Source organism: Pseudomonas huaxiensis (assembly GCF_003231275.1).
In the GTDB taxonomy this organism is placed as follows: Bacteria; Pseudomonadota; Gammaproteobacteria; order Pseudomonadales; family Pseudomonadaceae; genus Aquipseudomonas; species Aquipseudomonas huaxiensis.
Map to the genome: position 1 here is coordinate 1 of NZ_QKVL01000006.1, position 55,522 is coordinate 55,522.

Genomic DNA, 55,522 nt, shown 5'->3' on the forward strand with positions numbered 1-55,522 from the left:
CTTTTCCGGCTTTAATCTCGGCTTAGGCAGCGTTGTTTTGGCGGCTTGAACGCTTCAGCAGAATGCTGAGACTGCCTGCCCTTGCTCCCACAAATGGGAGTAAGAGCACTAGAATAGAGCCCGACATCTTATTCAGAAGCTATTTATGTCCGATCCCGCCGACGTTCGGCCGCTCGAGAATCTGCCTCTTGATCAATTGGTGGCCTGCCACGAGTGCGACCTGCTGATGCGCAAGCCGCTGCTCAAGCGAGACGAAAAGGCTCACTGCCCGCGCTGCGGATACGAACTCTATGCCCACCGCCATAATGTGGTTGAGCGAAGCCTGGCATTGGTCCTGGCTGCTTTACTGCTCTATGTGCCTGCGAACTTCTTGCCGATCATGCAACTCCATCTGTTGGGGCAAAGCGCCGACGATACGGTATGGAGTGGTGTGATCGGGTTGTACAACACGGGCATGCGGGGCATCGCTGTTGTGGTGTTCCTGTGCAGCATGGCGATTCCGCTACTTAAACTGCTGTGTCAGCTCGCTGTACTGCTGAGTATTCGCTGGAATGTTGGGAGGAATTACGGATTGCTCCTCTATCGCATTTATCACCATCTGCGCGATTGGGGCATGCTCGAGGTTTATTTCATGGGTGTGCTGGTCGCTATCGTCAAGCTGGTGGACCTTGCCGAGCTAAGCCTTGGGTTGGGTCTCTTGTGTTTCATCAGTCTGTTGCTGGTCCAGGTCTGGCTCGAGGTGGTGATGTCGCCACATCAGATTTGGGTGGCGTTATCTGGAGAAGACCTGCATGCGGGCGATTGATGCTGGAATCCTGATTTGTTGTGAGTGTCATGAACTCAACCGTCAGGAGCCCGATACAAGCGTCCAGACGTGCACGCGCTGTGGTGCGATCGTGCATGCGCGCCGGCCCAATAGCCTGGCCAGGACCTGGGCCTTGCTGATTACTGCAGGCATTCTTTATATCCCGGCGAACCTGCTACCGATCATGACGGTCAGTACGCTGGGCCAGGGTAGTCCGGACACAATCATGTCCGGCGTCATTACCTTGATGAAACACGGTATGTTGCCAATTGCTGCCGTGGTGTTCATCGCCAGTATTCTGGTGCCGACCTTCAAGCTGGTGGGTATCGCCTTGTTGCTGTATTCAGTGCAGCGTCATCAGCCGTTGTCCGCTCGCCAGCGAATCCTCATGTACCGTTTCATCGAGTTCATCGGGCGCTGGTCGATGCTGGATATCTTCGTCATCGCCATCCTTGTGGCGGTGGTCAACTTTGGTCGCATCGCCAGTGTCGAGGCCAACCTGGGCGCGATTGCCTTTGCCAGTGTGGTGATATTGACGATGTTTGCAGCAGTAACTTTCGATCCCCGACTTATCTGGGATAACACGGAGTCGGACGACGACCATGAGTGATTTGCCTACGGCTAGAACCCGCCCCGCTTCGAATTGGTCGGCTATCTGGATTTTGCCTTTGATCGCGTTGGTCATCGGTGGCTGGCTGGGCTGGCAGGCCTACCGGCAGTCAGGCGTAGATATCGAGGTCCGCTTCGAGAGTGGCGAGGGTATCGTCGCGAACAAGACTGAAGTGGTCTACAAAGGTATGCCGGTAGGTAAGGTAAAGAGCCTGGTTCTGGACGCCAAAGGCAGTAATACCGGCGTGATTGCCACCATCGAGATGAGCTCGGCTGCCGAGCCTCATTTGCTGGCCAATACGCGCTTCTGGCTGGTCAAGCCCAGCGTAACGCTCGCGGGCATTACAGGGTTGGAAACGCTGGTTTCCGGTAATTACATCGCAGTCAGCCCAGGGGATGGAGAGCCAACCAAGCGATTCGTCGCGCTGCCGGAGGCTCCTCCGTTATCCGATAGTGAGCCGGGACTGCATCTGACGCTCAAGGCCGACCGGCTGGGTTCGCTCAATCGTGACAGTCCGGTGTTCTACAAGCAGATTCAGGTCGGTCGGGTGAAGAGTTACCGGCTGGCGGAAGACCAGGGCACGGTAGAAATCAAGGTTTTCATTGAGCCGGCTTATGCTCCATTGGTGCGTAAACACACGCGTTTCTGGAATGCCAGCGGCGTCAGCGTCGATGCCAACCTGTCCGGGGTCAAGATCCGCAGTGAATCATTGGCCAGTATTGTGGCGGGCGGCATTGCCTTTGCCACGCCAGAGCACCGCAAGGACAGCCCGCCTACAGACCCGAGCCTGCCGTTCCGGCTGTATGAGGACTTCGATGCTGCCCAGGCCGGCATTCGTGTAAAGGTGAAGCTGAATGACTTCGAGGGGCTTCAGGCCGGCCGTACTCCGGTCATGTACAAGGGCATCCAGGTTGGCTCGTTGAAGGCTCTCAAGGTCGAGAGCGACCTGAACAGTGCGATGGCCGAACTCACCCTGGACCCGCTGGCGGAAGACTATCTGGTAGAGGGCACTCAATTCTGGGTGGTCAAACCGTCGATTTCCCTGGCGGGTATCACGGGTCTAGAGGCCTTGGTCAAGGGTAACTACATAGCGATTCGCCCAGGCGACAAAGGGGCATCACCGCAGCGTGAGTTCGAAGCCCGCGCCAAGGCCCCTCCGCTCGACTTGAAGGCTCCGGGTCTGCACCTGGTGCTGTTCAGCGACAACCTCGGCTCGCTGGAGGTGGGAAGTCCCGTCCTCTACCGGCAAGTGAAGGTGGGTACGGTGCAGAGCTACCAGTTCTCCCGCAAGCAGCAAAAGCGCCTGCTGATTGGCGTGCACATCGAGCCGGAGTATGCGGGCCTGGTCAATGGCTCGACGCGGTTCTGGAACGCCAGTGGCATTACCCTTACAGGCGGCCTGTCGGGCATACAGATCAAGAGTGAGTCGCTGCAGAGTTTGATGGCAGGAGGGATATCCTTCGATACACCGGTACCGAACGTTGCTCTCAAGCGCCGTATTCCCACATTCCGTCTGCACGAGAATCAGGAGGCAGCGAACCTTTCGGGTACCGCGATCACGATCAAGGTGGCCGATGCCGATGGTCTGAAAGTCGGTACGCCTATTCGCTTCAAGGGGCTCGATGTTGGCAAGGTGGAAGGGGTCGACCTGAGTGCAGACCTGCAATCCGTTTTGCTCAAGGCGCGTATAACCGAAGTGCCGGAGCGAATCGCCAGGGTTGGTACCCAGTTCTGGGTGGTCAAGCCAGCGCTCGGCATCGTCAAGACTGAGAATCTGGGCACTCTGGTTACGGGTCAGTATCTGGAAGTGCAGCCTGCCGCCAAGAGCCCGGGGCCGCAGCGTGACTTCGTGGCCTTGCCCGAGAAGCCAGAAGTCCTTGGGCCTCAGGAGGGCCTGGCGCTTGTGCTGAGTGCGGCGCGACGCGGGTCTATCAAGCCTGGTGTGCCTGTGACTTATCGGGAGATACCGGTCGGCAAGGTGACTGGGTTCGAATTGGGGCAGACGGCGGATCGAGTGCTGATCCACATCTTGATCGAACCGCGCTACGCGGCGTTGGTTCGGGGCGGCAGTCGCTTCTGGAACAGCAGTGGCTTCGGCTTTGAGCTGGGCCTCTTCAAGGGCGCAACGGTGCGGACCGAATCCTTGGAAACCCTGATCCAGGGGGGTATCGCCTTTGCGACGCCGGATGGCGAACAAATCGGCAAGCCGGCGTTACCGCAGCAGACCTTCGCACTGTTCGACAAGGCAGAGGACGAGTGGCTGCAATGGGCGCCGAAGATCCCGCTCGGTAAGTGATCCGCGGCCGGGCTCGGGTGAGAGTTATCCCCGGGCCTGGATGTGAATAACGCCGCTCTTGTAAGGTTTTCACCAGATTACAGGCAATAAAAAACCGACCCTGAGGTCGGTTTTTTAACAAGCTTGTCGCTTAGGCAGCAGCTTTCAGCGCCTTGATGTGGCCATTCAGACGGCCTTTATGGCGGGCAGCTTTGTTCTTGTGGATGATACCTTTGTCGGCCATACGGTCGATTACAGGTACAGCCAGGGTGTAAGCAGCTTGCGCTTTTTCGGCGTCTTTTGCGTCAATGGCTTTCACTACGTTTTTGATGTAGGTACGAACCATGGAACGCAGGCTGGCGTTGTGGCTGCGACGCTTCTCAGCCTGTTTTGCACGTTTTTTGGCGGAAGGTGAGTTGGCCACCGTCGAGCTCCTCGAAAGACTTGGTAAATAGCAAACAAAATAGGCCGCGAATCATGCCGATGAGTTGACCGGTTGTCAAGGCCGAGGACGGGGTTCCGCCCAATGGCCAATCTCTCCATCGGGATGATTCCCTTCTGGTGCATGACCTGTAAACTCGGGAGCTTTTGCGCTGCCTGTTTTGCGCGGCGCGCAGTATCGCATATCCGGATGGCTTTCGGCCTGCCCTTCATCTCTCAGCATGAAAAACTTTCGATGAATCTGCTCAAATCCCTGGCTGCGGTCAGCTCCATCACCATGGTGTCGCGTGTGCTGGGTTTTGTACGGGACACCATTCTTGCACGTATTTTCGGTGCTGGAGTCGCAACCGACGCCTTCTTCATTGCCTTCAAGCTGCCCAATCTGTTGCGGCGGATCTTCGCAGAGGGCGCATTCTCCCAGGCATTCGTGCCCATCCTGGCCGAATACAAGACCCAGCATGGTGAAGAAGCGACCCGTACGTTTGTCGCTTATGTCGCCGGGTTGCTGACCCTGGTGCTGGCACTGGTCACGGTGGCCGGTGTGCTGGCCGCCCCTTGGGTGGTCTGGGCTACGGCACCTGGTTTTGTCGACAGCGAGGAGAAATTTCAGCTCACCACTGACCTGTTGCGTGTGACGTTTCCTTATATATTGCTGATCTCGCTGTCGTCCCTGGCCGGCGCAATCCTCAATACCTGGAACCGTTTCTCGGTGCCGGCGTTTGTGCCGACCCTGCTCAACGTCGCGATGATTTTCTTCGCCTTGTTCCTCACGCCCTATTTCGATCCACCCGTCATGGCGCTCGGCTGGGCGGTGCTGGTGGGCGGTCTGTTGCAACTGCTTTATCAACTGCCTCATCTGAAAAAGATCGGCATGCTGGTGCTACCTCGCCTCAATCTCCGTGATTCCGGTGTCTGGCGCGTGCTTAAACAAATGCTGCCCGCGATCCTTGGCGTCTCGGTCAGTCAAATCTCGCTGATCATCAACACCATTTTTGCGTCGTTCCTGGTGGCGGGCTCGGTGTCGTGGATGTACTACGCCGACCGCCTCATGGAATTGCCTTCCGGCGTCCTGGGCGTGGCGCTGGGCACCATCCTCCTGCCGACCCTGGCCAAGACCTATGCCAACAGGGACCGCCAGCAGTATTCGCAAATCCTCGATTGGGGGCTGCGCCTGTGTTTCCTGCTGGTGCTGCCCTGTGCTCTGGCCCTGGCTGTCTTGTCGGAGCCTTTGACCGTGGCCTTGTTCCAGTACGGCAAGTTCAGCGCGTTCGATGCGCAGATGACCCAGCGTGCGCTGATTGCCTACTCGGTGGGGCTGCTCGGCATCATCCTGATCAAGGTGCTGGCTCCTGGTTTCTATGCGCAGCAGAACATCCGTACTCCGGTGAAGATCGCGATTTTCACCCTGATCTCGACGCAACTGCTCAACCTGGTATTTGTCGGGCCACTGCAGCACGCCGGTCTGGCCTTGGCCATCAGTGTCGGCGCGTGCCTCAATGCCGGTCTGTTGTACTGGAAGTTGCGTCAACAGCAGCTGTTCGAACCGCAGCCGGGCTGGGGGCGTTTTCTGCTCAAGCTGGTCATTGCGGTGATCCTGATGTCGGCCGTGTTGATCGTAGGCCTGGTATTCATGCCGCCTTGGGCGCAGGGCGACATGCTGATGCGGTTCTTGCGGCTGGGCGCGTTGATCGCGGCTGGCATCCTGACCTATTTCGGCAGCCTGTTCCTGTTCGGCTTCCGTCCCCGAGACTTCGCCCGCAAGGCGCTGCACTGATGGACGGCGCGGGTCAGGCGTCGGTTTTGTACGATCGACGTCCTGGCTTCGCGCTGTTGCCTGTCGTCGGCGCCCGGGTGTGGTTATAATCGACCACTTTATGAGCAAGAAGCGCGTTATGCAGCTGGTTCGAGGCCTCCACAACCTTCGCCCCCGGCACCGGGGCTGCGTTGCAACTATCGGCAATTTCGACGGTGTTCACCGCGGCCACCAGGCCATCCTGGCGCGTCTGCGTGAGCGCGCGGTAGAGCTGGGCGTGCCCAGTTGCGTGGTCATTTTCGAGCCACAGCCGCGTGAGTATTTCGCTCCGGAAACCGCTCCGGCCCGTCTGGCTCGCCTGCGCGACAAGGTGGCCCTGCTGGCCGCCGAAGGTGTCGACCGGGTGTTGTGCCTGGCGTTCAACCAGCGCCTGAGCAGGCTCAGCGCCAGCGAGTTCGTCGAAACTATTTTGGTCGACGGCCTGGGCGTGAAGCATCTTGAAGTCGGCGACGACTTCCGCTTCGGTTGCGACCGTCTCGGCGACTTCGCCTTCCTGCAGGATGCGGGTAGCCGCCACGGCTTCTCCGTCGAGGCGGCGCAGACCGTCGAACTCGACGGGCTGCGAGTCAGCAGCACGCAGGTTCGCGATGCGCTGGCCGCTGCGGACTTCGCGCTGGCCGAGCGTCTGCTGGGGCGGCCGTTCCGTATCCGTGGTCGAGTGCTGCACGGACAGAAGCTGGCTCGGCAGTTGGGTACGCCCACCGCCAACGTACAACTCAAGCGCCGTCGTGTGCCGCTGAGCGGGGTCTACCTGGTCAGTGTGCCGATCGATGGCAAGGCTTGGCCCGGTGTCGCCAATATTGGCGTGCGGCCAACCGTTTCCGGGGATGGCAGCGCCCACCTGGAAGTGCATCTGCTGGATTTTGCCGGTGATCTGTATGGCCGGCGCCTTACGGTGGAATTCCACCACAAGCTGCGTGAAGAGCAGCGCTTCGCCTCCCTGGAGGCGCTCAAGTCGGCGATCGATGCGGATATCGCCGCCGCACGTGCCCATTGGCACGCTCAACCGCTAACGAAGAGCCTGAAATGACCGACTATAAAGCCACGCTTAACCTTCCGGACACCGCCTTCCCTATGAAGGCCGGCCTGCCACAGCGCGAACCGCAGATCCTGCAGCGCTGGGACAGTATTGGCCTGTACCGGAAGCTGCGCGAAATTGGCAAGGATCGTCCGAAGTTCGTCCTGCACGACGGCCCGCCCTACGCCAACGGCAAGATCCACATCGGTCATGCGCTCAACAAGATTCTCAAGGACATGATTGTCCGCTCCAAGACCCTGTCCGGCTTCGACGCGCCTTATGTTCCGGGCTGGGACTGCCACGGCCTGCCGATCGAGCACAAGGTCGAAGTCACCCATGGCAAGCACCTGACCGCGGACAAGACCCGCGAGCTGTGCCGTGCCTACGCCGCCGAGCAGATCGAAGGCCAGAAGGCCGAGTTCATCCGTCTGGGCGTGCTGGGTGACTGGGACAACCCGTACAAGACCATGGACTTCGCCAACGAGGCCGGCGAAATCCGTGCCCTGGCTGAAATCGTCAAGCACGGTTTCGTGTTCAAGGGGTTGAAACCGGTCAACTGGTGCTTCGATTGCGGTTCGGCCCTGGCTGAAGCCGAAGTCGAGTACGCCGACAAGAAATCCCAGACCATCGACGTCGCCTTCAAGGCCGCCGATGAAGACAAGCTGGCCGCCGCATTTGGCCTGGCCTCTCTGTCCAAGCCGGCTTCCATCGTGATCTGGACCACCACCCCGTGGACCATCCCGGCCAACCAGGCGCTGAACATCCATCCGGAATTCACCTACGCCCTGGTCGACGTCGGCGACAAGCTGCTGGTGCTGGCCGAGGAACTGGTCGAGTCCTGCCTCAAGCGCTACTCGCTGGAAGGTTCGGTCATCGCCACCGCGCCGGGTTCGGCGCTGGAACTGATCAACTTCCGCCATCCGTTCTACGACCGCCTGTCGCCTGTATACCTGGCCGAGTATGTCGAGCTGGGCGCCGGTACCGGCGTGGTGCACTCCGCGCCGGCCTACGGTGAGGACGACTTCGTCACCTGCAAGCGCTACGGCATGGTCAACGACGACATCCTGACCCCGGTGCAGAGCAACGGTGTGTACGTCGACTCGCTGGAGTTCTTCGGCGGCCAGTTCATCTGGAAAGCCAACCCGCACATCGTTGACAAGCTGGCCGAAGTCGGTTCGCTGCTGTTCACCGAAACCATCAGCCACAGCTACATGCACTGCTGGCGCCACAAGTCCGCGCTGATCTACCGCGCCACCGCGCAGTGGTTCGTGGGCATGGACAAGCAGCCGGACATCGGCGACACCCTGCGTGAGCGTGCACTCAAGGCTATCGAAGACACCAAGTTCGTCCCGGCCTGGGGCCAGGCGCGCCTGCACTCGATGATCGCCAACCGTCCTGACTGGTGCATCTCGCGTCAGCGTAACTGGGGTGTTCCGATCCCGTTCTTCCTGAACAAGCAGACCGGCGAGCTGCACCCGCGCACCGTCGAACTGATGGAAGAAGTGGCCAAGCGCGTCGAGCAAGAAGGCATCGAGGCCTGGTTCAAGCTGGACGCCGCCGAATTGCTGGGTGAAGAGGCTGCCCAGTACGACAAGATCGCCGACACCCTCGACGTCTGGTTCGACTCCGGCACCACGCACTGGCACGTACTGCGCGGTTCGCACAACATCGGTCACGAAGCCGGTCCGCGCGCCGACCTGTACCTGGAAGGTTCCGACCAGCACCGCGGCTGGTTCCACTCCTCGCTGCTGACCGGTTGCGCGATCGACAACCATGCGCCGTACCGCGAGCTGCTGACCCACGGTTTCACCGTCGACGAAAACGGTCGCAAGATGTCCAAGTCGCTGGGTAACACCATCGAGCCGCAGAAGGTCAACGACACCCTGGGCGCCGACATCATGCGTCTGTGGGTTTCGGCCACCGACTACTCCGGCGAGATGGCAGTTTCCGACCAGATTCTGCAGCGCAGCGCCGATGCCTATCGCCGTATCCGCAACACCGCGCGCTTCCTGCTGTCCAACCTGTCCGGCTTCGACCCGGCCCGCGACTTGCTGCCGGCCGAAGACATGCTGGCGCTGGATCGCTGGGCTGTTGATCGCACCCTGCTGCTGCAACGCGAGCTGGAAGAGCACTACAGCGAATACCGCTTCTGGAACGTCTACTCGAAGATCCACAACTTCTGCGTGCAGGAGCTGGGTGGTTTCTACCTGGACATCATCAAGGACCGTCAGTACACCACTGGCACCAACAGCGTTGCCCGTCGCTCCTGTCAGACCGCGCTGTATCACATCTCCGAAGCGCTGGTGCGTTGGATCGCACCGATCCTGGCGTTCACCGCCGACGAGCTGTGGCAGTACCTGCCAGGCGAGCGTAACGAGTCGGTCATGCTCAACACCTGGTACCAGGGACTGAGCGAACTGCCGGAAGGCATCGAGCTGGATCGCGCCTACTGGGATCGCGTGATGGCGGTGAAGGCGGCAGTCAACAAGGAACTGGAGAACCAACGTTCGGCCAAGGCCATCGGTGGCAACCTGCAGGCCGAAGTGACCCTGTTCGCCGACGAGTCCCTGGGTAACGACCTGGTCAAGCTGGGCAACGAACTGCGCTTCGTACTGATCACGTCCGCTGCCAGCGTCGCGCCGTTCGTCGAAGCGCCGGCCGATGCCGTGGTTACCGATGTCGCCGGTCTGAAGCTGAAGGTGGTCAAGTCCGGTCACGCCAAGTGCGGCCGTTGCTGGCACTTCCGCGCTGACGTCGGAATCAACCCTGCGCATCCGGAAATCTGTGGTCGTTGCGTCGACAACATCAGCGGCAGCGGTGAGGTGCGTCACTATGCCTAATGTGGCTGCGGGGCGTTTCGGACGCCTTGCCTGGCTCTGGCTGAGCGTGCTGGTCCTGGCCCTTGACCAGGCCAGCAAGTTTTACTTCGAAGGTGCGTTGAGTCTGTACCAGCAGATCGTGGTCATTCCGGACTACTTCAGCTGGACCCTGGCCTACAACACCGGTGCTGCCTTCAGCTTCCTGGCTGACAGCTCCGGCTGGCAGCGCTGGCTGTTCGCCCTGATCGCGGTAGTGGTCAGTGCGGTGCTGGTGGTCTGGCTCAAGCGCCTTGGGCGCAACGAGACCTGGCTGGCGGTCGCACTGGCGCTGGTGCTCGGTGGTGCCCTGGGCAACCTGTACGACCGTATCGTGCTGGGCCACGTGGTCGACTTCATTCTGGTGCACTGGCAGAACCGCTGGTACTTCCCGGCCTTCAATCTGGCCGACAGCGCCATTACCGCAGGTGCGGTGATGCTGGCGCTGGATATGTTCAAGAGCAAAAAGTCCGGAGAACCTGTCCATGACTGAAACCCGTATCGGCCAGAACACCGAAGTCACCCTGCACTTCGCACTGCATCTGGAAAACGGCGATACCGTCGACAGCACGTTCGACAAGGCGCCGGCGGTATTCAAAGTCGGCGACGGCAACCTGTTGCCCGGCTTCGAGGCAGCCATCTTTGGCTTCAAGGCGGGCGACAAGCGCAGCGTAGCCGTTGCCCCCGAGAATGCCTTCGGCCAGCCCAACCCGCAGAACGTACAGATCATGCCGCGCTCGCAGTTCCAGGACATGGAGCTGTCCGAGGGCCTGCTGGTCATCTTCAACGACGCGGCCAACGCGGAACTGCCTGGCGTGGTGAAGGCGTTCGACGACGCTCAAGTGACCGTCGACTTCAACCATCCTCTGGCTGGCAAGACCCTGAACTTCGAGGTGGAAATCCTCGAGGTGAAGGCCCTCTGAGCCTGGAGTCCCTCATGCAGATCAAACTCGCCAACCCCCGTGGCTTCTGTGCCGGCGTGGACCGGGCGATCGAAATCGTCAATCGGGCACTGGAGGTCTTCGGGCCGCCGATCTACGTCCGTCACGAAGTCGTGCACAACAAGTTCGTCGTCGAAGACCTGCGCGCCCGTGGTGCGATCTTCGTCGAAGAGCTCGATCAGGTGCCGGATGACGTCATCGTGATTTTCAGTGCCCATGGTGTTTCCCAGGCCGTGCGCCAGGAAGCGGCCGGACGTGGCCTGAAAGTCTTCGATGCCACTTGTCCGCTGGTGACCAAGGTGCACATCGAAGTGGCGCGCTACAGCCGCGACGGTAAGGAGTGCATCCTCATCGGCCATGCCGGTCACCCGGAAGTCGAAGGCACCATGGGTCAGTACGACACCGGCAATGGTGGCTCTATCTACCTGGTCGAGGATGAAGAAGATGTTGCCCGGCTCGAGGTGCGCAACCCTGAGCAACTGGCCTTCGTAACTCAGACCACGCTGTCGATGGATGACACCAGCCGCGTTATCGATGCGCTGCGCACACGCTTCCCCAGCATCGGTGGGCCGCGCAAGGACGACATCTGTTACGCCACGCAAAACCGCCAGGATGCGGTCAAGCAACTGGCTGCCGAGTCCGATGTGGTGCTGGTGGTTGGTAGCCCGAACAGTTCCAACTCCAACCGCCTGCGCGAGCTGGCGGAGCGTATGTCGACGCCGGCCTACCTGATCGATGGCGCCGAGGACCTGCAACGCAACTGGTTCGATGGCGTCGAGCGGATCGGTATCACCGCTGGCGCTTCCGCGCCGGAAGTGCTGGTGCGGGGCGTGATTCAGCAGCTACGCGATTGGGGCGCCACCGGGGCCCAGGAGCTGGACGGTCGCGAGGAGAACGTCACCTTCTCGATGCCCAAGGAGCTGCGGGTTCGCCCGATCAACTGAGCTTCGTTCGCATAAGGGTTTGTCGGTCGGCGCATGCAGCAGGCTGACACGCCCGCTGCGTGATAGCACGATCTGGTAGAGATTTTCCTGCTCGGGTTTCCCGCACACCTGCAGGGACCCGGACAGGAAAGCACCTCCGTGCCGCAACGGCACCCCCAACCCGCTGAATCGTACCTGTTGGGCGACCGGCTGATTGCCGATGATCCTCACGTGCCCCTTCGCGGAATACTCTCGTAACAATGGTGTGTCGCTGTGTTCGAGCAGCATGCGCCAGCCGTTTCCCCAGCCTCCCTCCATTGCTTGAAGCGTGATCACCCGGTTGCGCAGCAAAGCCTCGCTGCGCGCGGCTCTCAGTGCCTGGGCGAGGTGTTTCGCTGCGGCCTGTTGTTGCAGGTCACTGCTCATTTTGCTGTAGGTCGTTGTTCCAAGCTGGGTCAGCAAAGCCGACAGCGCCAGCGCGAACATCATTTGAATCAGTGTTACGCCCTTTTGCTTCACCATGCGTTCCTCCCTGGAAGTGCTTCTCTGTAGGTTCGACCGTGAACCGGATGGCGTCGAGTCAGCCGGGTTTGCAGTTTGCCGAGGAATATTCGCGGAGGTGTGCATGGCAAGGAAGCCACAGCAGGGGTTGACCCTGATTGAAGTGATGGTTGCGCTGGTGCTGTTGTCGTCAGGGCTTTTGGCGATGGCTGCCTTGCAAGGGCGCGCATTGCAGGGCTCCGATGGCGCCCGGATCGCCAGCCAGATTGCCTGGCTGGCGCAGGGGATGTTGGAGCGTGCGCGTTCGGCGGGCGGTATCGATGCCGCGGACCGGCTTGAGTTTCAGCAGTCGGTCGAGGCGTTTGTCGGTGGGGCAGGGCAAGGAGAGGTTCGTGAAGACGCCAGCCGGGTGCATGTGAGCATTGGCTGGAGCGAGGAGCGGATTGGCGGTGGGCTGCGGCTCCATGAGCTGGGTGGTGTGCGATGAAGGCGGCAGCAGGTTTCAGCCTGGTCGAGGTGTTGCTGGCGCTGAGCCTGGGTTTGCTGGTGGTCATGTCCGGCAGCCGGGTTTTCATTGCTGCCTTGCAGAGCTGGCAGGCGCAGGAGATTGCCGCCGGGCTACAGGAAGACGCGCGTTTTGCCCTGCAGCGGCTGGCGCGGGATATCCGGATGGCGGGCATGTTCGGCTGCCTGCGGCCCGAGGCCATGACGTTCGCAAGTCCCGCCACTGCGCAGGCATTCTCACACCCTGTCAGTCTGGAGCGCACGGGTGATGGCAAGTTGCACAGCCTCACCTTGATCAGTGCCCAGGCTGGGGAGTTGGGCGGTGCGCCGGACTGGACGTTGATCACTGATTGCCGGACCACCGCCGATGTCGTTGAAGGCGTTGCGCCGCCTCGGGCAGGCACCTTCACGGTACCGCTGCGCCGCCAGGTGTATCGATTGAACGCCGCCGACCTGCAGCTAAGCAGTGGTGGCAGCAATGCGGTGCTGATTGGAAATATCAGCCGGCTGGACGTCGAGCAGGAGGTGGACATCCTGACGCTCCGCCTCACCCTGGACGATCCGCAACGGCGAGTACGTTCGCAGACCTACCATCTGGCGGTCGCGCTTCGCAACGGGAGGCCGTGATGCGCAGGCGTGCAGCAAGGCAATGTGGAAACGTTGTGCTGCTGTGCATGACGCTACTGATGTTGTTGGGCTTGCTGGGACTGTCGGCCATGCAGGGTGCGATCCAGCAGCAACGCATGGCCAACAATCTGCTGGCTTCGATGCGGGCGTTCGAGTCGGCGGAGCGGCTGTTGCGGGTGGGAGAGGCGGGTCTGCCAGGGGCCGTCATTGGCCCTTGTGGTGTCTGCCTGCCGCCCCCGGAAGCCGAGTGGGTGCAAGCGGCGGGTATTCATCCGGGAGACGGTGGCTCTGGGCTTGTCTGGCAGCGTGGGGACGCCGGTCTTTACCTGATCCAGAACCTGGGGTTGAGCAATCTCGCACGGGGCATGCCGGAAGCGCTGTCAGTCACGCTGTTTCGTATTACTGCCATCGGCCTGGAGGGGGAGTCCCGGGTCGTCCTTGAAAGCACCTTTGCGTGGCCGGAACCGCCGGGTTCTGTGCCTGCCCGGCGTATCGCCTGGCGGCAAATATTCTAGGAGTATTCATGCAGCGAACCGAGAAGGGCCTGAGCCTCATTGAACTGTTGATTGTCGTCGCACTGGTCGGCATGCTGGCGAGCATTGCCTACCCCAGCTACAGCGAAATGGTCAAAAAGGCCGCGCGCACGGAAATAGCCGGGATCTTGTTCGAAAGCGCGCAGCACCTGGAGCAGCACCACTCCCGCACCGGTCGCTATACCGACTCCGAAGCGGGAACGGCCCGACTGCCGGACGGAAACGCCCATTACAGCCTGTATGCCAAGCGCGAAGCCGACAGCTACGTCCTGACTGCCAGACGGCGGTTCGACGCTGCCATGGCTTCTGACGCCTGTGGCGATTTCGAACTTGATCATCGAGGTGTGCGGTCCAATCCTTCGCACGGCGAGGACGCGGGCCTGGGCTGCTGGGGCGGTTGAACTCATTCATGGCGCCAGGCTGGCGCCGCGGTTCATTTCGGGTACTGGATCTACAGATGACCAAGCAAGTAGTGATTGTGGGTGGCGGTGTGATCGGCCTGCTGACGGCGTTCAACCTGGCCAGGGACGTCGAGCGGGTGGTGGTGTGCGACAAGGGCGAACTGGGCGGTGAGTCGTCCTGGGCGGGTGGCGGTATCGTTTCGCCGCTTTATCCCTGGCGCTACAGCCCGGCGGTGACTGCCTTGGCGCATTGGTCCCAGGATTTCTATCCACAGCTTGGCGAGCATCTGTTCAGCAGCACTGGCGTCGACCCGCAGGTTCATGTGACCGGCCTGTACTGGCTTGATCTGGATGACGAAGCCGAAGCGCTGGCCTGGGCGAAGCGGGAAGGGCGCCCTTTGAGCAAGGTCGCGGTGTCCGAGGCGTATGCCGCCGTGCCTGTTCTCGGTCCGGGCTTCAGTAGTGCGGTGTACATGGCCGGTGTTGCCAACGTCCGTAATCCGCGCTTGCTGAAGTCGCTCAAGGCGGCATTGCAGGCGCTGCCCAACGTTACCCTTCAGGAACATTGCGAAATCACCGGATTCGTCCGCGAAGGCGAGCGCATTGCCGGTGTCCAGACCGCTACGGGGATTATCGAGGCGGATGAGGTGGTGCTCACGGCCGGGGCCTGGAGTGGTGACCTTCTGCGGCTGCTAGGCTTCTCTCTGCCCGTGGAGCCGGTCAAAGGGCAGATGATTCTGTTCAAGTGTGCCGAAGACTTCCTGCCCAGCATGGTCCTGGCCAAGGGGCGCTATGCGATCCCGCGTCGTGATGGCCACATTCTGGTAGGCAGTACGCTGGAACATGCCGGTTACGACAAGACGCCGACCCCGGACGCGCTGCAAAGCCTGCGGGCTTCGGCGATCGAATTGCTGCCGGCGCTGGCCGATGCGACACCGGTGGGGCATTGGGCGGGATTGCGCCCCGGCTCTCCGGAGGGGGTGCCATACATTGGCCGGGTGCCGGGCTGCGAGGGTCTGTGGCTGAACTGCGGGCATTACCGTAACGGCCTGGTGCTGGCGCCAGCTTCCTGCCAGTTGTTCAGCGACCTGCTGAGCGGACGTGAGCCGATCATCGATCCGGCACCTTATGCGCCCCAAGGGCGCCTGGAAACGCTCTGAGCGGCGGCAGCGGTTGGCCTCAGCGTTTGTCGCTGGGGCCTTGTTCCAGATGTGCCGTGCTGCAGTACCACTCGTTGCCGCGATGCAGGGCGCGGTCGTTTGGCAGGTGCACGCCGCAATGAGAACAGCGCACCATCTTCAGCGGGGCGTCCAGAGGCGTGGAGGTGGAGGCGGCACTGCCTGCCTTGAACTTGCGCCACAGCCAGAACGCGGCGGCAATCAGGGCAATCCAGAAAAGTAGGCGAACCATGGTGTCCAGCTTATTCAGTGAAGATGCGCCAGTTTAGAAGAGCTGCTGACGGCGGCCAATAAAAAAGGGAGGCCCAAGCCTCCCTTTTTTCATTTCGTTGCGATCAGTCAAACACACCGAAGGTCATGTAGCTGAACCACGAGCGGTCATCATTGTTGCCTTCGGCTTCGTGATGCTCTTCCTGCATCACATCACCGTCTTTGGGCAGCAGATCTTCCGGAATCGCTTCCTTGGCATCTTCGTACTGCTTGATCACGTCCTGGTTGGCGCGGGTTTCACCCGGCGGCAGCGGCGCTGCGGTTTCGATCAGGCCCAGCGTTGCCTTGGACAGCCAGCCGCGGTTGTCGGCTTCTTCCTGGCGCGGCACGAACTGACCGTCAACCAGGCTCGGATGGTCAGGGTAGTTGAGCTTCAGGGTTTCCAGGCTGGTGGCAGCCAGGTCGTCCAGGTGCAGACGCTGGTAGGCCTCGACCATCACGGCCAGGCCGTCGCCGACCGATGGGGTTTCCTGGAAGTTCTCCACCACATAGCGACCGCGGTTGGCAGCAGCGACGTAGGCCTGACGGGTCAGGTAGTAGTCGGCAACGTGGATTTCGTAGGAAGCCAGCAGGTTGCGCAGGTAGATCATCCGCTGCTTGGCATCAGGCGCGTAGCGGCTGTTGGGGTAGCGGCTGGTCAGCTGGGCAAATTCGTTGTACGAGTCGCGGGCGGCACCCGGATCACGCTTGGTCATGTCCAGCGGCAGGAAGCGCGCCAGCAGGCCACGGTCCTGGTCGAAAGACGTCAGGCCCTTCAGGTAGTAGGCGTAATCGACGTTCGGGTGCTGGGGGTGCAGGCGAATGAAACGCTCGGCCGCGGACTTGGCCGCTTCAGGCTCGGCGTTCTTGTAGTTCGCGAAGATCAGCTCAAGTTGCGCCTGGTCGGCGTAGCGACCGAACGGATAACGCGACTCCAGTGCCTTCAGTTTTGCGGTGGCGCTGGTATAGCTGTGGTTGTCCAGGTCAGCTTGCGCCTGCTGGTACAACTCGGCTTCGCTCAGGTTTTCGTCGACGACTTCCTTCGAAGAACAAGCAGCGGTCAGTCCGAGGATGGCGATCAGCAGCAGGTGTTTCACTTGCATGGCGGCTTGCGTCCCTATGACGGCCGCTGTCTTGGGCGTGGCCGTCCTGTTATGATGAGCGCCCCGTGGAACCCTCGGGGCAAAAGACGCCGTATTTAACCACAAGCGCGCAGCCGAAACCAAAGGCTGTGCCGTCGCCTGATTCGAGCATGTCCGAGATCATTCAACTTAGCGCAGAGGTGCCGTCCGAATTGGGCGGTCAACGCCTCGACCAAGTCGCCGCCCAATTATTCGCTGAGCACTCGCGCTCGCGCCTATCCGCCTGGATCAAAGAGGGCCTACTGACCGTCGATGGCAATGTCGTGCGCCCGCGTGACATCGTCCATGGCGGTGCCATCCTGGCCCTCAAGGCCGAGCAGGAAGCCCAGGGCGAGTGGATCGCCCAGGACATCGCGCTGGACATCGTCTACGAAGACGACCAGATCCTGGTGATCAACAAGCCAACTGGCCTTGTGGTTCACCCGGCTGCCGGTCATGCCGACGGCACCCTGCTCAATGCCCTGTTGCACCACGTTCCGGACATCATCAATGTGCCGCGTGCCGGCATCGTCCATCGGCTGGACAAGGACACCACCGGTCTGATGGTGGTGGCCAAGACCCTGGAAGCGCAGACCAATCTGGTCGCGCAGTTGCAGAGTCGCACGGTCAGCCGCATCTATGAGTGCATCGTGGTGGGCGTGGTGACTGCTGGCGGCAAGATCAACGCCCCTATCGGTCGCCACGGCTCGCAACGTCAGCGCATGGCGGTGATGGACAGCGGCAAGCCGGCCATCAGCCACTACCGTGTTCTGGAACGCTTCCGCTCCCACACGCATGTGCGGGTCAAGCTGGAGACCGGGCGTACCCACCAGATTCGGGTGCACATGGCTCACGTCAACTTCCCGCTGGTAGGTGATCCGGTGTATGGCGGGCGTTTCCGCATTCCGCCAGCCGCCAACCCCACCATGGTTGATGCACTCAAGACCTTCCCGCGTCAGGCGCTGCACGCGCGCTTCCTGGAGCTCGCACATCCGACCACCGGTCAGCGCATGAAGTGGGAATCGCCGCTGCCGGATGATTTCGTCTGGATGCTGTCGCTGCTCAAGCAGGACCGCGAGGCGTTCGTCGGATGAGCCTCCTGGCTCCCAGCCTGCTGATTCCGGACTGGCCAGCGCCAGCTCGGGTCAGGGCGTGCGTGACAACGCGCGCGGGCGGGACCAGCCAGGTGCCTTACGACACGCTCAACCTCGGCGACCATGTTGGTGATGCGCCGGCAGCAGTGGCCGAAAACCGCCGACGCCTGACCGAAGAATGTACCGTTCGTCCGGCCTGGCTCAAGCAGGTACATGGTCTTGCGGTGGCCTATGCCGATCCGCAGGTGATTGCCGAAGCCGACGCCAGTTGGACGGATGTTCCCGGTATCGCCTGCACGGTGATGACCGCCGACTGTCTGCCCGCACTGTTCTGTGATCGCGCCGGCACCCGGGTAGCCGCGGCGCATGCCGGCTGGCGCGGTCTGGCGGGCGGTGTGCTGGAAGCCACGCTGGACACCCTGGCGGTGGATCCCCGGGATGTTCTGGTCTGGCTGGGGCCGGCAATCGGACCGCAGGCCTTCGAAGTGGGCGCTGAGGTTCGCGAGGCGTTCATGGCCATTCATCCTCAAGCCGCCTCGGCTTTTGTGCCCGGCGCCCAGCCAGGCAAGTTCATGGCCGACATCTATGCCCTGGCGCGCATTCGCCTGGCTGCGCGGGGTGTCGAGGCTGTGTATGGCGGTGGTTACTGCACAGTGACCGATTCGCGCTTCTTCTCTTATCGACGCAATCCGCACACGGGTCGCTTCGCCTCGCTGGTCTGGCTCGAACCCAACTGACCTGAGTCAACGGCGTCAGCCTTGAATCTTCCAAAATGATCCACATCTACAGTGGTATCTCAGGCAGGCTTCTCTTCATCAGGTGTGTCCATCGCTCCGGCCTGCCCTATTAAGGAAGGTAACTTATGCGAATAGACCGTTTGACCAGCAAATTACAGCTGGCGTTATCCGATTCCCAATCCTTGGCTGTGGGTATGGACCATCCTGCCATCGAGCCCGCGCACTTGCTGCAGGCACTCATTGACCAGCAGGGCGGTTCGATCAAACCACTGCTGATGCAGGTCGGTTTCGACGTGCCCAGTCTGCGTACCGCGTTGAGCAAAGAGCTCGACCAACTGCCGAAAATCCAGAACCCGACTGGCGACGTGAACATGTCGCAGGATCTGGCGCGCCTGCTCAATCAGGCTGACCGCCTTGCCCAACAGAAAGGCGACCAGTTCATTTCCAGTGAGTTGGTGCTGCTGGCGGCAATGGACGAGAACAGCAAACTGGGCAAATTGTTGCTCGGCCAGGGCGTGACCAAGAAAGCCCTGGAGAATGCCATCAGCAACCTGCGCGGCGGCGATGCGGTGAATGACCCCAACGCCGAAGAGTCCCGTCAGGCGCTGGACAAGTACACCGTAGACCTGACCAGGCGCGCCGAAGAAGGCAAGCTGGACCCGGTGATCGGCCGTGACGACGAAATCCGCCGCACCATCCAGGTCCTGCAGCGCCGGACCAAAAACAATCCGGTGCTGATCGGTGAGCCTGGTGTGGGTAAAACCGCCATCGCCGAAGGTCTGGCCCAGCGCATCATCAATGGCGAAGTGCCGGACGGCCTGAAAGGCAAGCGTCTGCTGTCGCTGGACATGGGCGCGCTGATTGCTGGCGCCAAGTTCCGCGGCGAGTTCGAAGAGCGGCTTAAATCGCTGCTTAATGAACTGTCCAAGCAAGAAGGGCAGATCATCCTGTTCATCGACGAACTGCACACCATGGTCGGCGCCGGTAAAGGCGAAGGCTCCATGGACGCAGGCAACATGCTCAAACCGGCATTGGCTCGCGGCGAGCTGCATTGCGTCGGTGCGACCACGCTGAACGAATATCGCCAATACATCGAGAAGGATGCGGCGCTGGAGCGGCGTTTCCAGAAGGTGCTTGTGGAAGAGCCGAGCGAGGAAGACACCATTGCCATCCTCCGCGGCCTTAAAGAACGCTATGAAGTGCACCATAAGGTGGCGATCACCGACGGTGCGATCATTGCCGCAGCCAAGCTCAGCCATCGCTACATCACGGATCGTCAGTTGCCGGACAAGGCCATCGACCTGATCGACGAAGCCGCCAGCCGCATCCGCATGGAGATCGACTCCAAGCCCGAAGTGCTGGACCGTCTGGAGCGCCGTCTGATTCAGTTGAAGGTGGAATCCCAGGCACTGAAGAAAGAAGACGACGAAGCGGCGATCAAGCGCCTGGAAAAACTGACCGAGGAAATTGCCCGGCTCGAGCGTGAATACTCCGACCTGGAGGAGATCTGGACGTCGGAGAAAGCCGAAGTACAGGGCTCGGCGCAGATCCAGCAGAAGATCGAACAGTCGCGTCAGGAGCTGGAATCGGCACGACGCAAAGGTGACCTCAGCCGCATGGCCGAGCTGCAGTACGGGGTGATCCCGGATCTGGAGCGCAGCCTGCAGATGGTCGACCAACACGGCAAGTCTGAGAACCAACTGCTGCGCAACAAGGTGACCGAGGAAGAAATTGCCGAAGTGGTCTCGAAGTGGACCGGTATCCCGGTAGCCAAGATGCTCGAAGGCGAGCGGGAAAAACTACTGAAGATGGAAGGCCTGCTGCACGAGCGGGTGATTGGCCAGGATGAGGCGGTGGTGGCGGTGGCCAACGCCGTGCGTCGTTCCCGCGCCGGTCTGTCCGATCCGAACCGGCCAAGTGGTTCGTTCCTGTTCCTCGGCCCGACCGGTGTCGGTAAAACCGAGCTGTGCAAGGCGTTGGCGGAGTTCCTCTTTGATACTGAGGAGGCGATGGTCCGCATCGATATGTCCGAGTTCATGGAGAAACATTCCGTGGCTCGTCTGATTGGTGCCCCACCAGGCTATGTCGGTTACGAAGAGGGCGGTTACCTGACCGAGGCGGTGCGTCGCAAGCCGTATTCGGTGGTGCTGCTCGATGAGGTCGAGAAGGCCCATCCGGACGTGTTCAACGTGTTGCTGCAGGTGCTGGAAGACGGTCGCCTGACCGACAGCCACGGACGTACGGTGGACTTCCGCAATACAGTGATCGTCATGACGTCCAACCTGGGCTCTGCACAGATCCAGGACCTGGTCGGTGATCGCGAGGCGCAACGTGCCGCGGTGATGGATGCGGTGGGCGCGCACTTCCGGCCGGAGTTCGTCAACCGGATCGACGAGGTGGTGGTCTTCGAGCCTTTGGGCCGCGATCAGATCGCTGGTATCACCCAGATCCAGCTTGGCCGCCTGCGCAGCCGCCTGGCCGAGCGCGAGCTGAACCTGGAGCTGAGTCCGGAAGCCATCGACAAGCTGATTGCCGTTGGCTACGACCCGGTCTATGGCGCACGACCACTGAAACGGGCGATCCAGCGCTGGATCGAGAACCCGCTGGCGCAATCGATCCTTGCCGGGCGCTTCCTGCCAGGCACGTCGATTACCGCCACAGTGGACGGCGACGAGATCGTTTTCGCCTGATTTTTCGGCGGGTTGAGAGAAGGCCTCGAAATTCGAGGCCTTTTTTCTTTGCATTTTCTTTCGAGTGCTTGTAAAGTGCGCCCCGCTGTATGTCACCCCAGATTTCCGGTGGTAGAAGAAATCTGAAAACAAGTTGCAAATCAGTAAGTTGAATGCAAATTGAGGGGTTGACAAAGGTTTTGAAGGTTGTAGAATGACGCGCCTCAGAGACATGAACGCAGCGATGCACAAGGTCGAAGAGTTCGAGGCGGTAGTGATACAGCATTCGAAATTGCAGTACTGAAATTGATAGTTCCGCGATAGCTCAGTCGGTAGAGCAAATGACTGTTAATCATTGGGTCCCTGGTTCGAGTCCAGGTCGCGGAGCCAAATTTCAAGCCGGGGTATAGCGCAGTCCGGTAGCGCGCCTGCTTTGGGAGCAGGATGTCAGGAGTTCGAATCCCCTTACCCCGACCATTTTTGGGTCGTTAGCTCAGTTGGTAGAGCAGTTGGCTTTTAACCAATTGGTCGTAGGTTCGAATCCTACACGACCCACCATTTTCGAGCCCGGTTCGCTGGGTTTGAATCTTAAAAGGTTGGAACGCCATTAGCGTCCAGCCGCGAAAAAGGCGCCTTAACCGGTGCCTTTTTTTTACCGGGGTATAGCGCAGTCCGGTAGCGCGCCTGCTTTGGGAGCAGGATGTCAGGAGTTCGAATCCCCTTACCCCGACCATATTCAGAAGAAGGGCACCCGCAAGGGTGCCCTTTTTCGTTTGTGCCTCAACCTTTTCCTGTTGCGCTCACGCCCCTGTTTTCCCTAGGGTGTGCGGGCAGGGATAGCACTAAGCCATTAATTCTTCTCGTCGAGCTCATCGCTCGGGCTTTTCCCTGCGCCAACAGCGGCCGTGGCAGGCGGGGAGTCTGCTCGTGTCCGCTTTATTGTCGTTTCCCGACAAAATATTGCAGGAGCATTGGCATGACAGGATTTCACACGCGCCGCCGGCACGGCTGGCCGTTTGGCCTGAGCGCATTGGCACTGATGTGCAGCGCCGCAGCGGTACAGGCAGAGCAACAAGCCCGGACCTTTGCCAACCCACCATCCATCGAGCAGGTCGCACCAACGCTCAAGAGCGCCCGCGGCACCTTGCTGATGAAGGCCGAAGCGCCGGCTGGCGCGGTGGTCAATCCTCACGCCGGTAAAGAGCGTCTGCTGAACCTGGTGATCGATTACACCGACAGCACCATTTATGACCCTGCCACCCAGAATTCTGTGCCGGTCCATCTGCGCAGCTACAAAGGCACTGGCGTCGACCCACGTACCCCGTTTGTGGCGCCAACCATCAATGTCACGCCGGGCGATACAGTGCGGATCAACCTGGATAACCGTCTTCCACCGGAAGACAGTTGCACCGCCAGCGATCTGCCAATCAACAAGCCGCACTGCTTCAACGGCACCAACCTGCACTCTCACGGCCTGTGGGTAAGTCCGGCGGGCAACAGTGACAACGTGCTGTTGAAGATCAAGCCGAAGCAGAAATTCCAGTACGAATACAACATCCCGGCGGATCACCCGGCCGGCACCTTCTGGTATCACCCGCACCTGCACGGCTCGACGGCGCTGCAAGTCGGCAGCGGCATGGCAGGGGCTTTAGTGATTCGTGGCGATCGTTTGCCGACTTCGGAGTCCAACGGCGATATCGATACCCTGCTCAAGCCGATCCAGGGTCAGGATTTCGTCGAGCGCCTGGTGGTGCTTCAGCAAATTCCTTACGTCTGCCTCGGAAAGGACGGCAAAACCAAGCGAACCAAAGACGGTGATGTGGATTGGAGTTGTAGCTCCGGCGAAACGGGCGTGGTGGAGTCCTACGACGCATTCGGGCCGGGCGAGTGGGGTAAGTCGGGTCGTTACACCAGCGTGAACGGCATGGTCCAGCCTACCTTCGAGGCGCGTACCGGTGAAGTGCAACGCTGGCGTCTGGTGCATGCCGGTATCCGCGAAACTGTGACCCTGCAGTTCGTCAAACTCAAGGACAGCGCTGCGTCCCAGAGCCTGGCGGGTGTGGCGGCGGCCGATTCGGAGAAGTTCATTGAGCAGAACTGTAATGGCGAAGTGGTGCCGTACCAGGTCATCGCCGCAGACGGCCTGACCATGGCCAAGGCCCAGAACAAGGAGCTGCTGACCCTGCAACCCGGCTATCGCAACGATCTGTTGATTGCCTTCCCGGAGAAAGGTCGCTACTGCGTGATCGATCGTTCCGAAGCACCTGCGGGTAACGTGACCCAGCTCACCAGCGATCACCAATTGCTGGGCTTCGTCGATGCCGAGGCCGGTCAGGCCGTGAGCGACAAGAAAAACCACATCAGCAACGTGCTGATCGCTGCTGCCCAAGCGAACATGCCGGAGGGCCCGGTTCGCGAGCAAGTGGTGGCCGACCTGAAGAAAGACCTTCTGCTGACCAGCTTCGTGCCTCATCGCACCATCGAAGAAAGCGAGCTGGTGAAGGATGTGCAGCAACTGGTGTTCAAGATTGGCAAGAACAAAAAGGGCGTCACCGAGTTCGCCATCGGCACTACGGCGGAGAATGCCCAGCCGTACGACCCGGCCGTGGTCAATCGCGAGCTGAAGCTGGGTGATGCGCAGAAGTGGGTGTTGCAATCAGCCGTGGCGGGCCATCCGTTCCATATCCACGTCAACCCGTTCCAGATCCAGAAGATCATTGCGCCAGACGGCGTGACCGATCTCAGTGATCCAGGCGTTGTGGATAACCTCGACAAGGATCATCCCGATGCGCAGTACGCCGGTCTCAAGGGCGTGTGGAAGGACACCCTCTTCGTCAAACCCATGACGGAGGATGGCAAGTACTACACGATCTACGTGAATACCCGTTACCAGCGCTACATCGGTGAGTTCGTGCTGCACTGCCACATCCTCGACCATGAGGACCAGGGCATGATGCAGAACGTGCGGATTTCGCTGGATGGGACGCCGGGTGACGCGCACGGGGCGCATCACTAGCGTCTAACGATTTTGGGGCTGCATCGCAGCCCCAAAATACGGATCAGTGCAACTTCAGGCGCGGCTCGGTCCCACGGCCGATGCGGCTACCGAGCATCAGCATCAAGGTCCGGAACGTCCCGTAAAGCGCCATCTGGTGCATGCGGTACAGCGACACATAGAACATCCGCGCCAACCAGCCTTCCAGCATGACGCTGCCGGTCAGGTTGCCCATCAGATTTCCCACCGCCGAGAAGCGCGACAGCGACACCAGCGAGCCGTAGTCGAGGTAGGTGTAGGTCGCCAGCGGTTTCCCTTCCAGACGAGCCTTGAGGCTCTTTGCCAGCAGCGATGCTTGCTGGTGAGCGGCCTGTGCCCGCGGCGGTACATTGCGGTCGCTGCCCGGCTGTGGGCAGGCGGCGCAGTCTCCGAAGGCGAAAATGTTGTCGTCCAGGGTGGTTTGCAGGGTCGGACGTACTACCAGTTGATTGATCCGGTTGGTTTCCAGGCCATCGATGTCCTTGAGGAAGGCGGGGGCACGGATGCCTGCGGCCCAGACTTTCAGACTGGCTTCGATGACGTCGCCATTGGCGGTCTTCAGGCAGTCGGCGTTGACTTCGCTGACCGAGGCGTTGGTCATGACCGTGATGCCGAGTTTTTCCAGGGTCTTGTGTACCGGCACGCTGATGCGCTCTGGCAGCGCCGGCAGAACTCGCGGCCCCGCCTCGATGATGGTGATGTGCATGTCTTCCGGTTTGATCCGGTCCAGGCCATAGGCTGCCAGCTCATGGGCGGCGTGGTGCAGTTCGGCGGCCAGTTCGACGCCGGTGGCACCGGCACCGACGATGGCGACGCTGATCTTTTCCTTGGCCTGATCGCCAGCGTGGGCGCGCAGGTAGTGGTTCAGCAGTTGCTGGTGGAAGCGCTCGGCCTGTTTGCGGGTGTCGAGGAACAGGCAGTGCTGGGCAGCGCCCAAGGTGCCGAAATCGTTGGTGTTACTGCCGACGGCGATGACTAGGGTGTCGTAACCCAGAGTGCGCGCGGGCAGCAGCTCGCGGCCATCTTCGTCGAGGGTGGCGGCCAACTGGATCTGCTGGGTGGCACGCTCAAGCCCGCTCATGCGTCCGAGCTGGAACTGGAAGTGATTCCACTTGGCCTGGGCCACGTAGTTCAGTTCGTCCTCGGAGGAATTCAGCGAGCCAGCGGCTACTTCGTGCAGCAACGGTTTCCAGATGTGGGTCAGGTTGGCGTCGACCAGGGTAATACTGGCTGTGCCCTTTTTACCCAGGGTCTTGCCCAGGCGGGTCGCCAGTTCCAGGCCGCCGGCGCCGCCGCCGACAATCACGATACGGTGAGTCATGGAGATATCTCATAAGGTTTACGGAATTCGGGTCCTGACGGGCCGGCCGCGTGGGGCGGGCGAAGTGGGCGAGCGCAAGGCAGCTCATAGCACCAACAAACTCAGGAGGCGGCTCACCAGCCCCAGTACCACGGTCACGCCCACGACCAATGCAAGGAGCAGCCAGGGCCGAAAAGGCTTGCGCTCGACTTGATGTTGGGGGGCTTGCAGGTACTGATCGACACGTCGCTGGTCTTCGGGGGTCAGGCGGCTGGTCATGGTGGCCTCGGCAGGTAGACGCTTGGAGTTGTGGGAAAGCTACAGGGTTCACTGTAGTCGCTTGCCACTGGCGTACCTGCCGGCAAAAAGCTCGCATCAATAGCGAATGATTGCGCTTTGTATCACCGGTGTCGGATTTATGCCATCCCGCTTTAGCCGGAGAACGGATCAGAGGCTGATGCCAACGTCGAAGACAATGCTGCGCCCCAGGTTGCCGCGCAGAAAATCGGGCGCGTCGGGGTGGGCGAAGATCACCCGGGCAAAGGTCGGGCCGACCAGTGACAGGGAGCGCCAGCCCTGGCGCAGGTACTCGGTGGGCGGCGGGAAGTGGCTGTTGAGGTCGAGGGTTTCGCGCTTGAGGCTGGCGAAAGCAATGATGTCCAGCTCACCCAGATCCAGCCCGCGCTCGCGGTAGTTATGGGCTTTTTTCCTCAGGGTGGGGGCCAGCCGTTGCAGCAACTCGGGAGCGCCGATACGCCGTGGGCGAGCTTCGCGACGGACCAGTTGTGACAACGAAAACGCGCTGCGCCGACGCTGCAACTCTTCGCGCCATTCGTCGTTCAGGCGACGGCCCTCGTCCAGCACGAAAAACACCTCGAACGCCGCGTCGCGGAACAAAACGTCAGGCGGCTCCTGGCCGGCGGCGGTGAAATCCTCGCTACGGTAGGGAATGTTCAAGCCTTGTAGCAGGCGTTGGCAGACCCAACGCTCGCGTTCCCATTTGCGGGCATTGGAGAGAAACGCATTGGCTTGTTCGGCCTGAATGGTGAGCAGGCGCAGGTAGTCTGAGTCATCCATAGGAAACAAGCTTAGCGCCCAATTCCGCTTTGAGGGAGCAAGTGGCTGATTCTGGTCGGTTTTAGCTGCGCCAGCGCAGGGAACGCTGGCGAGCCGGGTGTAGACTGCCAGAATCCCCCGTGAAGAAGGGCTGTCTGCCGTGATTGGTGCACAACTGCTGTCGGATCTGAGCCTGACCCTCGGCTGGATCATCTTCGTGCCACTGCTGGCCTGGGCCGTGGCGAGTACCCGTTGGGTCGAGCTGTTTACCGACAGCCGACGCCAGCACCTGTTTCTGGGCACGGTGTTCGCGTTGTTTGCGCTCTGGCTGGTACGGCGGGATTTCGAGACCGGCCTGTCCTATCACTTCATTGGTATGACCGCCGTGACCCTGCTGCTGGACTGGCCATTGGCCGTGCTCGGTGCGTTCATGGCGCAGATCGGCCTGGTTTTGCTGGGGCGTCAGGACCTGGCGGCGATGGGCGTCAATGGCGTGTTGTTGATCGGGCTTCCGGTGCTGGTCACCGAGGTCTGCGCGATGCTTGTGGAGCGGGCACAACCACGCAATCTGTTCGTTTATATCTTCTGTTCGGGATTCTTTGCCGCGGCGCTGTCGGCGTTGGTGTGCCTGCTGGCAAGCCTGGGCGTGCTGTGGCTGGATGGGCGCTTCGTGATGCCGGTGTGGCTGGAGGACTTTATCGGCTACCTGTGGCTGGTCCTCTTCCCTGAAGCCTTCATCAACGGGATGGTGGTCAGCGCGCTGGTGGTGTTCTGTCCGGAATGGCTGGAGACGTTCAACAGGACCCGCTATTTGCAGGCCCCGTGGAAGGATGACGGACCGGAGCCTTAATGTGGCTCGCGCGGGTCGAATTCGCCAGAGAACAGTTCGTCCTCGGCATCCGGTGCGACCGGAATCTTGTGCTCTTCGGCGGCCCAGGCGCCCAGGTCGATCAGCTTGCAGCGATCAGAACAAAACGGTCGGTTCGGGCTGGTAGCGCTCCATTCGACAGGGGCGCCACAGGTTGGGCAATCAACGTTCAGCGGCTGGCTCATGTTCGGCCTCCTCGCAAAGTCAGGTAAAAGTGGTGCAGGCGGTCGACTTCCGAATGCAGCCAGGCCAGGTCGCGGTCATTGACCAGCACATCATGGGCATGGCGCAGGCGCTCTTCGCGGCTGGCCTGGGCCTTGAGGATGGCCTGGACCTGCTCCGGGCTGGTCTGGTCGCGCAGCAGGGTGCGTTCGATCTGCAAGTTCTGCGGAGCGTCGATCACCAACAGGCGATCGGTGCGCTGGTACTGGCCCGACTCGACCATCAATGGCGAGACGAACACGGCGTAAGGGGATTCGGCCTTGGCCAGGTAGCTGAAGATCTCCTGGCCTATCAGCGGATGCAGCAGGGCTTCCAGCCAGCGGCGCTGTTCCGGGTCGGCGAAGATCAGCTCACGCAGCGCGGCGCGGTTGAGCTGGCCGTCTTCCAGCAGTACGCCGGGTCCGAAGCGTTCGACAATGCTGGCCAGCGCTGGACGACCGGGTTCGACCACCCAGCGGGCGGCCTGGTCGGCGTCCACCAGGTGCACGCCCAGCTCGACGAAGCGTTGCGCGGCCGCGCTTTTGCCGCTACCGATGCCTCCGGTGAGGCCGAGAATCCAGGGGGTGAAAGCGGGCGTTGTCATCAAAATCCAGCGTGATGCAGATAGGAAGTGGTTATTTGACCACCCCAGAGCAGCGCGATCCAGCCTGTCAGGGCCATATAAGGGCCGAAAGGTATCGGCGTGCTGGCGCGTTTACCGGCCAGGCGCAGCAGGATCATGCCGAGAATGGCCCCCATCAACGACGAAAAGAACAGGATGAACGGCAGGATTTGCCAGCCACCCCAGGCGCCGAGCAGGGCCAACAGCTTGAAATCGCCATAACCCATGCCTTCCTTGCCGGTGATCAGTTTGAACAGCCAGTACACCGACCACAGGCTGACATACCCGATCACCGCCCCCCACAGCGCCTGTTCCAACGGCACGAACAGCTCGAACGCATTGACGATCAGCCCCAGCCACAACAACGGCAAAACCAGCGCATCGGGCAGCAGTTGGTGTTCGATGTCGATCAGGCTCAGCGCAAGCAGTCCCCAGCTCAACAGCATGAACGCCGCCGCACTGGCGCTGAAACCGAAGTGCCATGCGGCGAACAGGGTCAGGCCGGCGCTGGTCAGCTCGGTCAGGGGGTAGCGAAGACTGATGCGCGCCTTGCAGCCGGAGCAGCGACCCCGCAAGAACAGGTAGCTGATCAGCGGTATGTTTTGCCAGGGGCGGATACGCTGCTGGCAATGCGGGCAGCGCGAAGGCGGGAGAAACAGGTCGAAACGCTCGCTCGGCTGCATCGGCAGCGCCAGCGCCTGGCGCGCGTCGTCGCGCCATTGGCGTTCGAGCATCAGCGGCAGGCGATGGATCAGCACATTGAGGAAGCTGCCGACGATCAGGCCAAGCAGCAGGGCGCTCCCCAGAAAGGCCAGCGGCTGGTTGGCGACGGTGTCCCACAGGTTCATGTTCAGATCACGTCACCCAACTGGAAGATCGGCAAGTACATGGCAATCACCAGGCTTCCGATCAGAAGCCCCAGTATCAGCACGATCACTGGTTCGAGCAGGCTGGTGAGGTTTTCGATCAATTGATCAATGGCCTGTTCGTGGTGGTTGGCGATGCGTTCGAGCATATCGTCCAGCGTGCCGGATGTCTCTCCGATACCGCACATCTGTACGCAGAGGTTGGGGAACAGTGGGTTGGCTCGCATCGCCGCACTCATCGAGAGGCCATTGCCGAGGTCGTGGCGCAGGCGAAGAATCGCTTGTTCGTATAGCGCGTTGCCGCAGGCTCTGGCCACTGGCCCAAGCGCTTCGACCAAGGGGATGCCCGCCGCGAAGCAGGTGCATAAGGTCCGCGCGAAGCGGGCCAGCGCTGCGTGTTGCAGCAGGGTGCCGATCAAGGGCAGGCGATGGCCGAGGCGCAGCAGCCACAGGTGAAATTTCAGGTGACGGCGAAAGGCCTGTTGCACCGTGATGCCTCCAGCCAGCAACAAGGCCGCCATCAGCAGGATGTGATTGGACAGCCAGTCGGCCAGGCCAATCACCATCAAGGTGAACGCCGGCAGCTCCGCGCCCATGCCGGCGAACAGCACCTCGAACTGTGGCACCACCTGGAGCAATAGCAGGCTCGACACCCCCAAGCCCACCATCAACACCAGCAGCGGGTAGATCATCGCTTTCTTCATCCGCGCTCGCAGGGTGGCGCGTTTTTCCTGGAAGGTCGCCAGTTGCTCCAGCAGGGTATCCAGGCGCCCGGAGGCTTCGCCGACCGCCACCAGATTGCAGTAAAGCGTGTCGAAGTAGCGCGGGTGCTTGCGCAGGGCTTCGGCCAGGCTGTGGCCGGCGCTGATGTCGCGCTTGAGGGTGTGCAGCAGCGTGATCATGCGGGTGTTCTTGCTGCCCTCGGCGATGATGTCCAGGCCATGCAACAGAGGAATGCCTGCCTGGAACAAGGTCGCCAGGTGGCGGCTCAACTGGGTGAGTTGCGCCGCGCTGATCTGCCGCGAGAACTTCAATGTCGAGACGCGGCGCGAATGGTGGATGCGAGTGGTATGGATGCCGCGTTTGCGCAGCATGGCTTTGATCAGCGCCGGGCTTTGCCCATCGCTGCGGCCGCTGACCCGGGCGCCGTTCCGATCGACTCCCTGCCAGTTGTAGGTTCTGGTTTTCATGGTTATGGCGACGTCCTTGTAGCAATTGGCCAAACACAATTCCCGTAACAGCTCCAGCCGGCAGTGCTTCCCGGCCCGCACTAGAGTAGTCGAGCTGCCCTGGCGGTCCTGCCTGGCAGGGTGACAAAAGGTGTCGGCTCGGGCCTACTGGCGCGCTTGTCGGCATAACCGACCGATATGACTTGAGGTTTCAGTAATTGGGGAATGCATCCATGAAGGGGCAACGCGGTATTACATTGATCGAGCTGATGATCGTCGTGGCGATCATTGGCCTGCTGGCGACCATCGCCATGCCGCTCTACACCAACCACCAGGCACAAGCCAAGGCGACTGCCGGCCTTGCCGAAATCAGCGCGCTGAAGACCGGTTTCGAGGTTCGGCTTACCCAGGGCGCGGACATCGCCAATGTCACTCAGATTGGCGGCCAGGAACGCACGGCGAACTGCACCATCAGCGCCACGGCGGTAGCCGCCAGCGGCACCGGCAGTATCGCCTGCACCCTGGTGGACGCACCGGCGCCGGTGCTCGGCAAGACCCTGACCCTGGCCCGTTCGGCCACCGGCTGGAGCTGTAGTACCGACATCGGTACGGACCAAGCGCCGAAAGGCTGCGAGGCGAAGGATCAATAGCCTTATTAAACAGTGAATTGCGCAAGGCTCACGGCAGTGGTAGCGTTGGCGCCACGCCGGTGTAGCTCAGTCGGTAGAGCAGCGCACTCGTAACGCGAAGGTCGCAGGTTCGATTCCTGTCTCCGGCACCAGTAAAATCAAGGCTTGCAGCGATGCAGGCCTTTTTTATTTTTGGGGCGGGCTAGCGCAGGGCTAGCAAGATGGAGAATCTGAATTTCGAAAGAGTTCGAGCTTGGATCCGACTCTCCGGCTGGTTTACATGCTGGGAAACATTAGGATTTCTGCCCCTTTTTGCTTCAGATTCCTCATCTGGCTGGAGTGATCGGATCAATGGCCGACCGCAAGTTACTTGCGAGTCATTGGAGGCGGAGGTCACTTGATTCGGCGTTGGGCTGGCGATTCTATCCGCCCCATTTTTCTCTCAAACTCGCCAGTAGGCGTCCGAAGTGACTCTTAGTGCGCTTCTTTTTTTTCTACATCGAATGATGTATAAAAATCGGAACCCGACAAGAGAGTTCCCCATATGGCCATGGATTTTCTGGATCAAGTCGAGAGCTTGCCACCTGAGCAAGCGATTGAGCGTCTGCTGGGCATTACCGCTGAAGAGCTACGCACTATTGCTCTCCAGTGCTACCGCGTAGCCTCGAATGCCGGCCCGCTGCAGCCGAAAGGCTCTAGGGGCACATTGGCTTGGATCTACGGCACGGAGGCGCTTCGTGCGTTGACCATTCCCAAAGGCTGGAAGCCCACGGATCCTAGCAATCAGCCACGGATTGTTTCCCCGGATAACAAGCATGCGATCACGCTGTGTTGCGGTGATGAGAATACGGGCAACCCCTATGCCATACCGCTTACACGTAACAAGAGAGGCAACCGGACCAGTCGCAGCGTTCACTACAATGTTCGCCAGTTGGACATGTTCCCGGTGGAACTCAGCGATAGGCAACGACTCCCACTGGACACGACTGCTGAGCAGATCCTTTGGATGCTGCTTTTCTACGTAGATGTGGAAAATCAAACTGTGCATTACGAGCTCTCTAGGCCGATGAACATGGCCGACAACGGCAAGGTTGACGGATGGCAGCCGCGCTTTATCATGCCGCCCCTGAACCTTAATGCCCCCGAAGATTTCGGTGGGTCGGACACCAGTCCCTCTATCGATATTCCTGTGACACCGAGAACATGAACGACATAAGCGATTTCAATCCGGCCCGTTTGGTGCTAGCTCGTCAACGCCGTGGATGGACCAAGAAATCGCTTGCGGACGCAACATTGCTCAGCAGCAAGACGATTTCTTTGTACGAGAGTGGGGATCAACTCCCAACAGAAGAGAGCTTGGGCAACATTGCCCAGGCCCTTGGCTTCCCGATTACGTTTTTTAGTGGTCGCGATGTAGAGGCCCCAACGGAAGAAAATGCGAGCTTCCGTTCTTTTTCACGAATGACTGCTGGCCAGCGTGATGCAGCTCTTGCCGCCGGTGGTATTGCGTACATGCTAAGCGACTGGATCGATTCGCGATTTAACTTGCCGAGCCCTATGGTTCCGGACTGTTCCGGTATGGATCCCGAGGCCGCTGCAGAGGCGGTACGTGTTGAGTGGGGTTTAGGTCAGCTACCCATTAGAAATCTGGTACACCTTCTTGAGCTGAAGGGCGTCAGAGTTTTTTCCTTGGCCGAAGAAACCAATCAGGTCAACGCATTTTCTTGTTGGAGAAAAGGCACCACGCCGTTCGTTTTCCTGAATACCCAGAAGTCTGCAGAGGCGAGTCGGTTTGATGCCGCCCATGAGCTCGGGCACTTGGTGTTGCACAGACATGGCAGCAACAAGGGTAAAGAGGTGGAGAACGAGGCGAATGCTTTCGCGTCAGCCTTTCTCATGCCCTATCAAAGCATCCTCGCTCACGGCTGGAACATTCGCTCTGTAAAGGACATTGTGCGCGCCAAAAAGCTCTGGAATGTCTCGGCGATGGCGTTGGCCTACCGCCTTCACAAAACCAGCGTCCTCTCGGAGTGGATCTATAGAAGTATCTGTATCGAGCTTTCCACGATGGGGGCCAGAACTCAGGAGCCGGAGAGTTCTCAGAGAGAAACGTCACAGGTGCTTCAAAAAGTCTTGGGGCTCGCTAGAGATACTGGTCGCTCCTTGAGCGGAATTGCAAGAGAGTTGGATGTCGCGGTCGATGACCTGATTCCGATCCTGTTCAGTATGGCTCCCGTTGCCATAAGCGGAGACTTGGCAGCTCAACCGGTTACCGTACCAAGAAAGAAGCCCAATCTACGATTGGTTAAAACTTGACCCTCGTAAGACCTTTACACCAAAAAGCCGCCATCACAGGCGGCTTTGTTGGCACAAAACACTAGCTTCTAGACGCAACCGTCCCGCCAAGTCACCTTCCGGACCTGATCGCAGATACCTAGATGCCGTGTCTGCGTAGATAGCGAGAGATTTTAGCTGCAACCAAGTCTGACACATCGAAGCCGGCTCGGACTTGGTTGTATACGTTCTGGCTGACAGGCGAGTCGGGTCGTACATGCCCTGCGATAATCTGGTCTTCCAGGCGCGGGACTCTCAGCACAGTGGCCCCTCTATAGACGACAAAGCTCTCGCGAGTGATGAACGGATGGCAGCCTGCCTGGAGCACGCATGCAGGATCATGAAAGGCTCCGGGCTGAACAGTTGAGAAATTCACCACCAGCACGCTCATATCGTTCAACTCTCCGCAGTGAACCGGATCGTTCATAACGACGTGCAGGTGGTGTGTAGGGCCAGTGAGGATGAAGAGCGTTCCCTGCTGAAAGACAGTCCTTGGCGGCATTACTTCATCTCAGCGAGTTTCAAACCAAGCAACTTGCGGCTTCGAAGCATCCCCACCTTTTCATGAGCTTGCATCTCGTTGAGCCCAAAGGATTTGAAGGTTACTTCAGTGTCGATCGGCTTGCTGGTGTCGCCTGGGTTCTCCCATTCAGGAAGAGTATGGACATACTCCACTAGGTCCCAGCGCTTCATGTGACCGAACTTGACGAACACTTCGTCGAGAATTTTCAAATCGGCCCGAGACAACTCATCAAGCTCATCCCATGCAAAGTCTCTCTGCAGAGTCACTTCGTTATCGTCGATTGGGGAAATGAACGAGCTCCATGCTTCACTTCTGCGGGTGCCTTTCATCAGGTCGAAGGTTGCAGACAGAACTGGACCGTTTTTCATGTTGCACTGGGCATCATCTGACATAGGAGCGTCATAACGTTCCATGCTCAAGCGATCAGCCAAATAGAGCAGCTTCATCAGCTTGATGTGGGCCATTGGGCCCTCGCGGCGAGCCAAAAAGAAAGCCGCCATGTGGGCTACTTTTTGTTCGGAAAAAATCAAGAGTCACCTCTCTTGCGCCATCCATGGGCATTACGGGTTCGCGGGCGCGAAATTATGGGCGCATGTATCCTTTAGTCAATAGAACCAGTGGGGCGTCCCAAAGTAGCTGACGAGCGGTCGAGCTACGCCCCTCCTGATACATCCTCTATCGGCTGAGTACCACGATCCTTGATCTGGGTATAGCACGCTTTTTGAGTGCGCAAGCAAGCAAGCGACGACATGATGGCAAACCGATTGCACAGTGAGAAAAATAGGACGCATTAGGGCACCATGTGTCCGGTCCATACAGGCATCCTGTGGTGATCCGGTTTTCATCACGTTCTGCGTGGTGCCGAACTGGTTCCGAAGTGCGGGCCGCTCTCGTTATCTCAGATCACAGGCCCTGATGTACTCTGGCGAGACGCAGATGACGAAAGGGTCGTGTTAAGTCGCACGCCTCACCAGGCTTTTGGGTGACGGCCCGCCTGACCCCGTCCTGAGGCGCGCAACATTAGGTTGCCGCAGCAACCCTCAACGCCAACTCAGTCCTATTAGTCACCTCCGCCTTCCTGAACAGCGCATGAATCTGGTTCCGCACAGTGTTAGGGCTTGAGCCCAGTTCGCGGGCGATCTGCTTGTTACTGTTCCCAGCGGCAACCAGCTTCAGGATGTCTACTTCGCGACTTGTGAACTGATACCAGTTCAGACCGGTGTCCTGCTGGGCCTCGGTCTCTTCGGCTCTCAAGTGGTTCTTGTCACTGACATGATCGGCAAGCGCCACCAGCTCCGTTATCAGGCATTTGACCGTCTCGACATCCTTCCAGCGCTTGGTCGAGCTAATGACTGCAAACAGCAGGGTACTGTCGTTTATCTCGGTAGCGTGAATGGCGAAGCGTCTGCCCAGGGTCGGCTCCTGAAGGAGCAGGCGGCGACCGATGCAGGAGCACTGGCCGAGGTCGATGAGGGAGGGGGCCTTGACCGCAGCCCAGAGTGCAACAAGCGAAGCGCAGTGGCTTTGCAGGGTTTCAGGGTCTTCGTGAATCTCTCCTTCGAGGAAGAGGATTTCCTTGAAGTGGACCGTGGGCCCTTTGACGGAGGCGATACCTACGGCCGTACAGTCGATGTCCAGATCCCGAGCCGGGGCTGTCTGGAGAAAGTCCTCAAGCCCCTGCCAGGTGTTTTCGACATGTTCCATAGTCCGCACTCCCTGCTGATTGTGACCCCGTCAGCGCTTGGTGGGTGCGTATGAGAGGCCGGTTGGGGATTATATGGCCCAGACGGCCCCTCGCGACAATCGCTACTGACAGGGCGTCAGCAGCATCCAGTTGAACCCGAGCAGCAAGCTGCCGCTTGAGCCCCTTCAAACGGTGCCAACCCCTTGGTCACCTTCGGGTCTCTCAATGCCGGCGTATTGCAGTCGAACAGCACCGCTTCGGCCAGTGGCGGCTCGTTCACGCTGCGCAGTCCGAGGAACGAACCTTCATAGGGTGCCCGCATCATGAGGTCGTAGGTCTTGGCACACACCGCGACGCGCTCCCCGCGCCGATACACGTGACCATCGTCGTCACGGACTTCGCGCCACGGCCCCCGGTACATGACGGCCTGGCCCAGCTCCCAGCAAGGTCCTTGCTTGCCCTTGTAGGCCTGCACCGTGCACATCCGGACTTCAGCATCACCGATCCTGTCGATGGCTTCGTGGGCCGTCGCCGACCAATGCAGGGTTATCCCGTGGAAACCCGCGCGTTCGAAGGCAGCAATGACGGCGGTCTCGGATAGAATCCTGAGCGGTGCACCGGCCGGCGCGGAGCGGACGTTGTGCAGGGACGCCAATGGCTCGTCGCTCACCAGTACCCCGCAGATAACGGCGCCGGTCAGGCTGAGTGCTCGGAAGGCCTCGGCCAGCAGTTGCTGCTCGGCTTCGGCGCTGACCCGGTTCAGGGTGAAGTCCATGACGATCCGGCTGGCCCAGCCTGTCGCTACGGCAGGAGAACGCTCGATCCCGAAGCGCAGCTTTTCCTCCAGGGCGAGGTAGCCGTCGATGTCGCGCAGCACCGCGCGTTGGAGCAGCGTCTCGATCACGCCGGCATCGCGGGATAGGTCTGGCAGCGCCATGAGTCGAACGGCCCGGGCCTTGCCGACCAGCGCCGTGCTCTTGCGCAGGGAGCGCGGCTCGTGGTCTGCGATAAGGAGTTCGCCACGGAAGGCATCGGCGCACATGGCGAGCAGGTCGGAGTACGCGCCGCCCCACCAGAGCGTGCGCGGTGAGTCGGTGCCATTGGCCTCGCGGTCGAGGTCGTCACCCACCACGGACGCGATGTGCATCAGCTCCCGCTGCCAGGGTTCCAGCCTTGTGGCTGCGGTATCAAGCATGTTCATTGGCGGCGAGGTCCAGGGTGTCCAGGTGGTGGCGGAACTCGGTACGTGCCGGCAGATCCGCAGCAAAGCGTTCGAGGTAGCGCTGAATGGGTTGGGAGGAGCGAACGAACCGGTCCTGGCACACCTTCAGCGTTTCCATCGTGGTTTCGGTGAAGTGCAGTCCATGCTCACGCAAGGTTCGCAGCCATTGGCGATCGAACGCCCATGGGTAAGCACCGATCTCCAGGTTGGTCTGGGCGAAGGTCAGGTAGCCGCGCTGGCGGATGTTGATGGCCTTGAGGTCCACGTCCTGCAGGCTGTCGTAGAAGATCACCGTGTTGGGGCGGGTGACTTCGCAGAAGACTCGCCACAGGTCGCGCATGGACGGGCTGGTCTGGTCGTCCACCACCAGGTTCACATATTCCCCCGCCGGCACCCAGCGGAAGATGCTGGCGATACTGGCCTGGAACACGTCCTGATGCAGCAGGTTGAGCGCCTGGTCAGTGGCAACGGTGTGCAGCTCGGCGTGGTGCCGGTCCGACAGCAGCCGTTCGATGCCCATCCATTGCTGATACAGGCCATAGCGCTTGCCGCTGTAGCGTCCGTCCACCGAGCTGCCGATGACGATCGACGGCCGGACCACCAGGAACGGGATGCCACACTCGGCAACCACTCGCTCCGCAGCGCGCTTGGTCAGGGTGTAGTTGGTCGGGTCTTTCGGCGGCTCGCTCAGAGCGGTTTCGGGCACTGGTGCACCGGAGTAACCCGCCGAGTAGGCAGTGGATACAAAAATGAAGAAGCTCACCCCGGCACGCTTTGCCGCGATGGTCAGTCTTTCGGTGAAATCGACGTTCATTGCCTGCAGGGCGTCGTTGTCGAAGTAGTCCAGGCACCCGGCGCAGTGAACGATGGTGTCCACCTTGCCCGCGCGCAGGGTGTTTTCCAGCAGTTCGACCGTGGCGGTTTCGGCGCCTTGCCAGTGAACCGTGGTGATCTGTCCGGCAACGTCGTCCGGTTTTTTGCCCAGGGCGAACAGCTCGCGCTGGACCTCCTCGGGAATGCTGCCGGTTTCCACTTCACGGCGGGACGGCAGAACCAGATGATCCGCCCAGCCATCGCTGAGCATCTGGGCGGCCATCAAGGCTCCCAGGAAACCGGTACCACCAGTGAGGAAGACACGCCCTCCATGGCGTGCGGTCTGGAGAGGCGTGTTCATCGGGCTCCTCCGCTTGCCACGTTGGGCGCCGTGGTAGTGGGCAACGCGCCCTGGATCATCGCCTGGTCGGGTACGCCGCCGTAGGACAGCAGTTTCTGATCGACGATGACAATCGGGAATGCGCTCAGGCCATGGGCCATAAACAGTTCGGACACCTGCTGGGCCAGTGCGCCTTCGGCTGCATTCAGCTCAGAGGTGATCTTCGGCAGGATGGTTTGTGCCGTGGTCACGGTGACGGTCAGCACCGGCCAGTCGAGCTTGGCAGCAGCCAGAGCCGCCTGCGCAGCTTTCTCGATCTGCTCATCGACTTCGTTGGTACCGGGCATGCAGCAACTGGCGGAGAGCACCACTACGGCATCGTTGCCCAGCGCGCGTTTGACCTGGGCGATATCTGCGTCCGAGGCCTTGTTGAAGAAACCAAACATGTCTTGTCCCTCTTGATTGAGTGGTTACAGCACGAGAGCGACGGCCAGGCCCAGCGCCAGGGCGCAGAGAACGACGGTCAGGGTGTGGGCTATCACCAACGGGAGTCTGAAAAGCCTGAACAGCAGCATCACCTCGGGCGGGCTGGTGCCGATCGCGGCCACGAGGAAGGTCACCAGCGGTCCGACCGGGAAGCCCTTCTCGATCAACGCGAAGCCGATGGGCAGTGCTGCGATGGGCGAGATGTAGAGCGGCACGCCGACCAGTGCGCAAGCCAGATAGAGCCAGGCGGCCGGCAAGCGATCGACGAGGCCCATGAGCATGTCGTTGGGCACGGCGCCGTAGATCAGGCCGCCGATCAGCAGGCCGACCAGCAGGTACGGTGCGACGGTGCGCAGTTCCTGTTTGGCGGCCAGCCAGGCGAAGCGGCTTGCCGGTTGCCAGCCCGGCCAGGCGGCGACTTTCTGCCCCAGGAAGGTTGCGCTGCTCTGTGGCGCCGGGGTGATGGTGACGTGCCTGGCCATGCCCAGGCGGCCTGCGATCACGCCGGCAGCCGAGGTCAGGGCAAGGCCAGCGATGATGAACACCGCCCCGGGGATGAAACCGACGGTCAGGAACAGCAGGATGAAGACGCCTTCGTTGACCACCGGGGACGCCACCAGAAAGGCGAAGCTCGGAACGAAACCCACCCCCGCCCTGAGCATGCCGCTCAGCACGGGAATGGTTGAGCACGAGCAGAACGGGGTAATCACGCCGCCCACGCTGGCAGCAAAGGCCGAACGCCAGCCAGATGAGCCAAGCAGCGAGCCTTGGGTCGCCTGAAAGGGCATCTTCTGCTGCAGCATCACCACGGACCAGGTGACCAGCAGGAAAAGCCCAATGAGCAGGGCACCATCCATGAGCAGGAACTCGAAGAAGGCGCGAACACCCTGCGCTAAGGTCGTGTTATCGGACATACAAGCTCCGCCGTTACTGATGGGCGGGCTGGAACAACGCTCAGGCGTTGGCCAGCCCTGCGTTCAAGGACGGGGTACCGCCGTAGGTCTGCATCGACTCGATCAAGGCGGCAGTTACCACCGGGTCGAAGTCGGCCTTGTCGAGGGTCTCGACGTAGGTATCCAGCGCCTCGATGCGGATTTCGTCGATGTCGGTCTTCAGGTCGCCCAGCGACAGGGAAGCGCAATCGATGTTCAGGCGGTCGCAGAGGAAGTGGCAGCCGGTGCTGACCATGCTGAACAGCTCAGGCATGACGCGGTGGTGAGCCCATTTCAGGCTCTCGTGGACGCCTTCCGGATCCTGGGCGATCAGGCTGCGGATGCGCGCCAGGCCGATTTCCAGGTGCTCCAGCTCGTCGTCGAGGATCTTGTTGGCCAGTGCTGCGGTGTCTGGGTCGCCCTGACGTACCAGGGTGCGGTACAGCACGATGGCCATGGTTTCGGTCATCAGGTCCTGGATCACCAGGCAGGCCGCCAGGTCCTTGTTCTGCACGGCGGTGCTGAAGTGCCGGCGGATGTTGAACCACTGCGGTTCGACGATCTCGCGCATGACGTTGTAGTCGTGGCGCTTGCCCAGGCTGGCCAGCATCTGGATGTGCTTGGACTCTTCGTGAGCCTGCTTGACGGTCTCGATCTTGCTCTCGGTGTCCGGCATCAGTGGGACCATTTCCGAGTAGTTTTCCACCGCCATGATCTCGCCTGCGATCGCGTTCGAGGCGATGTAGGCCAGCAGGTTGAAGTAGCCGTCGCTCTTGTTGTGCTCGGTGCCGAGCACTTCGCGGCGGCTGACGGAGCGCAGGTCGATCGGGGCGTGTGACGTTGGCTGAGTGCCGACAGATGCTTCTTGCATTTCTTGTCCTCCCATTAGGCTTCAAGGGCATTCCCTTGCCGCGACAATTGTCGGGAGGCTGCTGGCGCCGGGCCATAGTACATAGCTTCTATTCAAAGCCCAGGCCCCTACCCCCTACCATGAGTCAGATCACGACGCATCGGTCACTCGGTGCGTTTCATGGAAGAAGCTGGGGAACACGATGAAAACAAGAACCTGGGCGGCCCGGCACGTTGGTGTGCCTGCGCTGTGGATGCTGGGGGCGTTGTTCTGCCTGTCTGGCTGTAACCGCGAAGTAGAACCGAAGGCTGACACCAAGTCGATGCGCGTCAGCGTCGTCGGTGCCAGCACTATCGCGCCACTGATCAGCGAGCTGGCCAAGGCCTATGAGCAGGAGCATCCGGGCGTTCGCATCGAGGTGCAGGCAGGCGGAAGTGCACGCGGCATCATGGATGTGCGCAGCGGTACCGCCGTGCTTGGCATGGTCTCTCGCGATCTCAAGCCCGATGAGCAGGATCTTGAGCATGCACTGATCGCCAAGGACGGCATCGGCATGATCGTCAACAAGAGCAACCCGGTTGCCGGGCTGAGCAAGGAGCAGGTCATCGGGATCTACACCGGCCAGATCACCAACTGGAAGGAAGTAGGCGGCGAAGATGCGCCGATCACCGTGGTGAGCAAGGCCGAAGGCCGCTCCACGCTGGAGATCTTCAGCAGCTTCTTCGGCATTCCCTACAAGGACATCAAGGCCCACGTCATCATCGGCGACAACCAGCAGGGGATTCAGACCGTCGCCGGATCGCCTGCCGCTGTGGGCTACGTCTCCATCGGCTCGGCGGAATACGAAGCCGGGCAAGGCGCGGCGATTCGCCTGATCCCCATGGGCGACCAAGTGCCTTCGACCGCTTCCGTGGCCTCGGGGCAGTATGCGATCAGCCGTGACCTGAACCTGGTCTACAAGACGCCGCTGAATGAGCAGGTCCAGGACTTCGTGGCCTACGCGCAATCGAAGCAGGCCGAGGACTTCGTCACGCGGATGTACTTCATCCCGGTCGTGAAATAACGACCGGCGTTGCTGGCCAGGGCCGCTTCATGACACTACCTATCGTTGAGTCGATCTCACCGCCGCCGTCGGCGTTGCGCGGTTGGGCGTTCTGGTCGGCAATGACCATGCTGGCCTTGCTCGGGGCGGCGATCGTGTTCCTGATCGTCGTATTTCTCCTGGGTGAGGCGCTCCCGCTGATCAGCAAGGGAGGCTTCACCCGGTTCTTCACCGACGAAGGCTGGTGGCCGAGGGATGCCAGTTTCAATATGACGCCGATGGTCCTGGCCAGCCTCTACCTGACGGTCGGGGCGCTGCTGGTGGCGACGCCGTTGAGCCTGGCGATATCGCTGGTCACCACGTTCAAGGCACCCACCGGGCTGGCGCGGTTGATGCGCAATCTGGTGGAGCTCAGTGCGGCTGTGCCGACGGTGGTCTACGGCCTCTGGGGCGTGAGTGCCATCGTGCCGATCATCAACCTGTGGAGCCCTCCGGGAGCCAGCCTGCTGGCGGGTGTTCTGGTGGTGGCCCTGATGATCATCCCGACCATTACCGTCCTGACCCAGTCAGCCCTCCAGACGGTCCCGGTCGCCTATGTACAGGGCGCTGCAGCACTGGGTGTTTCCGAGAATCAGACCCTGCTGCGCATTGTCGTGCCGGCGGCGAGGCAAGGCATTTTCTCCGCCATGGTGCTCGGCGCGGCCAGGGCCATTGGGGAAACCATGGTGGTCCTGATGGTCTGCGGCAATATCGTGCAGGTCCCCACTTCGTTGTTCGAGCCCGTTCGGGCGCTAACGGGCAACATCGCGCTGGAGATGCCCTACGCCATGGGCGATCACCGGGCCTCGCTGTTCGTGGCTGGCTTGCTGATGTTGCTGCTGGTCAGCGTGCTGGTGGCTGCTGGCGAATGGGTTGGCCGGCGTCAGCGGGAGATGGGCGTATGAAGCGGATCTGCTTGGCCCAACTCAAGGAGTTGGCCTGGACGGCATTGCTCTACGGCCTGGCCCTCGGGGCGATCGCGATGCTGCTGTGGCCGTTGCTCACGGTGTTCGGCAACGGGCTCCAGGTGTTGAGCTGGGAGTTCCTGTCGTCCAGTCCGGTCGATGCCGGTCGTGGCGGCGGTATCGCGCCGATCCTGGTTTCGACGCTGGGCATCGTGTTGGTCAGTCTGGCGGCCGCGTTGCCACTGTCGTTCGGAGTGGCGGTGATGCTGACCGAAGGATTCAAACCCGGTGGCTGGCCTGCAACGGTTGTGCGCTGCAGCCTCGACATCCTGGCCGGCGTACCGTCCGTGGTGTTCGGGCTCTTCGGTCTCAGCCTGTTCTGTCGTCAGTTGGGGTTGGGTTATTCCATCCTGGCCGGTGGCCTGACCCTGGCCTGCATGATCCTTCCGACCCTGGCCCGCTCGCTGGCGTTTTCGCTGGAAGCGGCGGCCACGGCTCATCGCGCGGGTGGTGCGGCACTGGGGTTGTCGCGGCAGGCCGTGCTGTTGCGGGTGATGGTGCCGGTGGCGCTACCGGGGATTTGCGCCGGGATCGTGCTGGCGCTGACCAGGGCCCTGGCCGAAACGGCGGTGTTGCTGTTCACCAGCGGTTACTCGGACCGGATGCCGGAGTCTCTGCTCGACTCGGGGCGGAGCGTCTCGGTGCATATCTACGATCTGGCCACCAACGTACCCGGCGGCACGCCGAACGCCTATGGATCGGCCCTCGCGCTTCTTCTGCTCCTGGCACTGCTGAGTTTCGCAGTGCATGCCCTGACCCGGTGGATGCAGCGGCGCATGACTGGCACAACGACAGGGAGTTACTGACATGACCAACAAGACCGGGGCGGCAACGCTCGAATCCTCGCTGCGAGCCGTGCCCAGCATCGCTGGCACTGTTACGCACCTGAATACCGCGGCCGAAGGGTATATCGAGATTGAGGACCTGTCGGTGAGCTACGGCAAGCGGGTGGTGGTCGAGAGGGTGAACCTGCGGGTACCTCGAAACTCGGTCACGGCCCTGATCGGTCCTTCCGGCTGCGGCAAGTCCAGCTTGCTGCACTGCCTGAACCGCCTCAACGACCTGGTTCCCGAGTGCTCGGTATCAGGTTCGATCAGCTTCAGCTGGATGGACGGCAAGCGCCTGTTGAAGGCCCCGACCCAGTTGCGCCGCCAGGTCGGCATGCTGTTCCAGCGGCCCAACCCGTTTCCCTTCTCCATTCGCAAGAATCTTGAATTCGCGCTGCGGCAGCATGGAATCAAGGCGCGGGACGAGATCGATGCGCGGATCGAGGCGTCGCTCAAGGAAGTGGGCCTCTGGGATGAGGTGCATGATCGCCTCGACGGCCCGGCGCTGGCGCTGTCTGGTGGGCAACAGCAGCGCCTGTGTCTGGCCAGGGCGCTGGTGCTCGGGCCGGAGGTGCTGCTGATGGATGAACCCTGCAGTGCCCTCGACCCTATCTCGACGCAAACCATCGAGGCGCTCATCTCAAGCCTGTCGCAGCGGCGAACCATTGTCTTGGTAACCCACAGCCTGAGTCAGGCCCGCCGGGTTGCCGATCAGGTGGCGGTGTTTTGGAAGGTCGATGGCGTGGGACGGCTGATCGAATGCGGCAAGGCGCGAGAGGTCTTCGAGAGGCCCCGTCACGAGCTGACCCAGGCCTATCTGCAATTTGCCTGAACCGAGCAGTTGGCGTGGCAGGACGCCATGGTACATCGGTTCCATTGTGTGTAAAGCGCGGCGATTTCTACCATGGCCGCATGAACACTATCTCTGCTAAACCCGTGCAATACCCGACCGCGAGAGTTAAAACGCTCCCGCTCCATGTCCATGATGTGCTCAAGCATGCGGCAAGGGTGCACGCCGCAGTGAAAGTAACTTCCATCGCTCTCGATGGCGTCGTCCAACGTCAGACCTACGCGGATCTGGCCGATACCGCTCGTGATTGCGCCGCGCAACTCCATGCCCTCGGGTTCCAGCCAGGCGATGCGCTCGTCAGCTTTGGCCTGAGCTCGCTCGATCAGATGGCCTGGCTTTACGGGGCACTCGACCAAGGCGTGGTCACCCACCTGCTCAACCCCCAGCATCGCCCCGAAGACCTGGGACTCTTCCTTCAACAGATCCGTCCGAAGCTGGTGCTGCATGACACCGCTACGGCCGGCGCGGTTCAGGCGTTTCAGGGGCTGCTGCCAGGATCTGCGGTTCGCGCGATGACCCATCGAAACGCCGAGGGGGCGGTGGGCCATGTGGCGGCACAGTTTCCGGAGGACAGCCTTTCCCACGTCTGTTACTCGTCCGGCACCACCGGCACGCCGAAGGTCGTCGAGTACACGCACCGCTCGACGCTGCTGCACACCTGGGCTTGCGCATTGCCGGACGCGATGGGACTGACCGGCGCCGACCGGGTCATGCCACTGATGCAAAACTTCCATGCCAGCGCCTGGGGCGCTCCGTTCGTGTGCCCGATGGTGGGCGCCGAGCTGATCCTGGTTCCGCCAACCCGTGATCCGGCTCAATGGTTCCAGTGGATCGAAGAGCATCAGGTCACCGTGTTGGGTGCGGTGTCGGCTCATTGGCTGGCGCTTGCTCGCTACATGCAGGCGACCGGGCAGCGTTTCAGCACCCTTCGCCGGACCGTTGTCGGCGGAACCCGCCTGCCGTTCGAGGTGGCGTACTTCATTCAGGAGCGATTGGGCGTCGAGGTGTGTCACGCCTGGGGCATGACCGAGACCTCGCCGCTGGCCACCATTGAACGGTTCGATAGCAGCGCGACGGCCCTGGGACATGGCCAGCCGGTATTCGGCATCGAGTTGGCGGTGCGAGGTGACGATGCGGAATGCGTGGCCGAGGGTGCCGGCGAGCTCATGGTGCGGGGGCACTGGGTCGCCGTCGGTGCCGCGCAGGACGATTGGCTGGCGACCGGCGACTTCGCGACCCTTCAGGCCGATGCGCGGCTCGATGTCAGCGATCGGCTGAGCGACTCGCTGCTGGTCGGTGGCGCTCCCCTCAGTTCCGCCTTGGTCGAACACCGGGCCAGACAGGTGCCGGGCGTCGCGGATGCGGCGCTGGTGATCTGCGAGCCAGGCAGCGGTCGCAGCGTTCTGGCCTGGGTCGCGGCGCCCGATGCCGAGCCCGACAACGTTGTTGCCGAACTGCAGGCGGTCCTGGCGCAAGCCTTCGAGGGCTGGTGCCCGACCCGGTGCACCGTCGTGGATGCGTTCCCCTACACCGCCTCGGCGAAGGTCCAGAAACACCTCCTCAAAACACAAATCGCTCCCCAGAACGAAAGCGATGTTGCCCCAACCCTTCCTTCACGTGCTGATGCCTGACTCATGACGCAAATATCGAAAACCGCAGCGGTAGATTCTGTTCATACGAGCGGGCTGAAGAGCTCGCTGCCCATGGAACGGTACGTGACCTGGGTGGTGGACCATCGGCGGTGGGTTATCGCCATCGTGCTGGCGCTGTCGGCGTTCTTTGCGTTCTTTGCCGCCAAGCAGCAGGTCATCATCAATCCGGCTGCCGTGGTGCCGCAGAGCCACCCGTACATCAAGGCGACCAACACCATCGAGAAGATCTTCGGCTCGAAGTACCTGGTGGTGATCGGTCTGACCCCGACCCAGGGCGACGCGCTGCAGCCCCAGGTGCTGGAGGCGATGAAGCGCATTACCGACAAGCTCTATGCGGCGCCGTCGGTCACCAAGCAGACGCTGCTCAGCCTGTCCTCGCGGCAGGCCAAGAGCATTCGCGGCAACGCCGACGGTTTCGAGGCCAGACCGCTGTTGGGTGACCAGTTGCCGTCCAGCACGGCGCAGATCGAAGAGCTGAAGGCGGCGATCAACGCCAACCCGGTGTACCGGGATACGGTGATCTCCAGTGACTGGCGCACCGCGACGATCATGCTGGAGCTCAAGGAGAACCCCAACGGCTTCGGTGCGATGCTGTCCGATGTCCACCAGATCCTGAGCCAGGAGAACACGCCGGGCATCGAGATCTCCCTGAGCGGCAACCCGGTGTTCCTGCACCAGGCTGAAGTCTTCGCCGACCGGATCAATTGGCTGTTCCCGATTGCGGTACTGGTTATCGGCCTGCTGCACTACGAAGCATTCCGGACTCGCCAGGGACTGATCCTGCCGCTGGTGACGGCGCTGCTGTCGGTAGTCTGGGGAGTGGGGATCATGGGTTTGATGAAGGTCCCGATGGACATCTTCAACTCGCCGACGCCGATCCTGATCCTCGCCGTGGCGGCGGGACACGCGGTGCAGTTACTCAAGCGCTACTACGAACGCTTCATCGAGCTGGTGAACGGTCAGCAGATGGACCCTGTGGTGGCCAACCGGCTGGCGACGATCCAGTCGCTGGCGGCGGTGGGCCCGGTACTGGTCATCGCTGGCGGTGTGGCGGCCCTCGGGTTCTTTTCGCTGGTGGTGTTCGAACTGGAAACCGTGCGGGCATTCGGCATCTTCACCGGCATCGGCATCCTGGCGGCCGTGTTGCTGGAATTCACCTTTACCCCGGCAGTGCGGGCCGGCCTCAAGCCGCCATCGGCGGCGCAGATCGATACCGAGACCAAACCTCGGATCTGGGATCGCCTCAGCGCACGCATCGCTCACCTGGTGGTGACCCCGCGCAGCCGGCACTGGATTCTCGGCGGTTTCGTGGTGTTGATTGTCGTGGCGGTCGCTGGCTGGCCGCTGGTGCATGTGGATAACTCCAGCAAGAGCTTCTTCTCGGATTCGCTGCCCCTGCAGCGTGATGACAACCTGCTGAACAGCCAGACCGGCGGGACCAACGTGCTCTATGTGATGGTCGATACCGGTGAAGCGGACGGGGTGAAGGACCCTCGGGTACTGGATGCGATCCGCTACCTGCAGGCGGACGCGGCAAAGCGCCCGATCGTGGGTAAGACGCTGTCCATCGACGACTTCCTCCAGCGCATGCACGAAGCGGCGTCGGGCGACACGGGCGCTGTGACGCCACTTCCCGATGACCGCGAGCTGATTGCCCAGTACTTGTTCCTCTACTCGATGTCAGGGAATCCGGAGGACTTCTCGGCCCACGTCGATTACGAGTACCGGCGGGCAAAGATCGCGATCATGTTGCGCACCAACAGCAACGCCGAGATCGATCACCTGGTGAACGAACTGCGCCAGGTCGCGAGCGAGCATTTCCCCGGCAATGTCACCGTGTCGTTCGGCGGTGAGGTCGCGCAGACCCTGGCGGTCACCGATGTGATGGTGCACAGCAAGCTGCTCAACATCGCCCAGATCCTCGGGGTGATCTTCGCGGTGTCGGTGATCGCGTTCCGCTCGGTGATCGCCGGCCTGCTGGTGCTGTCGCCGCTGCTGGTGGTGCTGTCGCTGGTGTTCGGCGTCATGGGCTACTTCGGCGTGCCGCTGAACATCCCCAACTCGCTGATTTCGGCCATGGCGGTTGGTATCGGCGCCGACTACGCGATCTACCTCATCTACCGCATCAGCGAATACACGGCCCAGGGCAAGGCGTTGCCCGAGGCCGTGGAAATGGCGATGAAAACCGCCGGCAAGGCCTGCCTGTTCGTCGCCACCGCCGTGGCCGGGGGTTATGCCGTCCTCATGTTCTCCTACGACTACAAGGTTCATATGTGGCTTTCTACCTTTATCGTGCTGGCGATGCTGGCGAGCGTTCTCGCAACCCTGACCCTGATCCCGAGCGCCATCCTGGCCTTCAAGCCCGGCTTCATCTTCCAGCGCCGCTCCGGTGACCGTGGCGCCGTGCTGCTGATCATCCTGGCGGCAATCGGCTTCCTGACGTATTCGCAGGTCGGCTGGTCTGCGGAACTGGAGGCGAAAGAGATCATGGAGCGCAACGCGGCGGTGACCCGCTTCAGCACCTCCAAGGCCGATGCCGAGTTCGTGCTGCAGACCAAGGACGGCAGCCAGCGGACCCGCAAGTCCAACATGGCCTCGAAGCTTCAGGACAACGGGCAGGACACCATGCGCCTGGTGCGCTTCGAGGCACCTGCGGATATTCGTGGAACCACCACCTTGCTGGTCGAGCGGACTGCCCAGGACGACGAGATGTGGGTCTACCTGCCGGCAATGAAGCGAGTGCGCCGTCTGGTGGCTTCGAACAAGAAGGACAGCTTCATCGGCACCGACTTCAGCTACGGCGACGTGATGGGCCACAAGGTCAGCGACTGGAAGCACACCCTGGTCAGACAGGAGACCCGTGACGGCGTCGAACACTACGTCATCGAGTCGCTGCCCGCCGAGGACAGCGTGCGCACCAACTCTGGCTACGCGAAGCGCCTGACCTGGATTCGCAAGGACAACTTCGCGACCACCTATGTGGAAGCGGCCGATGTCAGCGGGGCGCCGTACAAGCAATTTTCCTTCAGCGATATCCAGCTGGTGGATGCCACCAATGGCAAGTGGCAGCCGATGAAGACCGAGGGCAAGAACCTGCAGAGCGGTCATACCACCACCATCACCTTCTCCAACTTCAAGGTGGGTGAGGCGCTGAGCGACAGCCTCTTCTCGGCGAACAACATGGCTTCGCGCTAAGGAGAGGACATGAGCGGGTCTTTTTCCCCCGGCTGGTGGGCTGGCGCGGTCGTGCCCCTGGTTTTCTCGGTGGGCGCCGTCGCCGACGTGCCTGAAGTCACTGGCGAAGTCGCGGCAGGGGTTTGGTCATCGAACCGGATGCTGGATGACCGCCACACGATTTCCTCCAATCGCGCCAAGCTCAAACTGGACTGGCAAGCCACCGAGAGTCTGAGCTTGAGCAGCGAGGTCTGGGCCCTGTCGTCCCCTGAGCGGCTGGATGGCAGGCGGGAAGATGCCGGGGTCAACGAGTTGTATGTGAAAAGCAGCGAAACCCTGTGCGCTCCGGCACTGGGCAAGAAACTGGTGATGTGGGGCCGGGCCGACGGGATCAATCCCACCGACCAGGTATCCCCCAGCAACTACAGACGCCTGACCCCGGAGACCACGGATCAGCGCACCGGCAACTGGGGGCTGCACCTGGACTGCGCCGTCGGTGCCGGAAAGCTGCAGGTCCATGTGCTCGACCGTTTCCGCTTCAACGAGGTGCCGCTGGAGAAAACGCCTGGCGTGACCTTCCGCGAGCAGGACCCGGATGCCCGCCCTACGGTGGCGGTGAAGTACGACGTACTGGGTTCGGATGCGGACTGGTCGATCAGCGTGATCGATGGTCACGACCTGTTTCCCACCTTCGCGGTGCGCAGTGCCACGCCTGCCGGCGTGACCCTCGGCCAGCATGCGACCCGCATGCGGATGGTCGGCGGCGACTTCACGATCGTTCGCGGCGAAATGGCTTACCGGGGAGAAATTGCCTGGGTGGACTTCGAACAGTCGTCTGATCCGGCGGTAGCGCGCCGGCAGCCCTACACCTCGGCGATCGGCGGCGCCGAGTGGTACATCGGAGATCGCGAGACCGTTTCCCTGCAAGGCTTCTGGCGGCATTTGCGCTCGGTATCGAGCATCGCCAACAATCCCCTGATGGCCCAGGTGCAGGCGGCTCAGGCCCTGATCAGCAACGAACTGGATCGGGACCAGTACGGACTGACGCTGCGCTATGCCAGGCCACTGTTCGACTCGAAGGCCGACCTGGACCTGTTCGCCGTGTGGACCGAACCCCGCAATGACTGGATGCTCCGGGGCCGCCTGAAGTACGCAATCACCGATTCATGGCGGGTCAGCACCGGCTTCGACATTTTTCGGGGGCCGCAGGATTCATTCCTGGGGCACCTGCGAACGAACTCGCTGACGTTCGTGGAGGCGAGCTATCTCTGGTGAAGCCCGATGGGTGCGCGAGAAATATCCGGTTGTCCATATATTTGAATTGGCATATATTCGGATTTCCAGATATTTCAGCCGCCCGGTGGGCGGCCTCCAGGAGGCTACATGCCGGAAGCCCTGACTCCCCCCATCGTTTTCAAATGCCTGGCTGACGACACCCGGGCCCGGATGACCCTGCTGATCGCCCGCGAAGGCGAACTCTGTGTCTGCGAACTTACCCACGCGCTTGAACTGAGCCAGCCGAAGATCTCACGGCATCTGGCCCAGTTGCGCGAGGCTGGAATCCTCATGGATCGGCGCAAAGGCCAGTGGGTGTACTACCGACTGCATCCCGAACTGCCGCAGTGGGTGGACGCGCTGCTGAAGGGCGTGGTCGATGCGAACCAGGAATGGTTGAGCCCCGATGCGCTGCGCCTCGCCGAAATGGGCGAGCGGCCGCAGAGCCCTGCGGCTTGTGCTTGATCCCTCCCTTCGCTGATTGAGTTGTAGTCATGCTGATCGCATTTTTGATTTTCCTGGTGACGATCGTTCTCGTCATCTGGCAGCCCAAAGGCCTGGGCGTGGGCTGGAGCGCCGCACTAGGGGCCGTCGTGGCGCTGCTGGCGGGCGTTGTGAGCCTGTCCGATATCCCCGTGGTCTGGCAGATCGTCTGGAACGCTACCGCTACCTTTATCGCCGTCATCATCATCAGCCTGCTGCTGGATGAGGCGGGCTTCTTCGAGTGGGCGGCATTGCACGTGGCGCGCTGGGGCAAGGGCAGCAGTCGCAAGCTGTTTGCCTTCATCATTCTGCTGGGCGCCGCCGTCTCGGCGTTGTTCGCCAACGACGGTGCGGCACTGATCCTGACTCCTATCGTCATCGCCATGCTGCTGGCCCTGCGCTTTTCCCCGGCGGCGACGCTGGCATTCGTCATGGCAGCAGGCTTTATCGCCGATACCGCGAGCTTGCCGCTGGTGGTGTCCAACCTGGTGAACATCGTCTCTGCCGACTACTTCGGCATCGGTTTCAGCGACTACGCCTCGGTCATGGTGCCAGTGAACCTGGTCAGCATCGCCGCCACCCTGGGCATGCTGCTGTGGTTCTTCCGCAAGGACCTGCCGCGTACCTACGAACTCGACCAGTTGAAGGCTCCCGAAGCCGCTATCCGCGACAAGGCGACGTTCGTTGCCGGTTGGTGGGTGCTGGCGCTGTTGCTGGTCGGCTTCTTCGCCATCGAGCCGCTGGGCGTTCCGATCAGTGCCATCGCTGCCGCCTGTGCGCTGATCCTCTACCTGATCGCCGCTCGCGGGCATGTGATTTCCACCCGCAAGGTGCTCAAGGAAGCGCCCTGGCAGGTCGTGGTGTTCTCGCTGGGCATGTACCTCGTGGTCTATGGGCTGCGTAACGCTGGCCTCACCGACTACCTGACGCAGATCCTGAATGTCTTCGCCGGCTACGGGATCTGGGGCGCTTCCCTCGGAACGGGGCTGCTCGCCGCTGGCCTGTCGTCGGTCATGAACAACATGCCCACCGTGCTGGTAGGCGCGCTGTCGATCCACTCCGCCGAGGCCACCGGCATCGTGCGCGAGGCCATGATCTACGCCAACGTCATCGGTTGCGACCTCGGCCCGAAAATCACCCCCATCGGCAGCCTGGCCACCTTGCTGTGGCTGCACGTGCTGGCCCGCAAGAACATCGTCATCACCTGGGGCTACTACTTCCGCACCGGCATCGTCCTGACGCTGCCGATCCTGCTTGCCACCCTGGCCGCATTGGCCATCCGCCTGAGCTTTTGAACCGGAGATACCTGATGAAAGTCTTGTTCATGTGCACCCACAACAGCTGCCGCAGCATCCTGTCCGAGGCGCTGTTCAATCACCTGGCCCCCGAGGGCATGGAAGCTGTGAGCTCGGGCAGCTTCCCCAGCGGCAAGGTCAATGAGCGGGCACTGAAGACCCTGGAAGCCGCCGGTATCTCCACCGCTGGCCTTTCGAGCAAGGCCTCGGACGCCTTCAAGAGCTCTCCTCCCGACATCGTCGTCACCGTGTGCGACCGCGCTGCCGGCGAAGCCTGCCCGATCTTCTTCGGCCCATCGCTCAAAGCCCACTGGGGCCTGGCCGACCCTTCGGCAGTCAGCGGGAGCGAGGCGGAGATCGAAGAAGCCTTCCAGACCACGCTGGCGAAGATCGATGAGCGCGTGCGCGCCTTCATTGCGCTGCCTTTCCCGCAACTGAGCCAGGACCAGCTGAAAGCCGAGCTTGCTCGCATCGGCGCGCTGTAGGACCTGGATCAATGGAGACCGAAATGAACGACCATCTACCAAACGTCCAGCCAGAACTGCTTGATCTGCCGTCGCTGGAGCGGCTGGAACCTAAGGATCCTTCCACGCATAAACCGCGCATCCTGCTGCTGTACGGATCGACCCGCGAGCGCTCGTTCAGCCGCTTGATGGTCCAGGAGGCTGCACGCCTGCTGGAAGAGTTCGGCGCCGAAACCCGTATCTTCGATCCTTCCGGCTTGCCGCTGCCGGATGACGCTCCGGACTCCCACGAGAAGGTGCTGGAGCTGCGCGAACTGATGCAATGGTCCGAAGGCCAGGTGTGGTGCTCGCCCGAGCGTCATGGCTCGATGAGCGCCGTGTTCAAGGCGCAGATTGACTGGGTACCGCTGGCCATGGGCGCCGTTCGCCCCACCCAGGGCAAGACCCTTGCTGTGCTGCAGGTCTGCGGTGGTTCGCAGTCGTTCAACGTGGTGAACCAATTGCGCGTGCTGGGCCGCTGGATGCGGATGTTCACCATCCCCAACCAGTCCTCGGTACCCAAGGCATTCCTGGAGTTCGACGATGCCGGGCGGATGAAACCGTCCTCCTTCTACGATCGCCTGGTCGATGTGATGGAAGAGCTGATCAAGTTCACCCTGCTGCTGCGCGATCGCCAGGATTACCTGGTGGACCGCTACTCCGAGCGCAAGGAGTCGGCGGAAGAGCTGTCCAAGCGAGTCAATCTGCGGTCCATTTGAGGTCATGAGCATGTCGCATCCCTACTCGATGAAATCGCTGCCCCATGCCCCGGGTGCGCTGATTTTCACACCCTGCCCGGGTACCCAGGCCAGCGATCTCGCTGAAAGCCTGGAGACGCTGAAGCAGGCTGGCGCCGTGGCGCTGGTGACACTGATGTCGGATACAGAACTTCAGGAAAACGGCGTTGCCGAGCTTGGCGTCGCGGCCAGGCAGCATGGCTTGGAGTGGTACCAGCTGCCGATCGAGGATGATCAGGCTCCTGATCAAAGCTTCGAGGCTCGGTTGGGAGAGATTCGCCACCAGTTGGACGCTTTGCTCGCTTCCAACAAGGCCTTGGCAATCCACTGCAAGGGCGGCTCCGGCCGCACCGGGCTGTTCGCTGCTCGTCTGCTGATCGAATCCGGAATGCCGCGCCGCGAGGCGATCGCATGGGTGCATGAGCTGCGCCCACGTGCGATTCAGAAGCCGGCGCACATCAACTACATCAACCTGTTCGGCGAAGGCTGAGCGCTGCAGCCAGGCAGGAGAAACCATGGCCACCGAAGGCGAACTACTCGATGTCATCGTGATTGGCGGCGGGCAGTCCGCGCTGACGGTGGCCTATTTTCTCAAGCGGGCCAAGCTGTCGTTCCTGCTGTTCGACGCCGAAGAGGCTGCGGGCGGAGCGTGGCGCCATGGCTGGGACTCGCTGACGCTGTTCTCGCCCTCCGCATGGAGTTCGATCGCAGGCTGGCCGATGCCGCCAGTCACCGAAGGTAATCCCGATAGGGATCACGTGGTCAGCTATCTGGAGCAGTACGAGGCACGTTACGGGTTTCCTATCGTTCGCCCCGTCAGCGTCACGGCGGTGGAGCGAACCGGGCGTGGCCTTCGTGTTCGCTCGAAGGACCGCGACTGGGAAGCCCGTGCCGTCATCAGCGCGACGGGGACCTGGAGCAAGCCCTATGTTCCGGCCTATCCGGGGATAGAGCTGTTCCAAGGGCAGCAGATTCACTCCGCCCATTACCAGTCGCCAGAGGCTTTCCAAGGAAAGCGTGTGCTGGTCGTTGGTGGTGGCAACTCGGGGGCGCAAATCTATGCGGAGTTATCCGAGGTCGCCGACGCAACGTGGGTTACCACGGAGGAGCCGGCGTTTCTGCCAGATGACGTTGATGGGCGGGTGCTGTTCGAACGCGCTACCGAGCGCCTCAAGGCTCAACAGGAAGGCCGTGTTATCGACGCACCGGTCGGCGGGCTTGGCGATATCGTCATGGTGCCCTCGGTGGTTCGTGCTCGCGAGCGCGGGGCTCTTCTTGCTGTAAGGCCTTTCGCTTCATTCACGCCGGATGGGGTCGCTTGGCCCAACGGTGAGAAAACTCAGGTCGATGCCGTGATCTGGTGTACCGGCTTCCGGCCGGCGCTGGATCACTTGCAGGCGCTGGGCATGCTGGATGACAACGGCAGGGTCGAGGTGGACGGTTCGCGTTCTATTCGTGAGCCTCGCCTCTGGCTGGTCGGATATGGCGACTGGACCGGCCTGGCCTCGGCGACGCTGATCGGCGTCACCCGTACCGCGCGCAGCACCGTCAACGAAGTAGTCGAATACCTGAACAGCTTGGAGCAGCCGGATGCGTAGCGGAATCGAGATTCGTGTTGCCAGATCAGAGGATGTAGAAGAGATCCAGGCTATCTACGCGCCCATCGTGCTCAACACGGCCATCTCATTCGAAGAGGCAGTGCCGAGCGTGGAGCAAATGCGGGAGAGGATCGCCACGACGCTGCAAACCTACCCGTATCTGGTGGCGGTGCAGAAGGGACGGGTAGTCGGCTATGCCTACGCCAGTCAGCACCGGGCGCGTGCGGCGTATCGCTGGGCGGTGGATGTGACGGTGTATGTCGCCGAGGGCCAGCGCCGCAGTGGGGTTGGTCGGCAGCTTTATGACGTGCTGCTGCGGGTTCTGAAGTGTCTGGGCTATCGCTCGGCGTATGCCGGCATTGCCTTGCCGAATGAAGGGAGTGTCGGGCTGCATGAGCGACTCGGTTTCCAGCACATCGGGACGTTTCCCCAGGTCGGGTTCAAGCTCGATGCTTGGCATGACGTGGGGTACTGGAGGTTTGATCTGGGGGGCGACGGTCTTAGTCCTGCTGATCCCGCGCGCGTTCAAGCAATCTGCTGAAGCGCGGGGTCATGCTTGCGGTGGGCGAATTTAGACGCTTCAGATGTAACTTGCTGTTGGTCCATTTCTGCGATGGCCTCAGAAAGTGACTGCTTCATAGAGGGTTATCCGGTTACTGATCCTTCTGCTTAGCTCCGAATCTGATAGGCCGTGATGGTTGCTCGTAGGTTCTGTTCCAGCTCCGGAAACGACCACGATCTTTTTAGCCCGCCCCAGCCCGAAAGAAGCGGGCAAGGTCCTGACGCCTTGTTCGTGAAGCCGACCTGCGTAGAGCTAGAGGGCATGGGCACGCTCGCACCTCTCAGCTCAGGTCAGTA

At 61.2% G+C, this 55,522-nt stretch carries 54 protein-coding genes and 5 tRNA genes; 41 read left to right on the forward strand and 18 right to left on the reverse strand.

Annotated elements, in window-relative coordinates:
* The first annotated feature begins 145 nt into the window (after positions 1–145).
* Genes DM374_RS09210 through DM374_RS09220 form a run of 3 tightly spaced genes read left to right on the forward strand, consistent with a single transcriptional unit; the run spans position 146 to position 3,711 of the window.
* Positions 146–805 (forward strand): paraquat-inducible protein A, encoded by a 660-nt coding sequence (locus tag DM374_RS09210; RefSeq protein ID WP_110969571.1) that lies wholly within the window; start codon positions 146–148, stop codon positions 803–805.
* Positions 792–1,415 (forward strand): paraquat-inducible protein A, encoded by a 624-nt coding sequence (locus DM374_RS09215; protein WP_110969572.1) that lies wholly within the window; start codon positions 792–794, stop codon positions 1,413–1,415. The genes DM374_RS09210 and DM374_RS09215 overlap by 14 nt, the downstream gene beginning before the upstream one ends.
* Positions 1,408–3,711, forward strand: a complete 2,304-nt coding sequence (locus DM374_RS09220; RefSeq protein WP_110969573.1) for a PqiB family protein — start codon at positions 1,408–1,410, stop codon at positions 3,709–3,711. The genes DM374_RS09215 and DM374_RS09220 overlap by 8 nt, the downstream gene beginning before the upstream one ends.
* A gap of 130 nt (positions 3,712–3,841) precedes the next feature.
* Here DM374_RS09220 and rpsT read toward each other — a convergent pair whose 3' ends face one another.
* A complete protein-coding gene (gene rpsT / locus DM374_RS09225; RefSeq protein ID WP_095154376.1) occupies positions 3,842–4,114 on the reverse strand; it encodes a 30S ribosomal protein S20 in 273 nt (90 codons plus the stop codon).
* Positions 4,115–4,366: 252 nt separating this feature from the next.
* Here rpsT and murJ point away from each other — a divergent pair, with 252 nt between their 5' ends.
* The 6 genes from murJ (at position 4,367) to ispH (ending at position 11,702) form a co-directional block, all read left to right on the forward strand.
* Positions 4,367–5,905 (forward strand): murein biosynthesis integral membrane protein MurJ, encoded by a 1,539-nt coding sequence (murJ, locus tag DM374_RS09230; protein WP_110969754.1) that lies wholly within the window; start codon positions 4,367–4,369, stop codon positions 5,903–5,905.
* A 118-nt stretch (positions 5,906–6,023) separates the two neighbouring features.
* Positions 6,024–6,974, forward strand: a complete 951-nt coding sequence (gene ribF / locus DM374_RS09235; protein WP_110969574.1) for a bifunctional riboflavin kinase/FAD synthetase — start codon at positions 6,024–6,026, stop codon at positions 6,972–6,974.
* Positions 6,971–9,802, forward strand: coding sequence for an isoleucine--tRNA ligase (ileS, locus tag DM374_RS09240; RefSeq protein WP_110969575.1), 2,832 nt, complete (start codon positions 6,971–6,973; stop codon positions 9,800–9,802). Before ribF ends, ileS begins: the two co-directional genes overlap by 4 nt.
* Positions 9,795–10,310 carry a signal peptidase II gene (lspA, locus tag DM374_RS09245; protein ID WP_110969576.1) on the forward strand — a complete coding sequence of 172 codons (516 nt, stop codon included), beginning with the start codon at positions 9,795–9,797 and terminating at the stop codon, positions 10,308–10,310. The genes ileS and lspA overlap by 8 nt, the downstream gene beginning before the upstream one ends.
* Entirely contained in the window at positions 10,303–10,740 is a 438-nt protein-coding gene (gene fkpB / locus DM374_RS09250; RefSeq protein ID WP_110969577.1) for an FKBP-type peptidyl-prolyl cis-trans isomerase, read from the forward strand. The genes lspA and fkpB overlap by 8 nt, the downstream gene beginning before the upstream one ends.
* Positions 10,741–10,754: 14 nt before the next feature.
* Entirely contained in the window at positions 10,755–11,702 is a 948-nt protein-coding gene (ispH, locus tag DM374_RS09255; RefSeq protein ID WP_110969578.1) for a 4-hydroxy-3-methylbut-2-enyl diphosphate reductase, read from the forward strand.
* On the opposite strand, the gene DM374_RS09260 is transcribed toward ispH, so the two are convergent.
* Positions 11,601–12,203, reverse strand: a complete 603-nt coding sequence (locus DM374_RS09260) for a GspH/FimT family pseudopilin (protein WP_225422463.1) — start codon at positions 12,201–12,203, stop codon at positions 11,601–11,603. The genes ispH and DM374_RS09260 overlap by 102 nt on opposite strands.
* Positions 12,204–12,306: 103 nt before the next feature.
* Here DM374_RS09260 and pilV point away from each other — a divergent pair, with 103 nt between their 5' ends.
* The 5 genes from pilV to thiO are packed head-to-tail and all read left to right on the forward strand — an operon-like array spanning position 12,307 to position 15,407.
* Positions 12,307–12,669, forward strand: coding sequence for a type IV pilus modification protein PilV (gene pilV / locus DM374_RS09265; protein ID WP_157969677.1), 363 nt, complete (start codon positions 12,307–12,309; stop codon positions 12,667–12,669).
* A complete protein-coding gene (locus tag DM374_RS09270; protein ID WP_110969580.1) occupies positions 12,666–13,313 on the forward strand; it encodes a PilW family protein in 648 nt (215 codons plus the stop codon). Before pilV ends, DM374_RS09270 begins: the two co-directional genes overlap by 4 nt.
* Positions 13,313–13,828, forward strand: a complete 516-nt coding sequence (locus tag DM374_RS09275) for a pilus assembly PilX family protein (RefSeq protein WP_110969581.1) — start codon at positions 13,313–13,315, stop codon at positions 13,826–13,828. The genes DM374_RS09270 and DM374_RS09275 overlap by 1 nt, the downstream gene beginning before the upstream one ends.
* Before the next feature lie 8 nt (positions 13,829–13,836).
* A complete protein-coding gene (locus DM374_RS09280) occupies positions 13,837–14,247 on the forward strand; it encodes a type IV pilin protein (protein ID WP_110969582.1) in 411 nt (136 codons plus the stop codon).
* A 56-nt stretch (positions 14,248–14,303) separates the two neighbouring features.
* Positions 14,304–15,407: a glycine oxidase ThiO gene (gene thiO / locus DM374_RS09285; RefSeq protein ID WP_110969583.1), complete on the forward strand. Its 1,104-nt coding sequence runs from the start codon at positions 14,304–14,306 to the stop codon at positions 15,405–15,407.
* 19 nt (positions 15,408–15,426) lie between these two features.
* Here the strand turns inward: thiO and DM374_RS09290 are convergent, their stop codons facing one another.
* The gene (locus DM374_RS09290; RefSeq protein WP_095154398.1) at positions 15,427–15,657 is read right to left on the reverse strand and encodes a PP0621 family protein; all 231 of its coding nucleotides are present in this window, start codon (positions 15,655–15,657) and stop codon (positions 15,427–15,429) included.
* 103 nt (positions 15,658–15,760) lie between these two features.
* Entirely contained in the window at positions 15,761–16,777 is a 1,017-nt protein-coding gene (locus tag DM374_RS09295; protein WP_095154400.1) for an outer membrane protein assembly factor BamD, read from the reverse strand.
* 149 nt (positions 16,778–16,926) lie between these two features.
* On the opposite strand from DM374_RS09295, the gene rluD reads away from it, so the two are divergent.
* The 8 genes from rluD to DM374_RS09340 all read left to right on the forward strand — a co-directional run bounded on the left by rluD (position 16,927) and on the right by DM374_RS09340 (position 24,311).
* Positions 16,927–17,889, forward strand: a complete 963-nt coding sequence (gene rluD / locus DM374_RS09300; protein ID WP_110969584.1) for a 23S rRNA pseudouridine(1911/1915/1917) synthase RluD — start codon at positions 16,927–16,929, stop codon at positions 17,887–17,889.
* A complete protein-coding gene (gene pgeF, locus DM374_RS09305) occupies positions 17,886–18,626 on the forward strand; it encodes a peptidoglycan editing factor PgeF (RefSeq protein ID WP_110969585.1) in 741 nt (246 codons plus the stop codon). The genes rluD and pgeF overlap by 4 nt, the downstream gene beginning before the upstream one ends.
* Positions 18,627–18,751: 125 nt before the next feature.
* Complete coding sequence (gene clpB / locus DM374_RS09315) at positions 18,752–21,316, forward strand: ATP-dependent chaperone ClpB (RefSeq protein WP_110969586.1); 2,565 nt, start codon at positions 18,752–18,754, stop codon at positions 21,314–21,316.
* Between the two features lie 293 nt (positions 21,317–21,609).
* Positions 21,610–21,685, forward strand: a tRNA-Asn gene (locus tag DM374_RS09320).
* Between the two features lie 10 nt (positions 21,686–21,695).
* Positions 21,696–21,772: transfer RNA gene (locus DM374_RS09325), tRNA-Pro, on the forward strand.
* A gap of 5 nt (positions 21,773–21,777) precedes the next feature.
* Positions 21,778–21,853: transfer RNA gene (locus DM374_RS09330), tRNA-Lys, on the forward strand.
* Between the two features lie 98 nt (positions 21,854–21,951).
* Positions 21,952–22,028 (forward strand) — tRNA-Pro (locus tag DM374_RS09335).
* Positions 22,029–22,271: 243 nt separating this feature from the next.
* Complete coding sequence (locus DM374_RS09340) at positions 22,272–24,311, forward strand: multicopper oxidase family protein (protein WP_225422464.1); 2,040 nt, start codon at positions 22,272–22,274, stop codon at positions 24,309–24,311.
* A 43-nt stretch (positions 24,312–24,354) separates the two neighbouring features.
* On the opposite strand, the gene DM374_RS09345 is transcribed toward DM374_RS09340, so the two are convergent.
* The 3 genes from DM374_RS09345 to DM374_RS09355 form a co-directional block, all read right to left on the reverse strand.
* Positions 24,355–25,650 carry an NAD(P)/FAD-dependent oxidoreductase gene (locus tag DM374_RS09345; protein WP_110969587.1) on the reverse strand — a complete coding sequence of 432 codons (1,296 nt, stop codon included), beginning with the start codon at positions 25,648–25,650 and terminating at the stop codon, positions 24,355–24,357.
* A gap of 84 nt (positions 25,651–25,734) precedes the next feature.
* Complete coding sequence (locus DM374_RS09350; RefSeq protein ID WP_095154410.1) at positions 25,735–25,908, reverse strand: DUF3094 family protein; 174 nt, start codon at positions 25,906–25,908, stop codon at positions 25,735–25,737.
* A 168-nt stretch (positions 25,909–26,076) separates the two neighbouring features.
* The gene (locus DM374_RS09355; RefSeq protein WP_095154412.1) at positions 26,077–26,706 is read right to left on the reverse strand and encodes a DUF1780 domain-containing protein; all 630 of its coding nucleotides are present in this window, start codon (positions 26,704–26,706) and stop codon (positions 26,077–26,079) included.
* 139 nt (positions 26,707–26,845) lie between these two features.
* Between DM374_RS09355 and DM374_RS09360 the strand changes: the two genes are divergently transcribed.
* Positions 26,846–27,535: an energy-coupling factor ABC transporter permease gene (locus tag DM374_RS09360; protein WP_110969588.1), complete on the forward strand. Its 690-nt coding sequence runs from the start codon at positions 26,846–26,848 to the stop codon at positions 27,533–27,535.
* Here DM374_RS09360 and yacG read toward each other — a convergent pair.
* From yacG to DM374_RS09380, 4 genes are read right to left on the reverse strand one after another with little or no spacing between them, the layout of a single operon-like run.
* On the reverse strand, positions 27,532–27,738 hold the full coding sequence (yacG, locus tag DM374_RS09365; RefSeq protein WP_095154416.1) for a DNA gyrase inhibitor YacG: 207 nt from the start codon (positions 27,736–27,738) through the stop codon (positions 27,532–27,534). The genes DM374_RS09360 and yacG overlap by 4 nt on opposite strands.
* Positions 27,735–28,358, reverse strand: a complete 624-nt coding sequence (gene coaE / locus DM374_RS09370; RefSeq protein ID WP_110969589.1) for a dephospho-CoA kinase — start codon at positions 28,356–28,358, stop codon at positions 27,735–27,737. The genes yacG and coaE overlap by 4 nt, the downstream gene beginning before the upstream one ends.
* A complete protein-coding gene (locus DM374_RS09375; protein ID WP_110969590.1) occupies positions 28,358–29,224 on the reverse strand; it encodes a prepilin peptidase in 867 nt (288 codons plus the stop codon). Before DM374_RS09375 ends, coaE begins: the two co-directional genes overlap by 1 nt.
* Before the next feature lie 2 nt (positions 29,225–29,226).
* Positions 29,227–30,432 (reverse strand): type II secretion system F family protein, encoded by a 1,206-nt coding sequence (locus DM374_RS09380; protein ID WP_110969591.1) that lies wholly within the window; start codon positions 30,430–30,432, stop codon positions 29,227–29,229.
* A gap of 212 nt (positions 30,433–30,644) precedes the next feature.
* Here DM374_RS09380 and DM374_RS09385 point away from each other — a divergent pair, with 212 nt between their 5' ends.
* The 4 genes from DM374_RS09385 to DM374_RS09400 all read left to right on the forward strand — a co-directional run bounded on the left by DM374_RS09385 (position 30,645) and on the right by DM374_RS09400 (position 33,356).
* Entirely contained in the window at positions 30,645–31,061 is a 417-nt protein-coding gene (locus DM374_RS09385) for a pilin (RefSeq protein WP_110969592.1), read from the forward strand.
* Between the two features lie 55 nt (positions 31,062–31,116).
* A tRNA-Thr gene (locus DM374_RS09390) sits at positions 31,117–31,192 on the forward strand.
* A 392-nt stretch (positions 31,193–31,584) separates the two neighbouring features.
* Positions 31,585–32,247 (forward strand): hypothetical protein, encoded by a 663-nt coding sequence (locus DM374_RS09395; RefSeq protein WP_110969593.1) that lies wholly within the window; start codon positions 31,585–31,587, stop codon positions 32,245–32,247.
* The gene (locus tag DM374_RS09400; RefSeq protein ID WP_075804446.1) at positions 32,244–33,356 is read left to right on the forward strand and encodes a helix-turn-helix domain-containing protein; all 1,113 of its coding nucleotides are present in this window, start codon (positions 32,244–32,246) and stop codon (positions 33,354–33,356) included. Before DM374_RS09395 ends, DM374_RS09400 begins: the two co-directional genes overlap by 4 nt.
* A 519-nt stretch (positions 33,357–33,875) precedes the next feature.
* On the opposite strand, the gene DM374_RS09410 is transcribed toward DM374_RS09400, so the two are convergent.
* The 7 genes from DM374_RS09410 to DM374_RS09440 all read right to left on the reverse strand — a co-directional run bounded on the left by DM374_RS09410 (position 33,876) and on the right by DM374_RS09440 (position 40,245).
* On the reverse strand, positions 33,876–34,427 hold the full coding sequence (locus DM374_RS09410; protein ID WP_110969594.1) for a Panacea domain-containing protein: 552 nt from the start codon (positions 34,425–34,427) through the stop codon (positions 33,876–33,878).
* A gap of 490 nt (positions 34,428–34,917) precedes the next feature.
* Positions 34,918–35,601 carry a response regulator transcription factor gene (locus tag DM374_RS09415; RefSeq protein WP_110969595.1) on the reverse strand — a complete coding sequence of 228 codons (684 nt, stop codon included), beginning with the start codon at positions 35,599–35,601 and terminating at the stop codon, positions 34,918–34,920.
* 116 nt (positions 35,602–35,717) lie between these two features.
* Positions 35,718–36,782, reverse strand: a complete 1,065-nt coding sequence (locus DM374_RS09420) for a hypothetical protein (RefSeq protein WP_157969678.1) — start codon at positions 36,780–36,782, stop codon at positions 35,718–35,720.
* The gene (locus DM374_RS09425) at positions 36,769–37,977 is read right to left on the reverse strand and encodes an SDR family oxidoreductase (protein WP_110969597.1); all 1,209 of its coding nucleotides are present in this window, start codon (positions 37,975–37,977) and stop codon (positions 36,769–36,771) included. The genes DM374_RS09420 and DM374_RS09425 overlap by 14 nt, the downstream gene beginning before the upstream one ends.
* Entirely contained in the window at positions 37,974–38,402 is a 429-nt protein-coding gene (locus DM374_RS09430) for a hypothetical protein (RefSeq protein ID WP_110969598.1), read from the reverse strand. Before DM374_RS09430 ends, DM374_RS09425 begins: the two co-directional genes overlap by 4 nt.
* 24 nt (positions 38,403–38,426) lie before the next feature.
* Positions 38,427–39,356 (reverse strand): permease, encoded by a 930-nt coding sequence (locus DM374_RS09435; protein WP_110969599.1) that lies wholly within the window; start codon positions 39,354–39,356, stop codon positions 38,427–38,429.
* 40 nt (positions 39,357–39,396) lie between these two features.
* Positions 39,397–40,245, reverse strand: coding sequence for a ferritin-like fold-containing protein (locus DM374_RS09440; protein ID WP_157969679.1), 849 nt, complete (start codon positions 40,243–40,245; stop codon positions 39,397–39,399).
* A 181-nt stretch (positions 40,246–40,426) separates the two neighbouring features.
* On the opposite strand from DM374_RS09440, the gene DM374_RS09445 reads away from it, so the two are divergent.
* The 14 genes from DM374_RS09445 to DM374_RS09510 all read left to right on the forward strand — a co-directional run bounded on the left by DM374_RS09445 (position 40,427) and on the right by DM374_RS09510 (position 55,205).
* The gene (locus tag DM374_RS09445) at positions 40,427–41,287 is read left to right on the forward strand and encodes a phosphate ABC transporter substrate-binding protein (RefSeq protein ID WP_110969601.1); all 861 of its coding nucleotides are present in this window, start codon (positions 40,427–40,429) and stop codon (positions 41,285–41,287) included.
* 29 nt (positions 41,288–41,316) lie between these two features.
* The gene (pstC, locus tag DM374_RS09450; RefSeq protein ID WP_225422465.1) at positions 41,317–42,210 is read left to right on the forward strand and encodes a phosphate ABC transporter permease subunit PstC; all 894 of its coding nucleotides are present in this window, start codon (positions 41,317–41,319) and stop codon (positions 42,208–42,210) included.
* The gene (gene pstA / locus DM374_RS09455; protein WP_110969603.1) at positions 42,207–43,076 is read left to right on the forward strand and encodes a phosphate ABC transporter permease PstA; all 870 of its coding nucleotides are present in this window, start codon (positions 42,207–42,209) and stop codon (positions 43,074–43,076) included. The genes pstC and pstA overlap by 4 nt, the downstream gene beginning before the upstream one ends.
* A 1-nt stretch (position 43,077) precedes the next feature.
* A complete protein-coding gene (locus tag DM374_RS09460) occupies positions 43,078–43,929 on the forward strand; it encodes a phosphate ABC transporter ATP-binding protein (RefSeq protein WP_110969604.1) in 852 nt (283 codons plus the stop codon).
* An 80-nt stretch (positions 43,930–44,009) separates the two neighbouring features.
* The gene (locus DM374_RS09465) at positions 44,010–45,578 is read left to right on the forward strand and encodes an AMP-binding protein (protein ID WP_175652037.1); all 1,569 of its coding nucleotides are present in this window, start codon (positions 44,010–44,012) and stop codon (positions 45,576–45,578) included.
* 72 nt (positions 45,579–45,650) lie between these two features.
* Positions 45,651–48,794: an outer membrane lipoprotein-sorting protein gene (locus DM374_RS09470; protein WP_177431541.1), complete on the forward strand. Its 3,144-nt coding sequence runs from the start codon at positions 45,651–45,653 to the stop codon at positions 48,792–48,794.
* A gap of 9 nt (positions 48,795–48,803) precedes the next feature.
* Positions 48,804–50,048 carry a hypothetical protein gene (locus DM374_RS09475; RefSeq protein ID WP_110969607.1) on the forward strand — a complete coding sequence of 415 codons (1,245 nt, stop codon included), beginning with the start codon at positions 48,804–48,806 and terminating at the stop codon, positions 50,046–50,048.
* A gap of 108 nt (positions 50,049–50,156) precedes the next feature.
* A complete protein-coding gene (locus DM374_RS09480) occupies positions 50,157–50,513 on the forward strand; it encodes a metalloregulator ArsR/SmtB family transcription factor (protein WP_110969608.1) in 357 nt (118 codons plus the stop codon).
* Positions 50,514–50,542: 29 nt separating this feature from the next.
* Positions 50,543–51,826 carry an arsenic transporter gene (locus tag DM374_RS09485; protein ID WP_110969609.1) on the forward strand — a complete coding sequence of 428 codons (1,284 nt, stop codon included), beginning with the start codon at positions 50,543–50,545 and terminating at the stop codon, positions 51,824–51,826.
* Between the two features lie 14 nt (positions 51,827–51,840).
* Positions 51,841–52,311, forward strand: a complete 471-nt coding sequence (locus tag DM374_RS09490) for an arsenate reductase ArsC (protein WP_110969610.1) — start codon at positions 51,841–51,843, stop codon at positions 52,309–52,311.
* Positions 52,312–52,334: 23 nt separating this feature from the next.
* Positions 52,335–53,048, forward strand: a complete 714-nt coding sequence (gene arsH / locus DM374_RS09495) for an arsenical resistance protein ArsH (RefSeq protein ID WP_110969611.1) — start codon at positions 52,335–52,337, stop codon at positions 53,046–53,048.
* Positions 53,049–53,052: 4 nt separating this feature from the next.
* Complete coding sequence (locus DM374_RS09500) at positions 53,053–53,556, forward strand: phosphatase domain-containing putative toxin (protein WP_110969612.1); 504 nt, start codon at positions 53,053–53,055, stop codon at positions 53,554–53,556.
* Positions 53,557–53,581: 25 nt separating this feature from the next.
* Positions 53,582–54,664: an ArsO family NAD(P)H-dependent flavin-containing monooxygenase gene (locus DM374_RS09505; protein ID WP_110969613.1), complete on the forward strand. Its 1,083-nt coding sequence runs from the start codon at positions 53,582–53,584 to the stop codon at positions 54,662–54,664.
* Positions 54,657–55,205, forward strand: a complete 549-nt coding sequence (locus tag DM374_RS09510) for an arsinothricin resistance N-acetyltransferase ArsN1 family B (RefSeq protein ID WP_110969614.1) — start codon at positions 54,657–54,659, stop codon at positions 55,203–55,205. The genes DM374_RS09505 and DM374_RS09510 overlap by 8 nt, the downstream gene beginning before the upstream one ends.
* Positions 55,206–55,522 lie beyond the last annotated feature (317 nt).

What these genes read in the sequence shown, in the direction of transcription:
- DM374_RS09210 (WP_110969571.1), top strand. Translation starts at nt 146, where the DNA reads ATGTCCGATCCCGCCGACGTTCGGCCGCTCGAGAATCTGCCTCTTGAT.
- DM374_RS09215 (WP_110969572.1), top strand. Translation starts at nt 792, where the DNA reads ATGCGGGCGATTGATGCTGGAATCCTGATTTGTTGTGAGTGTCATGAA.
- DM374_RS09220 (WP_110969573.1), top strand. Translation starts at nt 1,408, where the DNA reads ATGAGTGATTTGCCTACGGCTAGAACCCGCCCCGCTTCGAATTGGTCG.
- murJ (WP_110969754.1), top strand. Translation starts at nt 4,367, where the DNA reads ATGAATCTGCTCAAATCCCTGGCTGCGGTCAGCTCCATCACCATGGTG.
- ribF (WP_110969574.1), top strand. Translation starts at nt 6,024, where the DNA reads ATGCAGCTGGTTCGAGGCCTCCACAACCTTCGCCCCCGGCACCGGGGC.
- ileS (WP_110969575.1), top strand. Translation starts at nt 6,971, where the DNA reads ATGACCGACTATAAAGCCACGCTTAACCTTCCGGACACCGCCTTCCCT.
- lspA (WP_110969576.1), top strand. Translation starts at nt 9,795, where the DNA reads ATGCCTAATGTGGCTGCGGGGCGTTTCGGACGCCTTGCCTGGCTCTGG.
- fkpB (WP_110969577.1), top strand. Translation starts at nt 10,303, where the DNA reads ATGACTGAAACCCGTATCGGCCAGAACACCGAAGTCACCCTGCACTTC.
- ispH (WP_110969578.1), top strand. Translation starts at nt 10,755, where the DNA reads ATGCAGATCAAACTCGCCAACCCCCGTGGCTTCTGTGCCGGCGTGGAC.
- DM374_RS09260 (WP_225422463.1), bottom strand. Translation starts at nt 12,203, where the DNA reads ATGGTGAAGCAAAAGGGCGTAACACTGATTCAAATGATGTTCGCGCTG.
- pilV (WP_157969677.1), top strand. Translation starts at nt 12,307, where the DNA reads ATGGCAAGGAAGCCACAGCAGGGGTTGACCCTGATTGAAGTGATGGTT.
- DM374_RS09270 (WP_110969580.1), top strand. Translation starts at nt 12,666, where the DNA reads ATGAAGGCGGCAGCAGGTTTCAGCCTGGTCGAGGTGTTGCTGGCGCTG.
- DM374_RS09275 (WP_110969581.1), top strand. Translation starts at nt 13,313, where the DNA reads ATGCGCAGGCGTGCAGCAAGGCAATGTGGAAACGTTGTGCTGCTGTGC.
- DM374_RS09280 (WP_110969582.1), top strand. Translation starts at nt 13,837, where the DNA reads ATGCAGCGAACCGAGAAGGGCCTGAGCCTCATTGAACTGTTGATTGTC.
- thiO (WP_110969583.1), top strand. Translation starts at nt 14,304, where the DNA reads ATGACCAAGCAAGTAGTGATTGTGGGTGGCGGTGTGATCGGCCTGCTG.
- DM374_RS09290 (WP_095154398.1), bottom strand. Translation starts at nt 15,657, where the DNA reads ATGGTTCGCCTACTTTTCTGGATTGCCCTGATTGCCGCCGCGTTCTGG.
- DM374_RS09295 (WP_095154400.1), bottom strand. Translation starts at nt 16,777, where the DNA reads ATGCAAGTGAAACACCTGCTGCTGATCGCCATCCTCGGACTGACCGCT.
- rluD (WP_110969584.1), top strand. Translation starts at nt 16,927, where the DNA reads ATGTCCGAGATCATTCAACTTAGCGCAGAGGTGCCGTCCGAATTGGGC.
- pgeF (WP_110969585.1), top strand. Translation starts at nt 17,886, where the DNA reads ATGAGCCTCCTGGCTCCCAGCCTGCTGATTCCGGACTGGCCAGCGCCA.
- clpB (WP_110969586.1), top strand. Translation starts at nt 18,752, where the DNA reads ATGCGAATAGACCGTTTGACCAGCAAATTACAGCTGGCGTTATCCGAT.
- DM374_RS09340 (WP_225422464.1), top strand. Translation starts at nt 22,272, where the DNA reads ATGACAGGATTTCACACGCGCCGCCGGCACGGCTGGCCGTTTGGCCTG.
- DM374_RS09345 (WP_110969587.1), bottom strand. Translation starts at nt 25,650, where the DNA reads ATGACTCACCGTATCGTGATTGTCGGCGGCGGCGCCGGCGGCCTGGAA.
- DM374_RS09350 (WP_095154410.1), bottom strand. Translation starts at nt 25,908, where the DNA reads ATGACCAGCCGCCTGACCCCCGAAGACCAGCGACGTGTCGATCAGTAC.
- DM374_RS09355 (WP_095154412.1), bottom strand. Translation starts at nt 26,706, where the DNA reads ATGGATGACTCAGACTACCTGCGCCTGCTCACCATTCAGGCCGAACAA.
- yacG (WP_095154416.1), bottom strand. Translation starts at nt 27,738, where the DNA reads ATGAGCCAGCCGCTGAACGTTGATTGCCCAACCTGTGGCGCCCCTGTC.
- coaE (WP_110969589.1), bottom strand. Translation starts at nt 28,358, where the DNA reads ATGACAACGCCCGCTTTCACCCCCTGGATTCTCGGCCTCACCGGAGGC.
- DM374_RS09375 (WP_110969590.1), bottom strand. Translation starts at nt 29,224, where the DNA reads ATGAACCTGTGGGACACCGTCGCCAACCAGCCGCTGGCCTTTCTGGGG.
- DM374_RS09380 (WP_110969591.1), bottom strand. Translation starts at nt 30,432, where the DNA reads ATGAAAACCAGAACCTACAACTGGCAGGGAGTCGATCGGAACGGCGCC.
- DM374_RS09385 (WP_110969592.1), top strand. Translation starts at nt 30,645, where the DNA reads ATGAAGGGGCAACGCGGTATTACATTGATCGAGCTGATGATCGTCGTG.
- DM374_RS09395 (WP_110969593.1), top strand. Translation starts at nt 31,585, where the DNA reads ATGGCCATGGATTTTCTGGATCAAGTCGAGAGCTTGCCACCTGAGCAA.
- DM374_RS09400 (WP_075804446.1), top strand. Translation starts at nt 32,244, where the DNA reads ATGAACGACATAAGCGATTTCAATCCGGCCCGTTTGGTGCTAGCTCGT.
- DM374_RS09415 (WP_110969595.1), bottom strand. Translation starts at nt 35,601, where the DNA reads ATGGAACATGTCGAAAACACCTGGCAGGGGCTTGAGGACTTTCTCCAG.
- DM374_RS09420 (WP_157969678.1), bottom strand. Translation starts at nt 36,782, where the DNA reads ATGAACATGCTTGATACCGCAGCCACAAGGCTGGAACCCTGGCAGCGG.
- DM374_RS09425 (WP_110969597.1), bottom strand. Translation starts at nt 37,977, where the DNA reads ATGAACACGCCTCTCCAGACCGCACGCCATGGAGGGCGTGTCTTCCTC.
- DM374_RS09430 (WP_110969598.1), bottom strand. Translation starts at nt 38,402, where the DNA reads ATGTTTGGTTTCTTCAACAAGGCCTCGGACGCAGATATCGCCCAGGTC.
- DM374_RS09435 (WP_110969599.1), bottom strand. Translation starts at nt 39,356, where the DNA reads ATGTCCGATAACACGACCTTAGCGCAGGGTGTTCGCGCCTTCTTCGAG.
- DM374_RS09440 (WP_157969679.1), bottom strand. Translation starts at nt 40,245, where the DNA reads ATGCAAGAAGCATCTGTCGGCACTCAGCCAACGTCACACGCCCCGATC.
- DM374_RS09445 (WP_110969601.1), top strand. Translation starts at nt 40,427, where the DNA reads ATGAAAACAAGAACCTGGGCGGCCCGGCACGTTGGTGTGCCTGCGCTG.
- pstC (WP_225422465.1), top strand. Translation starts at nt 41,317, where the DNA reads ATGACACTACCTATCGTTGAGTCGATCTCACCGCCGCCGTCGGCGTTG.
- pstA (WP_110969603.1), top strand. Translation starts at nt 42,207, where the DNA reads ATGAAGCGGATCTGCTTGGCCCAACTCAAGGAGTTGGCCTGGACGGCA.
- DM374_RS09460 (WP_110969604.1), top strand. Translation starts at nt 43,078, where the DNA reads ATGACCAACAAGACCGGGGCGGCAACGCTCGAATCCTCGCTGCGAGCC.
- DM374_RS09465 (WP_175652037.1), top strand. Translation starts at nt 44,010, where the DNA reads ATGAACACTATCTCTGCTAAACCCGTGCAATACCCGACCGCGAGAGTT.
- DM374_RS09470 (WP_177431541.1), top strand. Translation starts at nt 45,651, where the DNA reads ATGGAACGGTACGTGACCTGGGTGGTGGACCATCGGCGGTGGGTTATC.
- DM374_RS09475 (WP_110969607.1), top strand. Translation starts at nt 48,804, where the DNA reads ATGAGCGGGTCTTTTTCCCCCGGCTGGTGGGCTGGCGCGGTCGTGCCC.
- DM374_RS09480 (WP_110969608.1), top strand. Translation starts at nt 50,157, where the DNA reads ATGCCGGAAGCCCTGACTCCCCCCATCGTTTTCAAATGCCTGGCTGAC.
- DM374_RS09485 (WP_110969609.1), top strand. Translation starts at nt 50,543, where the DNA reads ATGCTGATCGCATTTTTGATTTTCCTGGTGACGATCGTTCTCGTCATC.
- DM374_RS09490 (WP_110969610.1), top strand. Translation starts at nt 51,841, where the DNA reads ATGAAAGTCTTGTTCATGTGCACCCACAACAGCTGCCGCAGCATCCTG.
- arsH (WP_110969611.1), top strand. Translation starts at nt 52,335, where the DNA reads ATGAACGACCATCTACCAAACGTCCAGCCAGAACTGCTTGATCTGCCG.
- DM374_RS09500 (WP_110969612.1), top strand. Translation starts at nt 53,053, where the DNA reads ATGAGCATGTCGCATCCCTACTCGATGAAATCGCTGCCCCATGCCCCG.
- DM374_RS09505 (WP_110969613.1), top strand. Translation starts at nt 53,582, where the DNA reads ATGGCCACCGAAGGCGAACTACTCGATGTCATCGTGATTGGCGGCGGG.
- DM374_RS09510 (WP_110969614.1), top strand. Translation starts at nt 54,657, where the DNA reads ATGCGTAGCGGAATCGAGATTCGTGTTGCCAGATCAGAGGATGTAGAA.